The sequence below is a fragment of the Enterobacter sp. SGAir0187 genome (assembly GCF_002952735.2).
Classification (GTDB): domain Bacteria; phylum Pseudomonadota; class Gammaproteobacteria; order Enterobacterales; family Enterobacteriaceae; genus Enterobacter; species Enterobacter quasiroggenkampii.
The window spans coordinates 680655-737198 of sequence record NZ_CP025034.2 but is presented as its reverse complement, the minus strand read 5'-3'; the positions used below and the strand labels follow the sequence as shown (position 1 = coordinate 737198).

The 56544-nt window shown below is 54.6% G+C and carries 57 protein-coding genes (2 of these 57 running past the window's edge); 29 read left to right on the top strand and 28 right to left on the bottom strand.

Translation table 11 applies throughout. The annotated features are described in order from the left end of the window. The 7 genes in view from CWR52_RS03560 to CWR52_RS03530 are tightly spaced (at most 13 nt apart) and all read left to right on the top strand, a layout consistent with a single transcriptional unit that may run on beyond the window. On the top strand, positions 1–386 hold the final stretch of the coding sequence (locus CWR52_RS03560) for a T6SS effector phospholipase Tle3 domain-containing protein (protein WP_104948861.1). The gene continues 1753 nt to the left of window position 1, outside the view; only the last 386 of its 2139 coding nucleotides appear in the window; its start codon lies off the left edge, out of view; it ends in the stop codon at positions 384–386. Between the two features lie 13 nt (positions 387–399). Beyond that, positions 400–1110, top strand: coding sequence for a T6SS immunity protein Tli3 family protein (locus tag CWR52_RS03555; RefSeq protein ID WP_104948860.1), 711 nt, complete (start codon positions 400–402; stop codon positions 1108–1110). A gap of 3 nt (positions 1111–1113) precedes the next feature. Continuing rightward, positions 1114–1800, top strand: a complete 687-nt coding sequence (locus CWR52_RS03550) for a T6SS immunity protein Tli3 family protein (protein WP_104948859.1) — start codon at positions 1114–1116, stop codon at positions 1798–1800. A gap of 2 nt (positions 1801–1802) precedes the next feature. After that, the gene (locus CWR52_RS03545; protein WP_104948858.1) at positions 1803–2513 is read left to right on the top strand and encodes a T6SS immunity protein Tli3 family protein; all 711 of its coding nucleotides are present in this window, start codon (positions 1803–1805) and stop codon (positions 2511–2513) included. Beyond that, positions 2513–2770: a PAAR domain-containing protein gene (locus tag CWR52_RS03540; RefSeq protein ID WP_032639699.1), complete on the top strand. Its 258-nt coding sequence runs from the start codon at positions 2513–2515 to the stop codon at positions 2768–2770. The genes CWR52_RS03545 and CWR52_RS03540 overlap by 1 nt, the downstream gene beginning before the upstream one ends. Next, positions 2767–4146: a hypothetical protein gene (locus CWR52_RS03535; RefSeq protein ID WP_104948857.1), complete on the top strand. Its 1380-nt coding sequence runs from the start codon at positions 2767–2769 to the stop codon at positions 4144–4146. Before CWR52_RS03540 ends, CWR52_RS03535 begins: the two co-directional genes overlap by 4 nt. Beyond that, a complete protein-coding gene (locus CWR52_RS03530; protein WP_059354883.1) occupies positions 4146–4484 on the top strand; it encodes a hypothetical protein in 339 nt (112 codons plus the stop codon). The genes CWR52_RS03535 and CWR52_RS03530 overlap by 1 nt, the downstream gene beginning before the upstream one ends. Before the next feature lie 199 nt (positions 4485–4683). Here the strand turns inward: CWR52_RS03530 and ldtC are convergent, their stop codons facing one another. From ldtC to CWR52_RS03515, 3 genes are all read right to left on the bottom strand, one after another. Then, the gene (gene ldtC, locus CWR52_RS03525; RefSeq protein ID WP_104948856.1) at positions 4684–5649 is read right to left on the bottom strand and encodes a L,D-transpeptidase LdtC; all 966 of its coding nucleotides are present in this window, start codon (positions 5647–5649) and stop codon (positions 4684–4686) included. 582 nt (positions 5650–6231) lie between these two features. Beyond that, the gene (gene mfd, locus CWR52_RS03520; RefSeq protein WP_039024706.1) at positions 6232–9678 is read right to left on the bottom strand and encodes a transcription-repair coupling factor; all 3447 of its coding nucleotides are present in this window, start codon (positions 9676–9678) and stop codon (positions 6232–6234) included. Positions 9679–9826: 148 nt separating this feature from the next. Continuing rightward, a complete protein-coding gene (locus CWR52_RS03515) occupies positions 9827–10900 on the bottom strand; it encodes an acyltransferase family protein (protein WP_104948855.1) in 1074 nt (357 codons plus the stop codon). A 256-nt stretch (positions 10901–11156) separates the two neighbouring features. On the opposite strand from CWR52_RS03515, the gene lolC reads away from it, so the two are divergent. From lolC to cobB, 5 genes are read left to right on the top strand one after another with little or no spacing between them, the layout of a single operon-like run. Beyond that, positions 11157–12356, top strand: a complete 1200-nt coding sequence (gene lolC / locus CWR52_RS03510) for a lipoprotein-releasing ABC transporter permease subunit LolC (protein ID WP_045372942.1) — start codon at positions 11157–11159, stop codon at positions 12354–12356. Next, positions 12349–13050 carry a lipoprotein-releasing ABC transporter ATP-binding protein LolD gene (lolD, locus tag CWR52_RS03505; protein ID WP_104948854.1) on the top strand — a complete coding sequence of 234 codons (702 nt, stop codon included), beginning with the start codon at positions 12349–12351 and terminating at the stop codon, positions 13048–13050. The genes lolC and lolD overlap by 8 nt, the downstream gene beginning before the upstream one ends. Further along, on the top strand, positions 13050–14294 hold the full coding sequence (lolE, locus tag CWR52_RS03500) for a lipoprotein-releasing ABC transporter permease subunit LolE (RefSeq protein ID WP_045352893.1): 1245 nt from the start codon (positions 13050–13052) through the stop codon (positions 14292–14294). Before lolD ends, lolE begins: the two co-directional genes overlap by 1 nt. 53 nt (positions 14295–14347) lie before the next feature. After that, positions 14348–15259 carry an N-acetylglucosamine kinase gene (gene nagK, locus CWR52_RS03495; RefSeq protein ID WP_104948853.1) on the top strand — a complete coding sequence of 304 codons (912 nt, stop codon included), beginning with the start codon at positions 14348–14350 and terminating at the stop codon, positions 15257–15259. 14 nt (positions 15260–15273) lie between these two features. Next, a complete protein-coding gene (gene cobB, locus CWR52_RS03490) occupies positions 15274–16095 on the top strand; it encodes a Sir2 family NAD+-dependent deacetylase (RefSeq protein WP_021240739.1) in 822 nt (273 codons plus the stop codon). 45 nt (positions 16096–16140) lie between these two features. Here cobB and CWR52_RS03485 read toward each other — a convergent pair whose 3' ends face one another. Next, on the bottom strand, positions 16141–18072 hold the full coding sequence (locus CWR52_RS03485) for a methyl-accepting chemotaxis protein (RefSeq protein WP_104948852.1): 1932 nt from the start codon (positions 18070–18072) through the stop codon (positions 16141–16143). 237 nt (positions 18073–18309) lie between these two features. Here CWR52_RS03485 and CWR52_RS03480 point away from each other — a divergent pair, with 237 nt between their 5' ends. Further along, positions 18310–19539: an EAL and HDOD domain-containing protein gene (locus CWR52_RS03480; protein WP_045910215.1), complete on the top strand. Its 1230-nt coding sequence runs from the start codon at positions 18310–18312 to the stop codon at positions 19537–19539. A 47-nt stretch (positions 19540–19586) separates the two neighbouring features. Here the strand turns inward: CWR52_RS03480 and potD are convergent, their stop codons facing one another. Genes potD through potA form a run of 4 tightly spaced genes read right to left on the bottom strand, consistent with a single transcriptional unit; the run spans position 19587 to position 23389 of the window. Then, positions 19587–20621, bottom strand: coding sequence for a spermidine/putrescine ABC transporter substrate-binding protein PotD (potD, locus tag CWR52_RS03475; protein WP_104948851.1), 1035 nt, complete (start codon positions 20619–20621; stop codon positions 19587–19589). Further along, positions 20618–21409 (bottom strand): spermidine/putrescine ABC transporter permease PotC, encoded by a 792-nt coding sequence (gene potC / locus CWR52_RS03470; protein ID WP_008500765.1) that lies wholly within the window; start codon positions 21407–21409, stop codon positions 20618–20620. The genes potD and potC overlap by 4 nt, the downstream gene beginning before the upstream one ends. Further along, on the bottom strand, positions 21406–22263 hold the full coding sequence (potB, locus tag CWR52_RS03465; protein ID WP_104948850.1) for a spermidine/putrescine ABC transporter permease PotB: 858 nt from the start codon (positions 22261–22263) through the stop codon (positions 21406–21408). The genes potC and potB overlap by 4 nt, the downstream gene beginning before the upstream one ends. Next, positions 22247–23389, bottom strand: a complete 1143-nt coding sequence (gene potA / locus CWR52_RS03460) for a spermidine/putrescine ABC transporter ATP-binding protein PotA (RefSeq protein WP_201268157.1) — start codon at positions 23387–23389, stop codon at positions 22247–22249. The genes potB and potA overlap by 17 nt, the downstream gene beginning before the upstream one ends. A 237-nt stretch (positions 23390–23626) precedes the next feature. Between potA and pepT the strand changes: the two genes are divergently transcribed. Beyond that, positions 23627–24850, top strand: a complete 1224-nt coding sequence (gene pepT / locus CWR52_RS03455) for a peptidase T (protein WP_104948848.1) — start codon at positions 23627–23629, stop codon at positions 24848–24850. 96 nt (positions 24851–24946) lie between these two features. Then, on the top strand, positions 24947–25438 hold the full coding sequence (locus CWR52_RS03450; RefSeq protein ID WP_104948847.1) for an REP-associated tyrosine transposase: 492 nt from the start codon (positions 24947–24949) through the stop codon (positions 25436–25438). 87 nt (positions 25439–25525) lie between these two features. On the opposite strand, the gene CWR52_RS03445 is transcribed toward CWR52_RS03450, so the two are convergent. The 8 genes from CWR52_RS03445 to rluE all read right to left on the bottom strand — a co-directional run bounded on the left by CWR52_RS03445 (position 25526) and on the right by rluE (position 33334). Beyond that, on the bottom strand, positions 25526–26647 hold the full coding sequence (locus tag CWR52_RS03445) for a cupin domain-containing protein (RefSeq protein WP_021241031.1): 1122 nt from the start codon (positions 26645–26647) through the stop codon (positions 25526–25528). 92 nt (positions 26648–26739) lie between these two features. Further along, positions 26740–28203, bottom strand: a complete 1464-nt coding sequence (phoQ, locus tag CWR52_RS03440) for a two-component system sensor histidine kinase PhoQ (RefSeq protein ID WP_104948846.1) — start codon at positions 28201–28203, stop codon at positions 26740–26742. After that, the gene (phoP, locus tag CWR52_RS03435; protein ID WP_024908594.1) at positions 28204–28875 is read right to left on the bottom strand and encodes a two-component system response regulator PhoP; all 672 of its coding nucleotides are present in this window, start codon (positions 28873–28875) and stop codon (positions 28204–28206) included. 123 nt (positions 28876–28998) lie between these two features. Then, a complete protein-coding gene (gene purB / locus CWR52_RS03430) occupies positions 28999–30369 on the bottom strand; it encodes an adenylosuccinate lyase (RefSeq protein WP_104948845.1) in 1371 nt (456 codons plus the stop codon). Positions 30370–30388: 19 nt separating this feature from the next. After that, positions 30389–31018: a high frequency lysogenization protein HflD gene (gene hflD / locus CWR52_RS03425; RefSeq protein WP_008500756.1), complete on the bottom strand. Its 630-nt coding sequence runs from the start codon at positions 31016–31018 to the stop codon at positions 30389–30391. Between the two features lie 28 nt (positions 31019–31046). Next, positions 31047–32156 carry a tRNA 2-thiouridine(34) synthase MnmA gene (gene mnmA / locus CWR52_RS03420; RefSeq protein ID WP_152034553.1) on the bottom strand — a complete coding sequence of 370 codons (1110 nt, stop codon included), beginning with the start codon at positions 32154–32156 and terminating at the stop codon, positions 31047–31049. A gap of 41 nt (positions 32157–32197) precedes the next feature. Continuing rightward, positions 32198–32671: an NUDIX hydrolase gene (locus tag CWR52_RS03415; protein ID WP_023327130.1), complete on the bottom strand. Its 474-nt coding sequence runs from the start codon at positions 32669–32671 to the stop codon at positions 32198–32200. A 9-nt stretch (positions 32672–32680) separates the two neighbouring features. Further along, entirely contained in the window at positions 32681–33334 is a 654-nt protein-coding gene (gene rluE / locus CWR52_RS03410) for a 23S rRNA pseudouridine(2457) synthase RluE (RefSeq protein ID WP_104948843.1), read from the bottom strand. Between the two features lie 117 nt (positions 33335–33451). Here rluE and icd point away from each other — a divergent pair, with 117 nt between their 5' ends. The 3 genes from icd (at position 33452) to CWR52_RS03395 (ending at position 35447) form a co-directional block, all read left to right on the top strand. Continuing rightward, positions 33452–34702, top strand: a complete 1251-nt coding sequence (gene icd, locus CWR52_RS03405) for an NADP-dependent isocitrate dehydrogenase (protein WP_008500752.1) — start codon at positions 33452–33454, stop codon at positions 34700–34702. Between the two features lie 77 nt (positions 34703–34779). Beyond that, positions 34780–35127 (top strand): DUF1304 domain-containing protein, encoded by a 348-nt coding sequence (locus CWR52_RS03400; RefSeq protein WP_104948842.1) that lies wholly within the window; start codon positions 34780–34782, stop codon positions 35125–35127. 74 nt (positions 35128–35201) lie between these two features. After that, the gene (locus CWR52_RS03395; RefSeq protein ID WP_025911748.1) at positions 35202–35447 is read left to right on the top strand and encodes a DUF2543 family protein; all 246 of its coding nucleotides are present in this window, start codon (positions 35202–35204) and stop codon (positions 35445–35447) included. A 290-nt stretch (positions 35448–35737) separates the two neighbouring features. Here CWR52_RS03395 and CWR52_RS03390 read toward each other — a convergent pair whose 3' ends face one another. Next, entirely contained in the window at positions 35738–37237 is a 1500-nt protein-coding gene (locus tag CWR52_RS03390) for an EAL domain-containing protein (protein WP_104948841.1), read from the bottom strand. Between the two features lie 236 nt (positions 37238–37473). On the opposite strand from CWR52_RS03390, the gene CWR52_RS03385 reads away from it, so the two are divergent. From CWR52_RS03385 to CWR52_RS03370, 3 genes are all read left to right on the top strand, one after another. Next, positions 37474–38994 (top strand): EAL domain-containing protein, encoded by a 1521-nt coding sequence (locus CWR52_RS03385; protein ID WP_104950884.1) that lies wholly within the window; start codon positions 37474–37476, stop codon positions 38992–38994. A 113-nt stretch (positions 38995–39107) separates the two neighbouring features. Beyond that, positions 39108–40592 (top strand): sensor domain-containing diguanylate cyclase, encoded by a 1485-nt coding sequence (locus tag CWR52_RS03380; protein WP_414650399.1) that lies wholly within the window; start codon positions 39108–39110, stop codon positions 40590–40592. 283 nt (positions 40593–40875) lie between these two features. Beyond that, positions 40876–41124: a GlsB/YeaQ/YmgE family stress response membrane protein gene (locus tag CWR52_RS03370; protein WP_008500746.1), complete on the top strand. Its 249-nt coding sequence runs from the start codon at positions 40876–40878 to the stop codon at positions 41122–41124. Between the two features lie 129 nt (positions 41125–41253). Here CWR52_RS03370 and CWR52_RS03365 read toward each other — a convergent pair whose 3' ends face one another. Together CWR52_RS03365 and CWR52_RS03360 are read right to left on the bottom strand one after the other, a co-directional pair. Next, a complete protein-coding gene (locus tag CWR52_RS03365) occupies positions 41254–41352 on the bottom strand; it encodes a YoaK family small membrane protein (protein ID WP_014883431.1) in 99 nt (32 codons plus the stop codon). 45 nt (positions 41353–41397) lie between these two features. Then, complete coding sequence (locus CWR52_RS03360) at positions 41398–42426, bottom strand: sensor domain-containing diguanylate cyclase (protein ID WP_104950882.1); 1029 nt, start codon at positions 42424–42426, stop codon at positions 41398–41400. Positions 42427–42735: 309 nt separating this feature from the next. On the opposite strand from CWR52_RS03360, the gene CWR52_RS03355 reads away from it, so the two are divergent. Further along, positions 42736–42990, top strand: coding sequence for a DUF333 domain-containing protein (locus CWR52_RS03355; RefSeq protein ID WP_045910230.1), 255 nt, complete (start codon positions 42736–42738; stop codon positions 42988–42990). Positions 42991–43070: 80 nt separating this feature from the next. Continuing rightward, entirely contained in the window at positions 43071–43376 is a 306-nt protein-coding gene (locus tag CWR52_RS03350) for a hypothetical protein (protein WP_104948839.1), read from the top strand. Here CWR52_RS03350 and CWR52_RS03345 read toward each other — a convergent pair whose 3' ends face one another. Then, positions 43377–43721, bottom strand: a complete 345-nt coding sequence (locus tag CWR52_RS03345) for a DUF488 domain-containing protein (protein ID WP_048027500.1) — start codon at positions 43719–43721, stop codon at positions 43377–43379. Between the two features lie 101 nt (positions 43722–43822). Here CWR52_RS03345 and CWR52_RS03340 point away from each other — a divergent pair, with 101 nt between their 5' ends. Then, positions 43823–44530, top strand: a complete 708-nt coding sequence (locus CWR52_RS03340; RefSeq protein ID WP_048222585.1) for a CTP synthase C-terminal region-related (seleno)protein — start codon at positions 43823–43825, stop codon at positions 44528–44530. A 31-nt stretch (positions 44531–44561) separates the two neighbouring features. Here CWR52_RS03340 and CWR52_RS03335 read toward each other — a convergent pair whose 3' ends face one another. Then, positions 44562–45749 carry a CynX/NimT family MFS transporter gene (locus CWR52_RS03335; RefSeq protein ID WP_104948838.1) on the bottom strand — a complete coding sequence of 396 codons (1188 nt, stop codon included), beginning with the start codon at positions 45747–45749 and terminating at the stop codon, positions 44562–44564. 99 nt (positions 45750–45848) lie between these two features. On the opposite strand from CWR52_RS03335, the gene CWR52_RS03330 reads away from it, so the two are divergent. Continuing rightward, positions 45849–46640 carry an AraC family transcriptional regulator gene (locus CWR52_RS03330; RefSeq protein WP_104948837.1) on the top strand — a complete coding sequence of 264 codons (792 nt, stop codon included), beginning with the start codon at positions 45849–45851 and terminating at the stop codon, positions 46638–46640. Here CWR52_RS03330 and CWR52_RS03325 read toward each other — a convergent pair. Then, a complete protein-coding gene (locus CWR52_RS03325; protein WP_008500737.1) occupies positions 46624–47070 on the bottom strand; it encodes a DUF441 domain-containing protein in 447 nt (148 codons plus the stop codon). The two genes, CWR52_RS03330 and CWR52_RS03325, sit on opposite strands and share 17 nt — an antisense overlap. A 145-nt stretch (positions 47071–47215) precedes the next feature. On the opposite strand from CWR52_RS03325, the gene yoaI reads away from it, so the two are divergent. Further along, complete coding sequence (yoaI, locus tag CWR52_RS03320; protein WP_010430055.1) at positions 47216–47320, top strand: small membrane protein YoaI; 105 nt, start codon at positions 47216–47218, stop codon at positions 47318–47320. Between the two features lie 20 nt (positions 47321–47340). On the opposite strand, the gene CWR52_RS03315 is transcribed toward yoaI, so the two are convergent. From CWR52_RS03315 to yeaG, 3 genes are all read right to left on the bottom strand, one after another. Continuing rightward, on the bottom strand, positions 47341–47841 hold the full coding sequence (locus CWR52_RS03315; protein WP_008500735.1) for a YbaK/prolyl-tRNA synthetase associated domain-containing protein: 501 nt from the start codon (positions 47839–47841) through the stop codon (positions 47341–47343). 99 nt (positions 47842–47940) lie between these two features. Next, the gene (locus CWR52_RS03310) at positions 47941–49224 is read right to left on the bottom strand and encodes a YeaH/YhbH family protein (protein ID WP_032651499.1); all 1284 of its coding nucleotides are present in this window, start codon (positions 49222–49224) and stop codon (positions 47941–47943) included. Between the two features lie 74 nt (positions 49225–49298). Continuing rightward, on the bottom strand, positions 49299–51233 hold the full coding sequence (yeaG, locus tag CWR52_RS03305; protein ID WP_008500713.1) for a protein kinase YeaG: 1935 nt from the start codon (positions 51231–51233) through the stop codon (positions 49299–49301). Positions 51234–51663: 430 nt separating this feature from the next. Between yeaG and CWR52_RS03300 the strand changes: the two genes are divergently transcribed. Then, positions 51664–52410 (top strand): MipA/OmpV family protein, encoded by a 747-nt coding sequence (locus tag CWR52_RS03300; RefSeq protein WP_045910236.1) that lies wholly within the window; start codon positions 51664–51666, stop codon positions 52408–52410. 78 nt (positions 52411–52488) lie between these two features. Here CWR52_RS03300 and CWR52_RS03295 read toward each other — a convergent pair whose 3' ends face one another. Both CWR52_RS03295 and gapA read right to left on the bottom strand, forming a co-directional pair. Continuing rightward, entirely contained in the window at positions 52489–53373 is an 885-nt protein-coding gene (locus tag CWR52_RS03295) for a D-hexose-6-phosphate mutarotase (RefSeq protein WP_048027505.1), read from the bottom strand. Between the two features lie 72 nt (positions 53374–53445). Next, complete coding sequence (gene gapA / locus CWR52_RS03290) at positions 53446–54441, bottom strand: glyceraldehyde-3-phosphate dehydrogenase (protein WP_006809136.1); 996 nt, start codon at positions 54439–54441, stop codon at positions 53446–53448. Positions 54442–54782: 341 nt separating this feature from the next. Here gapA and msrB point away from each other — a divergent pair, with 341 nt between their 5' ends. Further along, a complete protein-coding gene (msrB, locus tag CWR52_RS03285; protein WP_008500710.1) occupies positions 54783–55196 on the top strand; it encodes a peptide-methionine (R)-S-oxide reductase MsrB in 414 nt (137 codons plus the stop codon). Positions 55197–55237: 41 nt separating this feature from the next. Next, positions 55238–55510, top strand: a complete 273-nt coding sequence (locus CWR52_RS03280; protein WP_045327016.1) for a YeaC family protein — start codon at positions 55238–55240, stop codon at positions 55508–55510. A 49-nt stretch (positions 55511–55559) separates the two neighbouring features. Here CWR52_RS03280 and CWR52_RS03275 read toward each other — a convergent pair whose 3' ends face one another. After that, positions 55560–56544, bottom strand: partial view of a glycoside hydrolase family 18 protein gene (locus CWR52_RS03275; protein WP_104948836.1) — the 3' portion only. It continues 269 nt past the right edge of the window; 985 of the gene's 1254 nt are visible here — the last part of the coding sequence; its start codon lies off the right edge, out of view — the gene reads right to left on this strand; the stop codon is at positions 55560–55562.

The following is a 56544-nucleotide window of genomic DNA, read 5'->3' as shown; positions in this document are numbered from 1 at the left end:
TTGCACCGTCGCACGCGATGGCATTCGACCTGGCAATTGGTCAGTGCAAGTCGTTTGACTATCAGGCAGGGAAATTCTGGGAGGGATTGTTACACCGTGCGGACTGGCGTGATCCCCAAAATGGTTATCCTTTCGCTAAAGAATATTACCGAACCGGTAAGCTGGATAACGTGACGACAAAATTTTTCATGAACAAACCAGATGACATTCTGCCAAAAGGTGAGTTCGGTGTGGAAAATCAGTTTAACAATGCCACGTCGGTTAAGCCATCCCGTGATCTGGCAACAGGGAATCAGGAAGTGGCAAATCTACAATGGGATATGCCTAAGCCAAAATCTGACAGCGACCTGGGAATAGCGAAACAAAAATCGTGGTGGGAATCGTGACAGGGAGACAAGCATGAAGATAGAACGTACAGCAGGTATTGCCCTGGTGTCAGTGCTGGTGGCCGCAGGTTGCAAGGCTTCAGAGCCGCCAACGCAGGTAGTGTACCGGTTCGATGACCATCGTTATCTGGAGCTGAAGGGCTGGGACTGCGAGGGTGAACTCTGGTACACGGATACACTGCGGGGTATCCACACGGAGCCTGTCAGCCAGTTTTACCGGATATTTACCAAAAAATATGTCCATCCATCTGAGAAATATATTGCAATAACTGGTTGGGGTGTTGGTGGATTTAGGGTTTCGAAAGATTATGGGCAGACCTGGCAAATTGCACAGTTTTCCCCTGGTGAAAATGATCTTAATGGAATGAATGCCCCACAGCAGGAAGATGTTCTTTCCTTCACGGTCGTCAACGATCAGGGTTTTTTGCAGACCAAACATCGACTGTATATGTCGTCCAAACCGTTTGACGACCCGCGCCTTGCCGCTGGTGGTCCTGGGATTGAATATACCGTTGACGACGGAACTGGGCAAAAGGTAAGCGGGAAAGTGGAACCTCGTTCACCTGGCTGGCCTTGGGGAATGGTGTATATGACCAAACAAGGTTTAGAAGGCTCTACTGAGCAACTTAAAACCAATTGGCACAATCAACCCGATAAGGTTCCGGAAGTGAAGGGATACACCGGCTGGGACCATATGCGCTGTGATATGGATGCGGGGCGTTAAAAGATGAAAGGACTTTATTCAGTGCTGACCGCGCTGCTGGTGGCCGGTTGCCAGGCTTCAGAACCACCGACGCAGGTAGTGTACCGGTTCGATGGCCATCGTTATCTGGAGTTGAAGGGCTGGAACTGTGAAGGTGAACTCTGGTTCACCGATACACAACGGGGTATTCACTCTGAGCCTGTCAGTCAGTTTTACCGGATTTACACCAAAAAATTTATTCATCCTTCTGAACGTTATATTGCTATTCCTACATGGGATTCTCCAGGGGCTATGGTTTCGAAAGATTATGGGCAAACCTGGTATCCTTCGGCGTTTGCTCCCAGAGAAAACGAGCCTAACGGTGATTCTTCGCCTCCTTACGACGACATTATTTCCTTCACTGTCGTCAACGATCAGGGTTTTTTGCAGACCAAACACCGACTATATATGTCGTCCAAGCCGTTTGATGATCCTCGTCTCGCTACGGGTGGACCCGGCATTACTTACAAGCTACAGGACGGGACTGTGCAAGTTCTGGAACCCCGTTCACCTGGTCCAGCCTGGGGGCTGGACTACATAACTAAACAAGGTCTGAAAGAGGATATAGCCCAGTTTAAGGCTAACTATCAGGGCTTACCCGATAAAGTACCGGAAGTGAAAGATTATACCGGCTGGGACCATATGCAATGCAATATGGATGCAGGAAGATAGCCATGAAAGGACTTTTTTCAGTGCTGACCGCGCTGCTGCTGGTGGCCGGTTGCAAGGCTTCAGAGCCGCCGACGCAGGTGGTTTATCGGTTTGACGATCATCGCTACCTGGAGCTGAAGGGGTGGGACTGCGAAGGTGAACTCTGGTACACGGATACCCAGAAAGGGATTCATACCGAGCCGGTTAGCCAGTTTTACCGAATATTTACCCATAAATTTATTCACCCTTCAGAGCGCTATATTTCAATCCCCAACTGGGAGGTAGATGGATTCCTTGTTTCGAAAGATTATGGCGAAACATGGAGGTCAGTAGGATTTTCCCCATCACCGAATGAACCTAATGGTGATAACAGAGCACCCGCAGAAGATGCTGTGTCTTTCACCGTCGTTAACAATCAGGGTTTTTTGCAGACCAAACATCGACTGTATATGTCGTCCAAACCGTTTGACGACCCGCGCCTTGCCGCTGGTGGTCCTGGGATTGAATATACCGTTGACGACGGAACTGGGCAAAAGGTAAGCGGGAAAGTGGAACCTCGTTCACCTGGCTGGCCTTGGGGAATGGTGTATATGACCAAACAAGGTTTAGAAGGCTCTACTGAGCAACTTAAAACCAATTGGCACAATCAACCCGATAAGGTTCCGGAAGTAAAGGGATACACCGGCTGGGACTATATGCGCTGCGATATGGACGCAGGAAGGAAAGGATACTGATGAACGGCGTAATTCGACTGAATGACCCGCTGGTGAGCGGCGGGAAGGTAATTAAGGCGTCAGGCGCGCAGTTTATGGGCATGCCTGTCGCGCTGAAAGGGGATGAGGTGATGTGTCCCGAACACAAGGGGACGTTCCCCATTAAAGAGAGCCATCCGACATGGACGATGAACGGCCGGGGCGTGGTCGTGGATGGCTGTAAAGCGGCGTGCGGCTGTGTTATTCGCACCACACTCCCCACTGCGGGGGCTGTATGATGAACTGGTGGCTTTATCCTAAGCAGAACGAATTTAAACATGACTTTCCCACCATTGGTGTCTGTGTTGTCTATGTGCTCGTGGTGATTGTTTGTATTGGTATCCGGGCTGTCACCTGGCCGGGTAATAAACATGTTGATTCAGGTTTTCTTATTGATGCCGTGGTAATACCTGTCGCTGCAGTAACCTTTTTAGTACAGGCGTTCTGTATGGCGTATAACGCGAACAGACACTACATAGAAACGCGGTTATTAATCGCGGCACGGCAGGAATACAAGGTTGTCAGCTATGCCAGGAGTAACATCATCCTGGCTGGTTGGTCGATACTGACCCCGCCAAAGGCAACAAAGGAGTTGGCACTGAACATGTTGAAACTGGAGGGGGAGTTTCCGCTGGCCGCCAAAATGCCGTTGAAAATTGACCTGGATAAATCATTCGATTTCACGCGGGTCGGGCAGGCTATTATCTACGTCCTGGAGCCGATGATGGATACACTCTCCCGGTACAGGCAGATTGAAGCGCTTGTATGGGTGCGAGGTGGGAATGAATCCTGTAGCGACGAACTCCGGCGTGTGCTTGAACGTCTCGGGATCTCGACCAAAAAAATCACATTTTTGCCTGAATGCCCGGACTATACGTTAGTCACAGAGTGGATAAAACAAACGAACGGCTATGTCGTTGAACGCCTGCTTATCTGTGTAGATTTGCATTCTGAAGAAGGGGAATGCAAGTGGATGGAGAATGCTACCGCACTTCTCCTGACGAATTACTACGTTAAAACGGAAGGAGAAAAACCTGTTTATCTTTATCAACCTATGACGGGAGTTATTGACGTAGAAGGAGCAATACCTGTTTATCTGCGTGCGGAGGCTGTCAGTAAACCCAAACAGCTCTGGTATACCGGTTTATCGCGCACAGAGAAGTATCCGTTGCTGGAAGTGCTGGACGAAAAAAAAGTCGTACCGGATCGACTGGAGCTTGAAACGTCGCTCGGTGAGCATTCTGCAGGGTATCCGTGGCTGGCGCTGGCGCTGGCATCAGATGCAGTAACGTATGCACAGGGCGACCAGTTTGTGGCGGCCTTCGAACATAAAAAGTTATCTATTACGGCGGTATCATCCAGATTAACCCCTCAGCCCGATTATCCGGCAGAAAAAATATACACTCCACCGTGGTCTTCCGCCGGAATATCCGGAGTGATGTTATTTTTCGCTTTTATATTAACTCTGTGTAGTTTAAGCGGTAACGAGGGTAAAGATATTTCTGGCTGGTTCTTGGTTATTCTGTTTTTAATATGTACTGGATTGTTTACGGCTGCAGGGATATTTATTACCTGGCTGCAGGGTGATAAGGCTTACCAGCACATGGGGATGTAATGATGAATGAACTAATTGCTCTCATTTTACCTCATAAATCTGTATTTTATTATGATGGTCTGGCCCTCGGTGCACTGCTTGCGTTAATGGCAGCGCATATTGATTTATCTTTTTATTTCAGGAATAAAAAGCACTGGTGTGCACATAATAAATTAGAATCATTGAAGGACTCTCCAGAAATCTACCACTTATATATGTCGATACGTATCCCTTCCAGACGGAAATACTATAGTAGTGTGCCACTGAAAGTTTTCACAGATTATAAGGTTTTTTTAATGATATTGATTATGTATCTGGGAGTGACTGTGTTAACTATGTCTTACGTTATATATCATTGATAGATGTAGCTGGCTTTGTGCCTGCTCTCATTGCATGTCTGAAAATGTTAAAGCCTTTATCCTGCCGGAAAAAAGAAAGCACTGACGATACGATCGTTCAGTGCTTTATGTGCCGCCTGAATATCCGTTCAGCTTTAAGACACGTGAGCCTTAAGTGAACGGCATTACTGCACACGTGCAGGGCGTTTTTCTTTCTGGTTCACATCGATTGCTGGATGATATCGTGATACCGGGTAACGTCGGTAGGCATGCCTGAGCGGGCCTCCATTGCGCGCTCCATCACCACGCTGTTGGTATTCACATTCGTTTTGAAGCTTACCATTGCGGCATTCAGGTTAATGGGCAGCGTCTGCGGATCGTCGCCAATGTTTTTCGAGAGCGGCTGGTGAATTTCGACCAGCCGCACGCCGCCCGGCTCTTCAGAAACCTTAATCGGCGTATTGATGATATTCACTTTGGTACCCGGCGTAACAACATTAAACAGCGTTTTGATATCGTCATCGCGCAGACGAATACAGCCGGAGCTGACGCGCATGCCGATGCCAAAGTCCGCGTTCGTTCCGTGCAGCAGGTAAACGCCACCGTAGGCCGCCAGGCGGATCGCGTGGTGACCCATCGGGTTATCCGGGCCTGCTGGCACCACGGCCGGAAGATCGATGCCCTGAGCTTTATAACGGGCACGAATATTGGCCGTCGGGGTCCAGGTTGGATTCGCGCGTTTATCCGAGACGGTGGTCACCATCGTCGGCGTCAGGGTGTCGCCGCCCAGCTGACCAATACCAATCGGGTAGACGGTCACCTCATTTTTACCCGGCGGGTAATAGTACAGACGTAGCTCCGCCAGGTTTATCACGATCCCCTCACGTGGGGCGTCCGGCAGAATCGTCTGTAACGGAATAGTCAACACACTGCCCGCGCGCGGAACGTACGGGTCGACGCCGGGATTCGCCTGCAGCAGAGCCAGAAAACCGACGTTATATTTTTTGGCAATGGCTTCCAGCGAACCGCCATTATTTTCAACCACATGAAAGCGGTTTTCCCCCACCACTTTGCTGCCGGGCGGAGGAAGAGGCCAGGTATTTGCGCGAGCGGGAAGCGCCACCGCGACGGTGGCTGCCAGCGCAAACAGGGTTAACCAGCGAGTAAAACGCGAAAAGGTCATCATCACCATAATCCATGCAAATGATAAGGTTATTGTTTTATAAGGCGTTAATGATAATTATGGCGAATGGGTGTGTCGGGAAGATCGGGTGAAGTGCAAAGAGTTTGTAAATTGTCCCCCGTTAGCGCTGGGCTAACAGGGGAAGGGATCCCCATAAAATAATGCCTGCACGGACGACCCCCTCTCCCTTGAGGGAGAGGGCTGGGGTGAGGGGGAACATACGACTCTGGTGGTCATTTCGTTCACTTTAAGTTCCTTAGTACTCTGTAACGACATGACCTGTGAACGTGCCAGGGTGGCTCAGTCGCCACCACCCTGGCGACCCGGGCTCCCGGCGGTAAATCGCCGCTACGCGGTACCTTCGGCTTATTCCTTCCGGCTTTTCGGGGACGGGCGGAGGTAACATCCCTGTAAAGCCCGCCCTCTCGGCGCATCCCTGCGCCTCGCCCCGGCCTGCAGGAAACGCCTCAGCGATTTACAGCCGGACCAGGGTGTCGCTGTAAGCTATTCATTTTCCGGAAGCAACTTTCATCGCTTCCGGTTAATAAACTACATGAAATTCCTCAGTTAAGAGGGGAATGGAGGTCAGGCGATCGCGTTCTCTTCCAGCTGACGCATAAAGTTACGCACCCAGTCCATACGGGTTTTGCGCTCCGTCAGTTCCTGGGTGAATTTCAGACGCGTTGGGCCATCCAGACGGAAATGCTGCGGCTGTTTTTGCAGCAGACCGATGAGCCACATCGGGTTGACGTGGTTCTTCTCCGCGAATTCAATCACGCCGCCTTTTTCGTTGCCTTCAAGCTTGCGAATGCCCAGCTTCTGCGCCTGCTGGCGCAGGCGAGCGATATCCAGCAGATTTCGCGCCGCATCGGGCAGCAGACCAAAGCGGTCGATTAGCTCAACCTTAATCTCTTCCAGCTCGCTTTCCGTCTTCGCACTGGCGATGCGCTTGTAGAACGACAGTCGGGTATTCACGTCCGGAATAAAATCGTCCGGCAGCAGAGAAGGCATGCGCAACTCGACCTCGGTCTGCTGGCTGGTGAGATCTTCCAGCGACGGCTCGCGCCCGGCCTTAAGAGCATCAACCGCGTTTTCCAGCAGCTCCATATAGAGCGAGAAGCCGATGGTCTCCATCGAGCCGCTCTGGTCTTCACCCAGCAGTTCACCGGCACCGCGGATCTCGAGATCGTGCGTGGCCAGCGCGAAGCCTGCACCGAGGTCTTCCAGAGAGGCGATGGCTTCCAGACGCTTTTGCGCGTCGGTGGTCATCGCTTTTGGATGCGGCGTCAGCAGCCATGCGTAAGCCTGATGGTGCGAACGTCCGACGCGGCCGCGCAGCTGGTGAAGCTGCGCCAGACCAAAGTGATCCGCACGTTCAATGATGATGGTGTTCGCCGTCGGAATGTCGATCCCCGTTTCGATGATGGTGGTGCACACCAGCACGTTAAAGCGCTGGTGGTGGAAGTCGTTCATCACCCGTTCCAGCTCGCGCTCGCGCATCTGCCCGTGACCGATAGCAATGCGCGCCTCCGGCACCAGCTCCGCCAGCCTGTCGGCCGCTTTCTGGATGTTTTCCACGTCGTTGTACAGGTAATAGACCTGACCCCCGCGCAGCACTTCACGCAGAATGGCCTCACGCACCACCAGATTATCGTACTCGCGGACGAAGGTTTTCACCGCCAGACGGCGCGCCGGCGGCGTGGCGATAATCGACAGATCGCGCATGCCGCTCATCGCCATGTTCAGGGTTCTCGGGATCGGCGTTGCGGTCAGGGTCAGGATATCGACGTCGGCACGCATCGCTTTGATGCGCTCTTTATGGCGCACCCCGAAGCGGTGCTCTTCGTCGACAATCAGCAGCCCCAAATCTTTCCACTTCACGTCGCTTTGCAGCAGCTTATGGGTGCCGATCAGAATATCAATCTTGCCTTCGCTTGCCTGCTCCAGGATCTGCGTCTGCTCTTTGGTGCTGCGAAAACGTGACAGCATCTCGATGCGTACCGGCCAGTTGGCGAAGCGGTCGCGGAAGTTGTCGAAGTGCTGCTGAGCGAGCAGGGTGGTCGGCACCAGTACCGCCACCTGCTTGTTGTTTTCCACCGCAAGGAAGGCGGCGCGCATCGCCACTTCGGTTTTACCGAAGCCAACGTCGCCGCAGACTAAGCGGTCCATTGCCAGCGGCTGGCACATGTCGCTCAGCACGGCGTTAATAGCCTGAGCCTGATCCGGCGTGGTTTCAAACGGGAAGCTGTCGCAGAACAGCTGATACTGTTCCTTATCATGCTTAAACGCGAAGCCCTCTTTGGCCGCGCGCTGGGCGTAGATATCCAGCAGCTCGGCGGCCACGTCGCGCACTTTTTCCGCGGCCTTCTGGCGCGCGCGCGCCCAGGCATCGCCGCCCAGCTTGTGCAGCGGCGCGTTCTCTTCAGCACCGCCCGCGTAGCGGCTGATCAGATGCAGGGACGACACCGGGACATACAGTTTGGCGTCGTTAGCGTAGGTCAGCATCAGGTATTCACCTTTAATGCCGCCCGCCTCCAACGTGGTCATCCCCTGATAGCGTCCAACGCCATGCTCCAGGTGAACAATCGGCTGGCCCGGATGCAGCTCGGCCAGGTTGCGGATCAGCGTGTCCGGGTTGATGGTTCGACGGCTGTCCTGACGACGGCGCGCGACGCGCTCGCCCAGCAGGTCGCTTTCGCAAATCAGCGCCAGGTTGTTGAGCGTGTCGATGAACCCATGCTCGGCGGCGCCAATCATCAGGTAACGGCCGTTTCCGGTCGCTTCGCTCAGGCGCAGGATGCGCTTCGGCGCCACCTTAATGCGTCCCAGCAGCTCACCTAACGCTTCGCGACGGCCTTCACTCTCAACGGAGAACACCACCGGGCCGGTAAAGGACTCCAGGAACTTGCGCAGATTATCCAGCGGGGATTTCTGCTGCGCCTGGACGGCCAGGTCCGGCAGCGTCCGGAAGGCGAGGTTGGTGTTGGCGGCCTTATCGGCAAGCGAATCGGTTTTCAGCTGCATGCGTGGCCAGCGCTTCAGCTCGGCGTTGAGCTCGTCGGTACGCAGCCATAGCGCTTCCGGCGGCAGCAGCGGGCGCATCGGGTCAACGCCCCGGTTTTCGAAGCGAGCACGGGTTTCGCTTTCAAAGCGGCTGGCGCTGGCGTCGATATCCCCGGTGTTAACAATCAGGGTATTCGCCGGGAAGTAGCTGAACAGGGCAGGGAGCGGCTCGCTGAAGAACAGCGGCTGCCAGTATTCGATCCCGGCAGGCAGCGTGCCTTTACTGACCTGCTGATAAATATGTTCCGCGTCGCGCTTCACCTCGAACTTATCGCGCCACTGGCTGCGGAACAGTTCGATAGCGGTTTTGTCCGTCGGGAACTCATGTGCGGGCAGTAAATTGATGGACTCCACTTCCTCCAGCGTGCGCTGCGTGTCGGCGTCAAAGACGCGCAGGCTGTCGATTTCATCATCGAAAAAGTCCAGACGATACGGCTGGTCGCTGCCCATCGGGTAAAGGTCGAGCAGCGCGCCGCGGGTCGCGTATTCCCCGTGCTCCATGACCTGGTCGACGTGGCGATAGCCGGCACCGTCAAGCTGCGCCCGCAGGGCATCTCGGGACAGGCGCTGGCCTTTTTTCATCACCAGCGCGTGACCGTGCAGATAGCTGTGCGGACAGACGCGCTGCATCAGGGTATTCACCGGCACAATCAGCACGCCGCGCTGCATGGTCGGGAGTTGATAGAGCGTCGACAGGCGCGAGGAGATGATCTCCTGGTGCGGAGAGAAGCTGTCATAGGGCAGCGTTTCCCAGTCGGCCAGGCTGAACACCAGATTATCGGTGAACTGGCGAATTTCGTCGTGCAGGCGCAGGGCGTTTTGCATATCCGGGGCAACCAGGATCACCGGGCCAGGATGACGCTCGGCGATTTCCGCCACCAGCGTGGCGCACGCTGCGCCCGTGAGTTCACCCAGCTGGCGCTGGTCGCCCGCTTTGACAGGCAAGGAATAACGATAGTGTTCAGGCATGGCTATGTCAGAGTCTCTTATGGATATACCAACAGTATTGGGGCATATCACTGATACGCAATGTCTTTATTATCCTCGATCGTTTTACATAAGCAAATCGGAACCGCACGGCGGGGTTATACGCCCCCGAAAGGGGGCGGAGAGGGCATTAACGGGTGGTCGGTGAGAGCGTAAGCGTCGAGGGCGGAGAGAAGAAAATGTCCCCGAACAGCGCGGTGGAGAGTTTACGCACCCCCAGCCCGGCCAGGGTACAGATAAGCAGGCTGGCAAACGGATAGACAAGAATCAGGGATAGCTCGGCCCAGACTGGCCAGTAAGCGGCATTCATCTCGCCGATCAGGAACAGGCTGAAGGCCTCAATTAAGATGCGGTGAGTGGTATAAATTGCAATGGTATTGGAGCCAATCATGTTCAGCAGGTTGTCAGGGTGAACGGCATAGCGCTGCTCAAAGCTGTAGAACAGCTTCATGATCAGCACAATCGACAGCAATGAGAGCAGCAGCGGAACGTTAGCAAACCACAGCACCACGGAGACGGCGGCGAAAGCGCCCGTTGCCAGCCAGCTGCGGCGCAGGTTTAGATTTTTCATCCATGCCATCAGCGCTGCGCCATACCACGCCCCGAGGCTGTAGTAGATCATGTTGCGTACCACGCTGTTCATTCCCCACCACGGCAGCGGCAGGAAGTTGATCGCGATGCTTGCCAGCGCCAGCAGCCCCAGCATCGGCAGCTTCCAGCGGCTCAGCAGTTTACACAGCGTGAAGTAAACAACCAGGGCATACAGATACCACAGACTGGTGCTGGCGGTGAGCATGCCTCGCACAAATCCCGGGAGCGAGTCGGCGTAGGCCGCGTTCGACGAGGTGGCAAGCTCGCGATCGGGCGCCAGCCAGGCATTCAGGTGGGTCAGCGCCTGCCATTGCAGAATTCCCCACAGCGCCAGGACCCAGACAATGCTCCAGATCCGTTTGTCGAGACTGGTTCGCCAGTCCACCTCATCAATATAACGACGGATCAGATAGCCGGAGATAAAGAAAAAGACCGGCATACGGAAGGGGGCGAGGTAGAGATTAAAATAGACCCAGCATTTGGCGAGAAGGCCGGAGAGCGGGTGTTGCAGCCCGATCAGGTGCGGATAAAACGTGATAACCGAATGATAGATAACCACCAGGCAGATACACAGCCCTTTTATCTGGTTAATCCATAATGCTTTTTGCTTCATTGTTCGCAACTACCTTATTGCCATAGACGAACGAACAATTGTTGTTAAACGAAACCGGGCTGTAATGGGTAACAGTCTGTATCAGGAGGTTTTTCGGAAAAGGTGGAGGTTGCGAGGGGCGGTTTCAGACATTAGTACCCTGATTTATCTGAATTTTTCGGAAAAATGATTACCAAAGCTTACGGTTTCAGTCATTTACGCTTAACGGATTCGCTTATATACTCGTGGGTCTGCTATCAGCAAACAGACGGACTTCATGTATCAACCTGTCGCACTCTTCATAGGCTTACGCTACATGCGTGGGCGCGCCGCGGACCGCTTCGGTCGCTTTGTCTCCTGGCTTTCGACTATTGGCATTACGCTTGGCGTGATGGCACTGGTGACGGTGCTTTCCGTCATGAATGGCTTTGAGCGCGAGTTGCAAAACAACATCCTGGGGCTGATGCCGCAGGCCGTTCTCTCATCGACTAACGGTTCGGTTAACCCACAGCAGCTGCCGGAAAGCGCGGCGAAGTTACAGGGCGTCACGCGCGTTGCGCCGTTGACCACCGGTGACGTGGTGCTGCAAAGCGCCCGCAGCGTGGCGGTCGGCGTGATGCTGGGTATCGACCCGGCACAAAAAGATCCGCTGACGCCGTATCTCGTTAACGTGAAGCAGACTGACCTGGAAGCCGGGAAATACAACGTGATTCTGGGTGAGCAGCTTGCCGGCCAGCTTGGCGTCAACCGTGGCGACCAGCTGCGCGTGATGGTGCCTTCAGCCAGCCAGTTTACGCCGATGGGGCGCCTGCCAAGCCAGCGCCTGTTCAACGTAATTGGTACCTTTGCCGCCAACAGCGAAGTCGATGGCTACCAGATGCTGGTTAACATCCAGGACGCGTCACGCCTGATGCGCTACCCGGCCGGAAATATCACCGGCTGGCGCCTGTGGCTTGACGCGCCGCTGAAGGTGGATACCCTCAGCCAGCAAAAACTGCCGGACGGCACCAAATGGCAGGACTGGCGCGAGCGCAAAGGCGAGCTGTTCCAGGCCGTGCGGATGGAGAAAAACATGATGGGGCTGCTGCTGAGCCTGATCGTCGCCGTGGCGGCATTTAACATCATCACCTCGCTGGGGCTGATGGTGATGGAGAAGCAGGGCGAGGTCGCTATCCTGCAAACCCAGGGGCTGACGCCGCGCCAGATCATGGCCGTGTTTATGGTGCAGGGCGCCAGCGCCGGTATCATCGGTGCGCTGCTCGGCGCCGTGCTGGGGGCACTGCTTGCCAGCCAGCTCAACAACTTAATGCCGATTATCGGCGCGCTGCTCGACGGCGCGGCGCTGCCGGTGGCTATCGAGCCGCTGCAGGTGGTCGGTATTGCGCTGGCCGCGATGGCCATTGCGCTGCTTTCAACGCTTTATCCTTCCTGGCGCGCCGCCGCCACTCAACCCGCTGAGGCTTTACGTTATGAATAAGATCCTGTTGCAATGCGACAACCTGTCCAAACGCTATCAGGAAGGCACTGTGCAAACCGACGTGCTGCACAATGTGAGCTTCAGCGTGGGCGAAGGCGAGATGATGGCGATTGTCGGCAGCTCCGGCTCCGGTAAAAGTACCTTATTACATCTGCTGGGCGGGCTGGATACCCCAACCAACGGCGACGTGATTTTCTCCGGCCAGCCGATGAGCAAAATGTCCTCAGCAGCGAAGGCCGAGCTGCGTAACCGCGAGCTGGGCTTTATCTACCAGTTCCACCACCTGCTGCCGGATTTCACGGCGCTGGAAAACGTGGCGATGCCGCTGCTGATTGGCAAAAAGAAACCCGCAGAAATTACCGCCCGCGCCAGCGACATGCTGAAAGCGGTAGGGCTGGGCCATCGCGGTAACCACCGTCCGTCGGAGCTGTCCGGCGGCGAACGCCAGCGCGTGGCGATTGCCCGTGCGCTGGTCAACAACCCGCGTCTGGTGCTGGCGGATGAGCCCACCGGTAACCTGGACGCCCGCAATGCGGACAGTATTTTCCAGCTTCTGGGCGAGCTGAACGCCTCACAGGGTACCGCGTTTCTGGTGGTGACCCACGATCTGCAGCTGGCAAAACGCATGGGGCGCCAGCTTGAGATGCGCGACGGTCATCTGAACGCGGAACTGACCCTGATGGGAGCAGAGTAATGGCGTCACCGTTATCGTTACTCATCGGTTTACGTTTTAGCCGCGGCCGCCGTCGCGGCGGCATGGTGTCGCTGATCTCCGTCATCTCGACCATCGGTATTGCGCTGGGCGTGGCGGTGCTGATTGTCGGCCTGAGCGCCATGAACGGTTTCGAGCGCGAGCTGAATAACCGCATTCTGGCGGTGGTGCCGCACGGGGAGATCGAACCTGTTAACCAGCCGTGGACGAACTGGAGCGATGCGCTCACCAAAGTTGAAAAAGTGCCGGGCATCGCCGCGGCCGCGCCCTACATTAACTTTACCGGGCTGGTGGAGAGCGGGGTAAACCTGCGCGCCATCCAGGTGAAAGGGGTGAACCCGGCGCAGGAAGCGCGCCTCAGCGCGCTGCCGAACTATGTGCAAAACGGCGCGTGGGCCAACTTCAGGGCGGGCGAGCAGCAGATCATCATGGGTAAAGGCGTTGCTGATGCCCTGAAGGTGAAGCAGGGCGACTGGGTGTCAATCATGATCCCCAACGCCAGCGCCGATCACAAACTGCAGCAGCCAAAACGCGTGCGCCTGCACGTTACCGGTATTCTTCAGCTGAGCGGCCAGCTTGACCACAGCTTTGCGATGGTGCCGATGGAGGATGCGCGCCAGTATCTCGACATGGGCGACAGCGTGACGGGCATTGCGATTAAGGTGAACGACGTCTTTAACGCCAACAAACTGGTGCGCGACGCGGGCAGCGTGACCAATAACTATGTCTACATCAAAAGCTGGATCGGCACTTACGGGTATATGTACCGTGATATCCAGATGATCCGCGCCATTATGTATCTGGCGATGGTGCTGGTGATTGGCGTCGCGTGCTTTAATATCGTCTCGACGCTGGTCATGGCGGTCAAGGACAAGAGCGGCGACATCGCCGTGCTGCGTACCCTCGGAGCAAAAGACGGTCTTATTCGCGCCATCTTCGTCTGGTACGGTTTGCTGGCGGGGCTGTTCGGCAGCCTGTGCGGCGTGGTGATTGGCGTGGTGGTTTCCCTGCAGCTGACGCCGATTATCAACGGGATTGAAAAGCTTATTGGTCACCAGTTCCTGTCGGGTGATATCTATTTTATTGACTTCCTGCCGTCTGAACTGCACTGGCTGGATGTTTTTTATGTGCTGCTTACAGCACTTTTACTGAGTCTGCTGGCAAGCTGGTATCCGGCGCGTCGCGCAAGCCGAATTGATCCGGCGAGGGTATTAAGTGGCCAGTAATTACGTCATGATCTAGCGGCTTTCGGGTCGCCAGATCGAAAGAGGAATGCGTTATGTATTATGGATTTGATATTGGCGGCACCAAGATTGCGCTCGGCGTGTTTGATAAAGACCTCAAACTGCAGTGGGAAACCCGCGTTCCCACGCCGCGCGACAGCTACGACGAATTTTTAACCGCCATTGCCGCGCTGGTGGCACAGGCCGATGAACGCTTTGGCGTGAAAGGCAGCGTCGGCATTGGTATTCCGGGCATGCCGGAAACAGACGACGGTACGCTTTACGCGGCCAACGTGCCTGCCGCCAGCGGTAAACCGCTGCGCGCCGATCTCTCCGCGCGCCTTGAACGCGACGTGCGTTTAGACAACGATGCCAACTGCTTCGCGCTCTCTGAAGCCTGGGATGATGAATTCCGTCGCTACCCGCTGGTGATGGGGCTGATCCTCGGTACCGGCGTCGGCGGCGGAATCGTCATCAACGGTAAGCCCATCACCGGCCGCAGCTACATCACCGGCGAGTTTGGTCATATTCGCCTGCCAGTGGATGCCCTCGAGGTGGTGGGACGTGATTTTCCGCTAACCCGCTGCGGTTGTGGCCAGCACGGCTGTATTGAGAACTACCTTTCCGGCCGTGGGTTTGCATGGCTTTACGAACACTTCTATCATCAGAAACTTGAGGCCCCTCAAATCATTACCCTGTGGGAGCAAGGGGATGCGCAGGCGCGTGAGCACGTCGAGCGCTATCTGGATCTGCTGGCGGTATGTCTGGGCAATATTCTCACTATCGTCGACCCGGATCTGCTGGTGATCGGGGGAGGGCTCTCAAACTTTACCGCGATTACGGAACGGTTGTCCGGGCGTTTGCCCCGACACTTATTGCCGGTTGCCCGCGTGCCGCGTATTGAACGCGCGCGACACGGGGACGCAGGAGGCATGCGCGGAGCCGCATTCCTTCATCTCACCGATTAGTTTACGAGGTTACTATGCTGTCGCGTCGCCAGGGTCGACTCAGCCGTTTTCGCAAAAACAAACGCCGCTTGCGTGAGCGTCTGCGCCAGCGGATCTTTTTCAGAGACAGAATGATGCCAGAAGCGATGGATAAACCCAGAGTGGTGGTGCTGACCGGGGCGGGGATCTCCGCCGAGTCAGGAATTCGAACCTTCCGCGCGGCGGACGGGTTGTGGGAAGAGCACCGCGTGGAGGATGTCGCCACGCCGGAAGGCTTTGCCCGCGACCCGGATCTCGTGCAGGCGTTTTACAACGCTCGCCGTCGTCAGCTTCAGCAGCCTGACGTCGCGCCGAATGCGGCGCATCTGGCGCTGGCGAAGCTGGAAGAGGCGCTGGGCGATCGTTTTCTGCTGGTAACGCAGAATATCGACAACCTTCACGAGCGGGCCGGTAACAAGAACATCATCCATATGCACGGCGAGCTGCTCAAGGTTCGCTGCGCCTGGAGCGGTCAGGTGCTGGACTGGAAAGAGGACGTGCTGCCAGAGGATAAGTGCCACTGCTGCCAGTTCCCGTCGCGCCTGCGTCCGCACGTGGTCTGGTTTGGCGAAATGCCGCTGGGAATGGATGAGATCTACAGCGCCCTGGCGATGGCCGACGTATTTATCGCCATCGGCACATCTGGCCATGTTTATCCGGCGGCGGGGTTTGTACACGAAGCGCGACTGCACGGCGCGCATACGGTAGAACTCAATCTTGAGCCAAGCCAGGTAGGCAGCGAGTTTGAAGAGAAACACTACGGCCTGGCAAGCACGGTTGTTCCGGAGTTTGTCGACAAGCTACTGAAAGGGCTGTAACGCGAATCGCGTGAAAAGGCACCCGCTGGACGGGTGCCTTTTTATTTAAGAATGAAAGAACGCCAGCGTCTTCTCCAGCGATTTAGCCTGCTCATCCAGCGAGAGCGCCGCCGCTGAGATCTGCTGAACCAGAGAGGCGTTCTGCTGGGTGGTGCTGTCCATCTGGTTAACGGCGGTACTGACCTGGCTAATCCCGCGGTTCTGCTCGTCCAGCGCCTGAACAATGTCGTTGATGACCAGATGAACGTGCGACACCGCCTCAATCACCTGTTTCATCATTACGCCGGTCTCATTGACCAGCTCAACGCCTTTGCTGACGCGTCCTGAGGACTCGGCAATCAGTTGAGATATTTCTTTGGCCGCGTTAGCGCTTCGCTGGGCAAGGTTGCGCACTTCACCTGCAACTACCGCGAAACCGCGTCCCTGTTCACCTGCACGCGCCGCTTCAACGGCCGCATTCAGCGCCAGGATATTGGTCTGGAAGGCGATGCCGTCGACGATGCTGTTAATCTCACCGATCTTACGTGCGCTCTCGTCAATCTCCCCGATCACCATGACCACGTCGTTTACCAGCGTTTCGCCATGCCCGGCAAGGCTCGCGGCGCGATCGGTCAGCGTGGTGGCCTTGTGGGCGTTGTCGGCGTTATTCTTCACCGTGACCGAAATCTCTTCCATGCTGGCAGCTGTTTCAACAATCGCCGCCGCCTGTTCTTCGGTACGCGAGGCGAGGTCAAGGTTGCCCGCCGAAATTTCGCTGGTCCCGCCGTGCACGGAATGGCTGGCTTCGCTGATATTGTCGACGATGCGCTTGAGCTGCGTCTGCATGGTGTGCAGGGCATAAAAAATGCTGTGGGTATCCCCTGAACGTACCGGGATGGTGTTGTTCAGCTCTCCCCGGGCAACGGCCAGGGCGATCCCGGCGGCCTCAGAAGGTTCTCCCCCCACCGGACGGTCAACCTTGCGGGTAAAGATCTGGGCCATCACCAGGCTGACCGCAACGATGCTTAACACCATCAGGACGATGGCTTTCAGTAAAAATGCGCGCGCTTCGGCCATCACTTCGCTGACCGGGGTGATAATAGCCAGTTTCCACGGCGTCTGGCTGTTGCCGACGGCGATGTCCTGCCAGGTGATAAACACCTCTTCCTTCAGCAGCGGATCGTTTACCCGGGTGACGTCATGACCGGTAATCTGACCCGCGTAAGGCTTGCCTGCAGCACGTTTGTCCGGGCTGGACACCACGTTATTGCCCGCAGACAGGAGGAGAGCGTAGCCTGTGCCATTCCACGGTTTAATTGCGCCGATCGTGGACTGCAGCGTGGCGAGCGAGAAGTCAGAGGTGACCGAGCCCAGAAACTGACCGTCACGCATGATGGGGGCGGCAATCGAGGTGAGCATCACGTCCACGCCGTTGTAGGGATAGATATAGGGCTCGATGATCACATCTTTATGCCGCTGTTTCGGCAGCAAATAATAATCACCGCTGCCGGGCGTTTCGATGTCTGTTAGCAGGTGCAACGCCGGTTTGCCGGTGGCGTCCCGGTCGACGTAGCGGGCGTAGCGCCCGGCAGGATCTTCACCGCTCTGACCGGCAAAGGCGGCATCTTTATCATCAAACGCGTTGGGCTCAAAGGCCATCGACATGGAGAGAAACGATGGGTGAGCCGAGAGGTAGTGGATGAGCAGCTGGTTCAGGCTCTGGCGATCGGATACGCCGGCCTCACGCAGCGCCAGGGCGCTGTTGCCCATATCCCGGGCGGCAGTCAGGGCGGAATCCAGCTGTTTGCTGACCTGTAAAGCCTGTACCTCGGCTATCTGGCGGATATGTTTTTTGGCCAACACCTCTTGCTGCGCCATCCACTGCCACATCATAAACCCGATCGTTGCCGTAAATCCCACCGTCACGGTGAGGAAAATGGACAATAGCATCAACGTCTTGACTCTTATTTTTTGTTTTTGGACCATGGCGTCTTTCATTCTCATCTCCCGTAATGTCGTGCATGTCGGGCAGGCACACAGTACTTATCGGATATTTCGTTCTCTTTCTGTAGAGCGCCGGATATATTTAATTTAAATTCCAGAATAGTAAATCCCGTTAATTAGTGTGGATGCTTTTATTTTGTGCATTCAATCAAAATAGCGCTCGATAATGCTCGTTATCATCGTGTAGAAAGAGGATGCTAATAAATATTAAGTGGTAGAGGAGGATGGGATATGTACGGATTTATCGCGCGACAACCCATTTTTAACCCAGAGATGAATACCGTGGCCTATGAGCTGCTTTTCAGAGACGGGATGACAAATCGTTTTCCTGATGTGTCGGCGGAATATGCCACCTCCAGGATGATATCCGATCAGTTTTTATGTGTGCCGTCCCAGCGCATCGCCGGGGCACATACGTCGTTTATTAATTTCCCTTCAAGGATGGTCATTGACCGCAGTGGCGAAGCGCTTGATAAAGAGAGCGTGGTGATTGAGATCCTTGAAGATGCTGTGCCGGGAGCCGAACTGCTGCAGGCCGTCAGGGAGATGAATGCGCATGGCTACCAGTTTGCGCTCGATGATTTCACCCTTGCGCCAGAATGGGATGCTTTTTTACCCTATATTTCGATCCTGAAATTCGACGTCAGAAATTATACTTTAGCGCAAATTAAAGCGTATCTGAAAGCACGTAAACATCTGACCGGTCATATTAAATATCTCGCTGAAAAAGTTGAGACTAAAGAGGAATTCAACCAATACAGGGACGAGGGGTTCTCTCTTTTTCAGGGCTATTTTTTCTGCCGTCCGGAGGTCATTAAATATAAACGGCTGTCGCAAAATCAGCTGGCGATTTTCCGGCTGCAAATGGAGGTCGGACGCAATAAACCTGATTTTCGAATCATCGAGTCGTTGATAAAAACGGATCTGACGCTCTCTTATAAAATCATGCGCTATATGAAGCATACGGCGTTTAAACATGTCGGCGCTTGTAATTTCAGCAAGTTAACCCTGAGCGAGGTGCTCAGGTATCTTGGCGAAAATCAGCTCCGACGGTTTGTTGCCGTCGTGGTCCTCGCCAGTGCGGGTAATGACACCGTCAGCGAGCTTTACCCGTTAAGCATGATGCGCGGCAAGTTCTGCGAACTGATCGCAGAGACGATGAAAGACCCGATTCTGGCCGAAAATGCGTTCATGTGCGGCCTGTTTTCTTTGCTCGATACCCTTCTTGAGCTGCCGATGGCCGAGTTGATGAAGCAAATTGCGGTACCGCAGAGCGTGAGCAACGCGCTGTGCCATCAGGAGGGGCAGTTAGCCGACATGATCAACCTCTGTCGTTATTATGAACAGCAGCGCTGGGACGAGGCAACCCGGGTTCGTCAGGCGCTGGGTCTGTCTGATGAGGAGGTGGTGGAGGCGATGCGAAAGGCGACGATCTGGGCAGGAGAGAATGCGGTCAGTTAATTCCCCCTCACGCCGCGCAGGCGGCGTGAGGAAGAACGCGATACCGGTTAGCGGCCCGCTTTTAACTTCTGGTAATACTCTTCGTAGAGGCGGCTGGCGTCGCCGACATCGTTCTGCCATTCACCTTTGCTGATGGTTTCGGCGTCCGGGTAGAGCGACTTATCGTTAGCCACGTCAGGCTTCAGCAGCTTGCGTGCGGCCAGGTTGGGCGTCGGGTAGCCAATCGTCTCGGCAACCTGTTTCGCCACGTCAGGGCGCAGCAGGAAGTCAATCAGCTTATGTGCCCCGTCCACGTTTTTCGCGTTGGCCGGGATTGAAAGACTGTCCATCCAGAAAATCCCGCCCTCTTTTGGCCAGACAACCTCAAGCGGCGTACCGGCCTGGCGGGCGACATACGCGGAGCCGTTCCACACCATCCCCAGGTTCACTTCGCCTTCCATATACGGGTTTGCCGGGTTATCGGAGTTGAATGCCGCCACGTTAGGCATCAGCTTTTTCAGCTCGGTATACGCCGCTTCAATCTCTTTTGGATCCGTCGTATTGCCCGAGTAGCCCAGCTTGCGCAGCGCGATCTGGAACACTTCACGCGCGTCGTCTGTCAACAACAGGCTGCCTTTGTACTCCGGTTTCCACAGGTCGGCCCAGCTTGTCACCGTTTTCGGATCGACGGCCTCACTGTTAACGCCAATCGCGGTTGCCCCCCAGATATACGGAATGGAGTAGTCGTTATTCGGGTCAAACGGCTTGTTGAGCATCTCCGGATCGAGGTTTGAAAAATGGGTTAGCTTCGTTTTATCGATCTTCTGGATCATGCCCTCTTTGCGCATTTTGTCGACAAAGTAGGTGGAAGGTACCACCAGATCGTACGCGCCGTCTTTGTAGGTTTTGAGCTTGGCATACATGGTTTCATTCGACTCGTAGGTCGAGTAGATCACCTTGATGCCCGTCTCTTTGGTGAACTGTTCCAGCAGTCCCGGCGGCACATACTCGGTCCAGTTGTAAAAATAGAGCGTTTTGCTGTCATCAGCGTGCGCGGCACCCATGCCAAGCACCAGCGCCGCAGCGGCGAGCATTTTTTTCATTTCATTGTCCCCTGAGATTTTGTTTTATCACGAGCAATAACCTGGCTGGCGATCACCAGAACCAGCGAAAACACCAGCAGAATGGTCGCCAGCGCGTTCACCTCAGGTGAAACGCCGACTTTCACCATCGAATAGATTTTCAACGGCAGAATTTCATAGCTCGGCCCGGTCACGAAGGAGGAAACCACCACGTCATCCATCGACAGGGTAAAGCTCAGCAGCCATCCGGCCGCCACGGCGGGCATCGCCAGTGGCAGGATGATTTTGCGCAGGATGGTCATCTCGCTGGCGCCCAGATCTTTCGCCGCCTCCAGCATGCGCACGTCGAACCCTTTCAGGCGCGCAAAGACGGTCACCACCACAAACGGCAGGCAGAAGGTGATATGGGAAAACAGCAGCGACCAGAAGCCAAGCTGAACGCCCAGCAGCATAAACAGCACCAGCAGCGAAATCGCCATCACGATGTCCGGCGACATCATCACCACAAACAGCATGCCGCTGACGAACGGCTTACCGCGAAAACGATAGCGGTAGAGCGCCACGGCGGTCAGGGAGCCAATCAGCGTGGCGAAGGTGGCGGAGAAGATCGCCATCGTCAGCGAGTGCTGAGCGGCCTGCAGCAGGCTGTCATTGTTCATCAGCAGGCTGTACCAGTCGGTGGTAAAGCCCTGCCAGTTAATCCCAAAGCGCGAGCTATTAAACGAGTTCACGATCAAAATAATGATCGGGATATACAGGTAAGCGTAAATGGCGGTCATAAAACCGCCGCGAAGCAGTCGACCGATCATTCGAGTTCCACCTTCTTATTCAGCAGCCGTGAGGCGCGCCAGTAGACCAGCAGCATCAGACCCATCACCACCGTCAGCGTAATGCTGGTGGCGGACCCGAACGGCCAGTCGCGGATGTTGAGGAACTGGCTCTTGATCACATTCCCAATCAGCAGGTTTTTCGCCCCGCCCATCAGGTCAGAAACGTAGAACAAGCCCATCGCCGGGAGCATCACCAGCAGACAGCCCGCGATAATGCCGGGCATGGTCAGCGGGATGATAATGCGTATAAAGGTCTGGAACTTGTTGGCACCCAGATCTTTTGCCGCTTCCAGCAGCGGTTTATCCAGCTTCTCAATGCTGGAGTAGAGCGGCATCACCATAAACGGCAGCAGGATATAGACCAGACCGATAATCACCGCGCTCGGGGTGAACATGATGCGGATCGGCGTATCGATCACTCCCAGCCACAGCAGAAATTCATTGAGGTAGCCTTTGGTGCTGAGGAAGATTTTCAGCCCGTAGATGCGAATCAGCGAGTTGGTCCAGAACGGCACAATCAGTAAAAATAGCAGCAGGGGCCGCACCTTTTGCGGCAGGCCCGCGAGGAACCACGCGAAGGGATATCCCAGCACCAGACAGGCAATCGTGGCAATCAGCGCCATATTCAGCGAGTGCAGCAGCACGTCAAAATAGAGCGGATCGAGCAGGCGCGTGTAGTTGTCCAGCGTAAAGACAAGCGAAACGAAATGGGTATCGTCGCGGGTCAGGAAGCTGGTGGCGATAATCATCAGGTTGGGTAGAAAGACAAACAACACAAGCCAACCGACGATCGTGGCAATCACCACATTCTGGAACTTACTTGTGTTCTTCATCAGCCAGTACAACCTCCCAGCTTTCTACCCAGTTGATAACCATTTTCTGGTCGAGAGAGTGGTCGAAGTCAGGGTCGTCCTCGTTAAAGAACTCGCTGACCATCACCATTTTGCCGTTCTCCAGCTCGACGACAGACTCCAGCGTCATCCCTTTGTAGTTGCGCTCGCGGATATAGCCGATTAACCCTTCGGCCTCGGCATTGCCGTGGATTTCATCGACGCGCAGATCTTCCGGGCGCAGCAGAACGTTGAGTTTTTGTCCCTTTTCGACGGGGAAATTCACCGTGATGGCGCAGTCCCGTCCTTCGACGCGGGCCCGGACGCGCTGGTCGTCCAGACGTTCGATCACCGTGGCGTCGAAGATATTGATTTCACCAATGAAGCTGGCGACAAACAGGTTCTTCGGCTCTTCGTAGATTTCACGCGGCGTGCCGTCCTGCTCGATTTTACCGTCACGCATCACCACGATGCGGTCGGACATGGTCAGGGCCTCTTCCTGATCGTGGGTGACGAAGACAAAGGTAATGCCGAGCTTGCGCTGCAGGGCTTTGAGCTCGTTCTGCATCTGCTTGCGCAGCTTGTAATCCAGCGCCGAGAGGGATTCATCCAGCAGGAGCAGACGCGGCTTGTTCACCACGGCGCGGGCGATGGCCACGCGCTGCTGCTGGCCGCCGGAAAGCTGATGGGGTTTACGCTGGGCAAACGTCTCAAGCTGCACCATGCGCAGGGCGTCGGTGACGCGCGGTTCGATTTCATTCGCCGGGGTTTTTTGCATCCGCAGGCCAAACGCCACGTTTTCAAACACGGTCATGTGCGGGAAGAGGGCATAGCTCTGAAAGACAGTGTTGACGTGGCGATCTTCGGCGGGAACCTGGGTGATGTCCTGGTTTTCAAGATGGATGTGGCCGTTATCGACGCTTTCCAGCCCGGCGATAAGGCGCAGTACGGTTGTTTTGCCGCAGCCGGAGGGGCCAAGCAGCGTCAGAAACTCACCGTCATTGATGGTGAGAGTGAGGTCGGAAATGACGTCCTTGCCATCAAAACTTTTACGAATTCGTTCCAGTTTCACCAGCGGTGAACGGGTTTGTGTATTCAATTTTTGCGCTGTCCCATATAGACGCCTCAGGCAGCAGACTGAAGCGGGGTTTGTGTGTAACCACCTTGGTGACTCGTAATGAGGGCGGCCATTCTACGGCAATCCCCTGCAATCGCCAATCCTTGTCACTGATTCATAAGCTACATTTACTAACGCATAACGATATAAACGGAAAATATTCTCGTTTGCGGGATAAAAGTGACCTGACGCAATATTTGCGTTTTGATGCTTATTGATAATGTTGTCACAAAAAGTGAGGGTGACTGCATGGATAAATTACTTGAGCGTTTTTTACAGTACGTTTCGCTGGATACCCAATCTAAACCGGGTGTTCGCCAGGTGCCGAGCACCGAAGGCCAGTGGAAGTTATTAAACCTGCTTAAAGAGCAGCTTGACGCCATGGGGCTGGTCAACGTCACGTTAAGCGAGAAAGGCACTGTGATGGGAACGCTGCCGGCGAATGTCCCGGGTGACATTCCGGCGATTGGCTTCATCTCCCATGTCGACACCTCTCCTGATTTTAGCGGTAAACATGTAAACCCGCAGATTGTTGAAAACTACCGCGGTGGCGACATTGCGCTGGGCATAGGCGACGAAGTGCTCTCGCCCGTCATGTTCCCGGTGCTGCACCAGCTGCTGGGCCAGACGCTGATCACCACCGACGGAAAAACGTTGCTGGGGGCGGATGATAAAGCGGGGATCGCGGAAATCATGACGGCGCTGGCGGTGCTGAAGGGCAAAGATATCCCGCACGGGGATATCCGCGTGGCCTTTACGCCGGATGAAGAGGTCGGCAAGGGCGCGAAGCACTTCGACGTGGACGCCTTTAACGCGCAGTGGGCCTATACCGTTGACGGCGGCGGCGTCGGTGAACTGGAGTATGAAAACTTCAATGCCGCGTCTGTTACGATCAAAATTGTCGGTAACAACGTTCACCCCGGTTCGGCGAAAGGCGTCATGGTGAACGCGCTGTCGCTGGCGTCGCGAATTCATGCGGAAGTCCCGGCGGAAGAGAGCCCCGAACAGACCGAGGGGTATGAAGGGTTCTATCACCTGACCAGCATCAAAGGCACCGTGGACAGCGCGCAGATGCACTACATCATCCGCGATTTCGACCGTAAAGCCTTTGAGGCGCGCAAGCGTAAGATGATGGAGATCGCCAGGAAGGTGGGCAAGGGCCTGCATCCTGACTGCTATATTGAGCTCATCATCGAAGACAGCTATTACAATATGCGCGAGAAGGTGATGGTGCATCCGCATATTCTCGATATCGCCCAGCAGGCGATGCGCGACTGCGATATTGAACCGCAGCTGAAGCCGATTCGCGGCGGCACTGACGGTTCTCAGCTGTCATTCATGGGACTGCCGTGCCCGAACCTGTTTACCGGTGGCTATAACTACCATGGCAAGCATGAGTTTGTGACGCTGGAAGGAATGGAAAAGGCGGTGCAGGTGATTGTGCGGATTGCGGAGTTGACCGCTAAACGCTAAAAAAACGCCCGGTGGCGCTACGTTTACCAGGCCTACGATCCGAATGTAGGTCGGGTAAGGCGAAGCCGCCACCCGGCATTGAGGCAAGGAGTGCCCATGTCAAACTACCGTCGCCATTACGTCCCCGGTGGAACCTGGTTCTTCACCGTCAACCTGCAAAATCGTCAGAACGATTTGCTTACCCGCCATATCGATAGCCTGCGTTCCGCCACCTCAACGGTTAAACGTGCGAAGCCCTTCACCATCAACGCGTGGGTTATTCTGCCTGAACACATGCACTGTATCTGGACCCTACCGGAAGGAGACAGTGATTTTTCTGCTCGCTGGCGGGATATCAAAAAGACGTTCAGCCGCAACATCGACATGCGCCATATCTGGCAGCCACGATTCTGGGAACACACTATCCGTAACGAAGAGGACTACCGGCGGCATGTGGATTACATTTACGTCAATCCGCTGAAGCACGGCTTTGTGGGTAAAGTCAGCGACTGGCCGTTTTCAACGTTTCATCGGGACGTGGCTCAAGGGTTGTATCCGGTGGATTGGGCCGGCGAGATCGAGGATTTTGCGGCGGGAGAGCGGCGATAAAAACGCCCGGTGGCGCTACGCTTACCGGGCCTACGATCCGAATGTAGGCCGGGTAAGGCGAAGCCGCCACCCGGCAAATATCACGACTCAGTCCTCAAAGAACCAGTACCCGCTGTTGACCAGTGCGGCCAGCATCGCGAGGAAGGATGGGTCTTCCAGCGCATCGCCAAAGGTATCGGCAGTCAGCACCAGATGGCTGGCAATCGCTTCCAGCGCCGGTCGGTGCGGTGAGTCCAGCTTCTCGCCATTGACGAACACGTCCTCACCAATACGCAGCACGCGTAGTCCGCCCAAGCGCGTCAGCTTGTCGCCCTGCTGAAGCGCATCATAAATCTCGTCAGCTTGATAAGGCGGCTCCGGTGGTGCAACGTCCAGCTCGTGGCGGGACTGGCTGATAAACTCGCCAAACCACTGTTTGAAGTGCTCCGGCTCGTTAATCAGATCCAGCATCATGCCGCGCAGCTTATCCAGCTCTGCGGGCAGGATATCGGCCGGATGCTCGCGTGCAGGCACATCAGGGTCGCTGTAACGATAGCTGCCCAGCTCGCGCTGCAGAACATAGTCGGCAAATCCGCTGATCATCTCGCGCCCGCTTGGCGCGCGGAACCCGACGGAGTAGTTGAGGGAATTCTCCAGGGAGTAACCTTCGTGCGGGAATCCCGGTGGAATGTAGAGAATGTCACCCGGCTCCAGCTCTTCGTCGATAATCCCGTCAAACGGGTCAACCTGAAGCAGGTCCGGGTGCGGGCAGTGCTGCTTCATGGGGACTTTTTCGCCCACGCGCCAGCGGCGGCGGCCCGTACCCTGAATGATAAACACGTCGTACTGGTCCAGATGCGGACCCACGCCGCCGCCAGGTACGGAGAAGGAGATCATCAGATCGTCCATGCGCCAGTCGGGCAGGGCGCGGAATGGACGCATTAAGGCGGCCGTTGGCTCGTGCCAGTGGTTGACCGCCTGTACCAGCAGCGACCAGTTGTTTTCACCGAGGTGATCGTAGCTTTCGAAAGGACCGTGGCTAACCTGCCATTTCCCGTCCTGGTGGCTGACCAGGCGGCTGTCGACTTCGTTTTCCATGGCCAGACCGGCCAGCTCGTCAGGCGAGATAGGGTCGACAAAATTGCTGAACCCGCGCTTCAGAACCACCGGGCGTTTTTGCCAGTAACGTTCTATAAACTCGGGCCAGTTAAGTGTTAAGTGATAATCCATAATTTTTTTATTCCGCAGGCTCTTACTGACTCGGATTATAACGGAAGCTCAGCCCCCCGGCTGCGAGATCCTCGCATTTTTCACATAACGGGTTAACTATCGTTCGATGTGGGCTGCTGGCGACCAAAAATGACCTCCATTCTGGCGCCGCCCAGCAGGCTTTCGCTGGTTTCGATTTTCCCGTCGTACTGATCGACAATCTCCCGGGCGACGGCTAATCCAACGCCCTGGCCAGGACGCAACGTATCGGCGCGCTGACCGCGATCGAACACCACATCTCGTTTATTGCGCGGGATCCCCGGGCCATCATCCTCCACGATGATATGCAGCTCGGTTTCCGTCTGGCGCGCCGACACTTCCACGAACTCCAGACAGTATTTGCAGGCGTTATCCAGCAGGTTACCCATCACTTCCATGAAGTCATTTTTTTCACCCACAAAGCTTATCTCTGGCGAGATATCGAGGCTGATGTTCACCCCTTTACGCTGATACACCTTGTTGAGGGCAGACGTAAGGTTATCCAGAAGCGGGGCGACCGGATGCAGCTCACGGCTCAGTAGGGCGCTGCCGGAACGCATGCTGGCGCGGTGGAGGTAATAACCAATTTGCTGGGAAATACGGCTGATCTGCTCCAGCATCACCGGCTCGGCATCGTCAACGCTCAGCTTCGAACTGCGCATGGAACGCAGGGTGCTTTGCATGACCGCGAGCGGGGTTTTCAGGCTGTGGGTCAGGTCGGTAAGCGTCGTGCGGTATTTATCATAGCGTTCGCGTTCACTTTTCAGCAGGCGGTTGAGGTTTCGCACCAGGCTGGTGAGCTCGCGGGTGGTTTCCGGATTAAGCTTTTCGCGATGATGTTCTTCCAGTTCGCGAACCTCTTTCGCCAGTGATTCAATGGGGCGCAAGCTCCACCACGCCGCCACCCACAGCAGCGGGATCACCAGCAGCAGATTTGCCGCCAGAACGTAGATGAACCAGCTCCAGACCATATAAGAACGCTTCAGCTCGACCGGAATGGTGTCGATCACCACGATGGTCAACTGCGGCATGTTTAGCGTCGCCGGATAGAGGTTAATCGCGACGGAGTGGGTCATCTCCGTTTCGGCATCGTCGGCGCGGATCTCGTTCAGCTTTTGCTGCAGGGAGCGATCTTCACGGATCAGCGAGCTGGTGGTGTTGAGATCGGCTTCAATTTCGTGAAACCCGTTGGTTTTCAGCCAGTCCGGACGAATGCTTTTGACCAGCCACGGAATGTCTCGCTGCGCCCACAGTAGCTTCCCCTTTTCGTCATAAATCAGGGCCAGCGTGGGGCTCTGCTGATTGAGGTTTTCCGGCATTTCGACGGTGATTTTATTGTCTTCCCACTTCGCCAGGGTATAAAACAGATTGCTTTCGCCACGCAGCAGGCGAAAGGTGGTTTTATCAAAGCTGACGCTGTAGCCCACCAGGGCGACCATGCCGTAGGAGAGCGACAGCACCAGCACGACGGCTGCCGTTGCCAGTAAAAAGCGCACCCGCAGCGAGAGGGGCAAAATATGGCGCAAGATCCGTCTCATTTAGCGTAATTCGAACAGGTAGCCCTGGCCACGGACGGTGGTAATCACATCCTGTGGATATTGCGCCTGAATTTTCTTACGTAAACGTCCCATCAGCACGTCAATGGTATGGCTCTCACGCAGTTCAGCATCAGGATAGAGCTGGAGCATTAAGGAGTCTTTGCTCACGACCTTGCCGTTGTTACGGATCAGCGTCTCCATGATGGTGTATTCGAAGGCGGTGAGCTTGATCACTTCATCATTGATGGATAATTCCCGGCGGGAGAGGTCGACCTGGAAAGGCGGGATGGAGATAACCTGAGATGCCAGCCCGCTGTTGCGACGAAGCAGCGCCTGCATGCGGGCCGCCACCTCTTCAATATGGAACGGCTTGGTGACGTAATCATCCGCACCCGCGCTGAGCACTTCGACCTTATCCTGCCAGCCTTCACGGGCGGTCAGCACCAGAACCGGCAGAGAAACATCGTGGCTGCGCCAGCGGCGAATCAACGACAGACCGTCTTCATCAGGCAACCCTAAATCGACAATGGCGATATCCGGCAGGTGTTCATTGAGATAATAATCGGCTTCTTTTGCATCTTCAGCATCGTCCACCTGATGTCCCATCTCCTGAAGCTGAACCTTCAGGTGATGACGTAGCAATGCGTTATCCTCAACAACCAGTACGCGCATCATCTTTTCTCCCAGAATAAATAGTATGAATAGTTTAACGCTGATTATGTTGCTGTGGGGATAAACATTGAGTAAACCGGGGAAAAGCAACCCCCTTTCCGGGCGGAAAGGGGGGAGAGGAGATTACTTCAGCTCGTCAACCATGGTGATGGCGCGGCCAATGTAGTTCGCCGGAGTCATCGCCTTCAGGCGGGTTTTCTCTTCTTCCGGCAGCGCCAGGCCGTCGATAAACTGCTTCATACCCTCGGCATCAACGCGTTTGCCGCGGGTCAGCTCTTTCAGTTTTTCGTACGGTTTTTCGATGCCATAACGACGCATCACGGTCTGAATCGGCTCCGCCAGCACTTCCCAGTTGTGATCCAGTTCGTCCAGCAGACGATCGCGGTTCACTTCCAGCTTGCTCACGCCTTTCAGGGTGGACTGGTACGCAATCAGCGCGTAGCCGATGCCCACGCCCAGGTTACGCAACACGGTGGAGTCGGTCAGGTCGCGCTGCCAGCGGGATACCGGCAGTTTGCTTGCCATATGCTGCAGCACGGCGTTCGCCAGACCCAGGTTGCCTTCGGAGTTTTCGAAGTCGATCGGGTTCACTTTGTGCGGCATGGTGGAAGAGCCGATTTCACCCGCAATGGTTTTCTGTTTGAAGTGGTTCAGGGCGATGTAGCCCCACACGTCACGATCGAAGTCGATCAGGATGGTGTTGAAGCGCGCGATGCAGTCAAACAGCTCGGCGATATAGTCGTGCGGCTCAATCTGGGTAGTGTACGGGTTCCACTGAATGCCCAGAGAGGTCACGAACTCTTCGCTGAACTGGTGCCAGTCCACTTCCGGATACGCGGCGATGTGGGCGTTATAGTTACCGACCGCGCCGTTGATTTTACCCAGAATTTCAACCTGTTCCAGCTGACGATACTGGCGCTCCATACGGTACGCGACGTTCGCCATCTCTTTACCCATCGTGGATGGGGTGGCTGGCTGGCCGTGGGTACGGGAGAGCAGAGGAATGTCGCGGTATTCCACGGACAGCGCTTTCACCGCGTCGATGATTTGACGCCAGTAAGGTAGCACCACCTCTTTGCGCGCGGTAGAGAGCATCAGGGCGTGCGACAGGTTGTTGATGTCTTCAGACGTACAGGCGAAGTGGATGAACTCAGACACGGCGTGCAGTGCAGGAACGCTTTCCACTTTCTCCTTCAGGAAGTACTCGACCGCCTTCACGTCGTGGTTGGTGGTGCGCTCAATGGTTTTAATGCGCGCGGCATCTTCTTCATTGAAGTCGGCAACGATTTTATCAAGGTAATCGTTTGCCTTTTCATCAAAAGCAGGAACTTCCTTGATTGCTGCCTGGGCGGCCAGCTTTTGCAGCCAGCGTACTTCAACCTGAACACGGAACTTCAGCAAACCATATTCGCTGAAGATCCCGCGCAGCGCGCTGACTTTATCGCCGTAGCGTCCATCGACAGGGGATACGGCGGTCAGTGAGGATAATTCCATAATTCGCAACTCCGGGAGGTTAACAATGAGCAAGAATTTGTTTTGCCTGAGTGGTCAGGCGATTACGAGAAAACATTAGCTGCAGGCGGCCACCGCCAACCTGGTGCCACAGCACGGCAGCGCGGATCCCAGCCAGCAGGGAGGCGCGCACTTTTGCCTGTACCTGCGGACTTTGCAGCACGGCAGGGGAGCCGGTGACCTGTATACGCGGTCCCAGCGGGCTGATGACGTCAACATAAATGCCGGCCATGGCACTCAGCAGCGTGTCGGACTGCAGGTCGAAATGATCGAGCTGACGCTGTAGCCCGGCAATGCGATCGCCCAGGGTATTAAGCGCGCCTTTTGCTGCGCTCAGCTTACGCTCCAGCACCATCAGGCTCAACGTGTAGCGGGTCAGCTCTGCGTTTAACCCCTGACGGCTGCTGGCGTTAAGCACGCCAAGCAGGGTTTCAAGACCGAGACGAAGATTGGTTTCACTGCCACCGAACACGCCCAGGGTTGAACCGGGGTTGAGGTCGATAACGCTGTTGAGTGAAACGTGCAGGGCGTCAGCGTCGCAATGACCCTGATGCGCCAGCTGTTGCACCAGACGGGCTGACTGGCAAATTCCCGCCAGCGCCAGGGTGATGTCATAGTAGTTCTTCGCCACACGGTCTCCTTTATGTGTGCAATCGCTGTTAAACAGCGGGCAGCGGCAGGCGCTGTTCAATGATCCCGCCGCCCAGGCAGATTTCGCCGCTGTAGAAGACAGCAGACTGGCCCGGGGTGACGGCGGCGACCGGCTCGTCGAAGCGCACGTCAATGCGATCGTCATCGAGCGCGGTAACGGTGCAAGGAATATCGGTCTGACGGTAGCGTGTTTTCACCGTGCAGCGCAGCGTGCCTTTTAGCGGCTCACGATCAACCCAGTGCAGCTGTTGCGCGATCAGGCCAACGGACATCAGACGCGGATGGTCGTGACCCTGAGCAACTACCAGAATATTGTTTTCGACATCTTTGTCGACCACGTACCACGGATCTTCGCTACCTTCTTTCGTCCCGCCGATACCCAGGCCTTTACGCTGGCCTAAGGTGTGGTACATCAGCCCCTGATGCTGGCCAATCTCTTCCCCGTCGACGGTGACAATTTTACCCGGCTGTGCGGGCAGGTAACGTCCGAGGAAATCGCGGAATTTGCGCTCGCCGATGAAGCAGATGCCGGTAGAGTCTTTTTTCTTCGCGGTGATCAGGTCCAGCTCTTCGGCGATTTTACGCACCTGCGGCTTTTCCAGCTCGCCGACGGGGAACAGGCTCTGGGCGATTTGCTCGTGGCTCAGCGTATAGAGGAAGTAGCTTTGATCTTTGTTGCCGTCCAGACCGCGCAGCAGCTGGCTTTTGCCATTCACGTCAGCGCGACGCACGTAGTGACCGGTCGCAATGTAGTCTGCGCCCAGATCTTCCGCGGCGAATTCCAGGAAGGCTTTAAATTTGATCTCTTTATTGCACAGAATATCCGGGTTCGGCGTGCGGCCCGCTTTGTACTCTTCGAGGAACAGTTCAAACACGTTGTCCCAGTATTCTGCGGCAAAGTTAACGGTGTGCAGTTCAATGCCGAGCTTATCGCACACGGCCTGCGCATCGGCGAGATCCGCTGCGGCAGTGCAGTATTCCTCGCCATCGTCTTCCTCCCAGTTCTTCATGAACAGGCCCTCCACCTTATAGCCCTGTTGCTGCAACAGGTAGGCGGAAACGGAGGAATCGACACCGCCGGACATGCCGACGATCACTTTTTTTGGGCTTTCTGACATTGGAATACTCACGACATTGAACTTCAAGGCGGCGTATTCTATCACGCCCCCCCACCATTGGCACCCTCTGTAAACGGCCAGTTAAAAGCGCCGATGACATCCAGCGGCAAGCGGTCGGCAGACTGCCAGCAGCGAATGCTTTCCGCAACCAGCGGCGAGCGCAGGTTTCGCGCGTTCAGGATCTCGTCGGCGGTGACCCACAGACAGCGGTCGATATCGTCATCCTGCGGCTCTGTGGCGCACGTTTCGCTAAGCTCAACGGCAAATAAAAAACGCAGGAAGGGGGTGCTGTCGGGTGCAATCCACTGGTGCATACGGATGAAGTGCTGGGGTTCAGCGTGAATGCCGGTCTCTTCCCACAGCTCGCGTTTTGCGGCCTGAAGAAGGGTCTCATTGGCTTCAAGGTGTCCGGCTGGCTGGTTCCACAGCGCTTTGCCGTTAATGCTCTCTTCGACAACCAGGAATTTACCCCGGGCGTGGACCACGCAGGCAACCGTGACATGAGGTTTAAACATAGTGACTCCTTAAGGGGTAACGTCGCGCCATTCACCGTTTGCCAGCGTTTCCAGGGTGTAGCTGCCCATGGCGTAGCGAATCAGACGCAGGGTAGGGAAGCCGACGTGCGCGGTCATGCGCCGAACCTGACGGTTGCGGCCTTCATAAAGGGTGATTTTGAGCCAGCTGGTCGGAATGGATTTGCGTTCGCGGATCGGCGGATTGCGCGGCCACAGCCACTCCGGTTCATTCACGCGTTCAATACCTGCCGGCAGGGTGGGACCGTCGTTCAGCGTGACGCCTTTGCGCAATTTATCCAGCGTTTCTTCGTCCGGCTCCCCTTCGACCTGGACGAAGTAAATTTTGCCGGTGCGTTTTCCTGGCTGCGTGAGCTTCGCCTGCAGCGCGCCGTCGTTGGTCAAGACCAGCAGGCCTTCGCTGTCCCGGTCCAGACGCCCGGCCGCGTAGACCCCCTGAACAGGGATATAGTCCTTTAGCGTGCTGCGTCCGGCTTCGTCGGTGAACTGCGGCAAAACATCGTAGGGTTTATTGAACAGAATCACCCGCTTTGGCTGGGTTTCTTGCGGTCGTCTGGCGGCTTGTCGCGAGCTGAATCGCTCAACCCGGTGTTTTGTAAAAGAAGTTTTCTTCATGGTATTTTCAGGCGTTATCAATTGCCGCATTATAGCCTAATAACGAAGACCTTTCATGGCGTCGGACAATCAGGTACTATCGAAGGGCTCATTACAATTTATTAACATAAGATCAGTAACAACCAGAAGCGCTCGAAGGAGAGGTTAATGGAAAGCAAAGTAGTTGTTCCGGCGGAAGGTAAAAAGATCACCCTGCAAAACGGCAAGATTAACGTTCCTCACAATCCGATTATTCCGTTCATCGAAGGTGACGGTATCGGTGTAGACGTTACCCCGGCAATGCTGAAAGTGGTTGATGCCGCTGTTGAGAAAGCCTACAAAGGCGAGCGTAAAATTTCCTGGATGGAAATTTACACCGGTGAGAAATCGACGCAAGTTTATGGCCAGGACGTCTGGCTGCCAGCAGAAACGCTGGACCTGATCCGCGACTACCGTGTTGCTATTAAAGGCCCCCTGACTACCCCAGTCGGCGGCGGTATCCGTTCCCTGAACGTGGCGCTGCGTCAGGAGCTGGACCTGTACGTCTGTCTGCGTCCGGTTCGTTACTATCAGGGCACCCCAAGCCCGGTTAAGCACCCTGAACTGACCGACATGGTTATCTTCCGCGAAAACTCAGAAGACATCTACGCGGGTATCGAATGGAAAGCGGACTCTGCTGACGCAGAAAAAGTGATTAAATTCCTGCGCGAAGAGATGGGCGTGAAGAAAATTCGCTTCCCTGAGCATTGTGGTATCGGCATTAAGCCGTGCTCCGAAGAAGGGACCAAGCGTCTGGTGCGTGCAGCAATCGAATATGCGATCACCAACGACCGTGACTCTGTGACCCTGGTTCACAAAGGCAACATCATGAAGTTCACCGAAGGCGCGTTCAAAGACTGGGGCTACCAGTTGGCGAAAGAAGAGTTCGGCGGTGAGCTGATCGACGGCGGCCCATGGCAGAAGATCAAGAACCCGAACACCGGCAAAGAGATCATCATTAAAGATGTGATCGCCGATGCGTTCCTGCAGCAGATCCTGCTGCGTCCTGCAGAATACGACGTGATTGCCTGTATGAACCTGAACGGTGACTACATCTCTGACGCCCTGGCAGCGCAGGTTGGTGGTATCGGTATCGCCCCTGGCGCGAACATCGGTGACGAGTGCGCCCTGTTCGAAGCGACCCACGGTACTGCACCAAAATACGCAGGTCAGGACAAAGTGAACCCAGGCTCTATCATTCTGTCCGCAGAGATGATGCTGCGTCATATGGAATGGTTCGAAGCCGCAGACCTGATCGTTAAAGGTATGGAAGGCGCGATCAACGCGAAAACCGTCACGTACGATTTCGAACGTCTGATGGAAGGCGCTAAGCTGCTGAAATGCTCAGAGTTTGGCGACGCGATTATCGCGAACATGTAATCCAGATTCTGGGTTAAACAAGAGCGGGGGCCTGAGGGTTCCCGTTTTTTTTGCTTCTGCCTGCGGGAGACAACTCAATGTTAGCCACTGTCCTTATCGCTGTCGTTGCACTCATCCATCTCTACATTCTTGTGCTTGAAATGTTCCTGTGGAATACCAAAACAGGGCACAAGGCTTTTAATCTGCGTCCTGATTTTGCGCGCGACACCCGCGTGCTGGCCGCGAATCAGGGGCTGTATAACGGGTTCCTGGCAGCCGGTCTGCTCTGGAGCCTCTGGCTCGGCGAAAACGGGATTCAGGTGGCCATCTTCTTCCTGACCTGTGTACTGATTGCCGGACTTTTTGGCGCAGCCACCGCCAGCCGTAAAATTTTGTATGTGCAGGCCATACCCGCGCTCGCAGCGCTGCTCGCGTTACTCCTCTGAAGCAATGCTTTGGTTGAGATAATGCCTCCGATATACTCGTGACGTTACCTTTATTGATCAGAGACGAGACTGTTATGCACAACGACATCCCACTGAAATATTATGACATTGCCGACGAATACGCGACGGAAGCTGCAGAGCAAGTCGCTGAGTCAGAGCGCGACGCGCTGGCACACTATTTCCAGCTGCTGCTCACCCGCTTAGCGAATAATGAGGAAATCAGCGAGGAAGCCCAGCAGGAGATGGCCACTGAAGCCGGGATCCGTGCGGGTCGTATTGATGATGTTGCGAACTTCCTCAATCAGTGGGGAAATGAATAGCCTGCCTTAGAAACCGTTATGCTGATGCTTTGCGATACAGCTCAGCATCACGCTATCGGACCACATGCATTTTTTCCGCAGAATAGGCGAAGTGGGTTTATCGATAAACAGCGCGAAAATAACGATCAGAAAGAACAGTACCACTGGGAAAAGTAAGGATAATTTCACGTTTTTAACCAAAATCAGAGTGTGCTTCAGGGTAATCTACCGTCTGAATATGACGACTATATGTTTTGGCGGATAAAATGGAAACGCCTGCGTGTAAAAAAACGTGCATGGCAGGCTTCTGATTACGGGGCGACGCCAGTGAGTTGCTTCGCCAGTTCGCTCCGGGTGAGTGCTTTTGAAAAATACCATCCCTGGATCAAGGCATTGGGATATCTGTCCGCAATGAAGCGATATTGAATTTCATTTTCCACGCCCTCGAAAACAAGGGTTTTATTCAACTTCGCAAGGGCATCGCTGAAGATAACAAAGATGTTTTGCTTATAATGCTCGCTGACGCCATCCACCAGCGACTTATCAATTTTAATTTCATCATATTCAAGCTGTGACAGCCGGGCCAGATTTGAATTTTGCACGCCAAAATCATCGATTGAAATTTTAACGCCAAGCGACTTCAGTTCCTGACAGAACTCCTCAAGGATACCCGCCGCGGAAACAGCTTTCTCAGAAAGCTCGACCTTCATCAGGGAAAGGGGGAGGCGATTGACTAAGCACTCGCGACGCAAAATGTTAATAAACTGTCCGTCTTCAATTTCCTTTCGCCCAACGTTGATTGAAACGATCAGCTGATGCTTAATCGCCAGCGGGGCAATTTCTGAAAGGGACTTCGCGATAATATTGCTGTAATATTTTTTATACAGACCGATTTTCTTAATTAATGGGATGAACAGCTCCGGCGAGACGTCTCCGTGCTTTTGATCGCGCCATCGCGACAGAACTTCGACGCCCACGATTTTTTGATCGCGAATACGAATAATGGGCTGATAATTAACGCTGAAGGTATTCGTTATCACGGCTTTGATCAGCGTGCGTTCCAGCGAAAAACGGTCTTCATAGAGACGGAAGATAAATAACGTTATTGCGACCCAGATAAAAAAGAGTATGACCGCGAGAAACGTAAAGATAAACGGGGGGAGCGAGGCCAGTCCCGCATCGTGGTGTTTTACAATCACGCATAGATCCCACAAGGCGCTGCACTGCGGTATGGTCAGGGTGAACAGCACCGAATGGAGCCAGCTTCGCGGCTGCAGCTCAGGGGCGGCTGAAAAAAAGATCCGGCCAAAGTCCTTCGTGGTGGCGCTCAGAGAATAGCTTGCGGTAACCGGGGTGAATTTATCGTAAGCATAGCGGGAGGTGAAGATAATAATATTATTATAAATGGCCGCATTGCCGGTGAAAAAGCCTTTTCTGGAAAACTGCGCCAGGAGAAAACCTCTCGGCGTTTTATGCAGTTCCGCAGGAAGTGGAACGGGCGTCGTGAGTTTACCCCAAAAAGCGGTACAGACAATTTTTCCCTTTTCGATAAAACCGATATCGCTGAAATAGAGGTTATTAAGCTTTATTTGCCTGTAGCTATCAAGGCTGGCTTTATCACATCCCTGCGTCGTTATGCTTTTGAGGCCCAGCGCCACGCTTTGGGACAGATCTTCTGAATAATGTAAAAGGGTTCGGGATATTTCAAGCTGTTTGGTTTTTTGCTGTCCGATGATAACCACGTTGACCGCATAAAGAGACAGGATGACCAGAAGCGTTGAAACGATCGCAACGGCAATGCGCTTTTTCATTTTCCAGTTATCCTGTCCGCTCCCTGATTTCACAAAGCTTAACACAGCCAGGGCAAGGCACAAGCCTGATAGTCACGTCGGGTGAGCAAATTGGGGCGGGTGAACTCATACGAAAGCATCAGTTTTTTAAGACAATTCTCAGCTAAGCTATTTTCATTGTGATAAGCAACGCCGGGTAAACCACGGGTTCTTCTTTCCGATCCTCCATGCTGGTTTATTCTATTAAGGAAAACATCGTGCGTAACGTGATGATCCCTGTTCTCAGTGCCTTGTTTCTTTTTCTGATCGGCATACTGATTATTAACTGGCAGTTATGGCAGATGGCGAAAATGAATAATGTTCATACCGCCACGGTAAGCACCCAGAAAATAGAAAGCATTCTGTCGGAAGCCGTCAGTGCGGCCAGCGCGGCGAAGCGCGTTGCGGAGCAGGGGTGTAGCAGCAGCGGCCAGCTGGCGCTGGGGACAGAAGCCGCGCTAAAACCGCATCTGCGCGCCATCATGATCCAGCAGCAGGGGAAAATCATCTGTACTTCCCTTCCCGGGAATGGCGTTTTGATTGTGCATCCGGAGACGTTACCTGAACAAAAATTAATGCTGCTACCCGGTAACCGACTGGTGAACGGCATCCCGGTGCTTGTCTTCCAGATGCCTATCGCGGGAGGGCGCGTCATCGTCAGCGTCAGCGATGCGCATTTGCAGGACGTCATCGCGAACGCATCAAACAGCGTTGACCTGGGGTTGGTTGTCGGCGACAGGATGTTTACGCGCAACGGTGAGGTGACCGGCTGGAAAGCGGCCTCGTGGGCGGGGTCACTGACGACCTCTTCGCGCTTCCCCTTCAGTCTGGCCTGGCAACCGCCTGCTTTTTTTAGCCTGACGCGGCTACTGCAACAGGGCTGGAGCCTGATACTGCTGATTCTCGCGCTATCCCTGGCGGTGGGCATTTTGATCCGCCGCTACAAGGGAAAAAGTACCACCTTTGAAGACGATTTGCGTAAGGCCATTTTGCAGGGAGAGATCGTGCCTTATTACCAGCCGATCGTGAACGGCGATACCGGCGGGTTATACGGGGTTGAAGTCCTGGCAAGGTGGAAGCATCCTAAGTCAGGCTTTATCCCGCCGGACGTCTTTATTCCGATTGCTGAACGTAGCGGGTTGATTATTCCCCTGACCAAAGGCTTGATGGCGAAAGTGGTGACACAGCTTAAGCCGCTGTTGCCTAAGTTGCCGGACGGGTTCCATATCGGGGTGAACATCAGCGCCAGACACATCAATGCCCCTTCTTTCATCGGTGACTGCCGAATCTTCGGCAAGGGGTTTCAGGGTAAAGCCGTGAAGCTGGTTCTTGAGGTGACCGAGCGTGAACCGTTGATCGATAATCCTCATCTGGTGGAAAACCTCAACGCGCTGCATAACGCCGGTTTTGTCATTGCACTGGATGATTTTGGTACAGGGTATTCCGGGCTGTCATGTCTCAATGCGCTTGCCATAGATTATATTAAAATTGATAAAAGCTTTGTTAACCGGGTATCAGAGGAGAAGGACTCAACGATCCTGCTGGACTGCGTTATTGACCTGGCGAAAAAACTCTCGTTGCGTATTGTGGCTGAAGGCGTAGAAACGAAAGAGCAGCTGGAGTATCTCAACCGTAATGAGATTACCCTGCTGCAGGGTTATTATTTTGGTAAACCCGTCTCCTATATCGATTTTATTAAAGTCATTTTATCTAAGCCCCGGGAGACGGTAAGTTTGTAAAACGAAATTACGACGAGCTTCTGTTATATGCTTAAGTGCAATTCATTTTCCTCTTATCCTGAGCTTTGTTACAGTGACAAGAGTTGTCAGCCAGGGATATCAGGCGTGATAAGGTGGAAAAGCTCGTGCATGTGAAAAATACTTTTTACACAACAACCATTACCGTCATCATTGTCTCATTGATCATCTCGCTGGCGCTTGCCGTCCAAATTGCCACGTCCAGAGAGCAGTCAATCCAGCAAATTAATACCAGCGTCGCTAACCTGAGCCATACCCTTGATGTCTATACCGAAGGGATCATGCGCCAGAGTGAAATGTTAATTACTACCGTTTCCGACATAATCGAAATTTATGGCATGACCCCGCAGCAGGCGACTCATATTCAGCGGATGATAAATAATCAGGATAATCTCCTTACCCAGATTAATAATGTGGTTGTTTACGATGCTCAGGGCGATATCTTTACCGCGTTGCATGAAAGTTTTACGGGGCCACGCAAAGGCTCGGACAGAGAGTTTTTTATCTATCACAAGGAAAATAAAACTCAGCAGGTCTTTATTGGGGAGCCGGTGGTAAGCAGAACCAATGGTAAATGGGTTATCACCCTCAGCCGGCGCCTTGAAACCCAGACCGGGGCATTTAACGGTGTGGTGGTGGTGACGCTGGGTATTGAAAATTTTCTGGCACTCTACGGGCAGATTAATATCGGCCACTCGGGCGTCATCGGCTTAACGACGCAATCAGGCGTGCTGCTGGTCCGGTATCCCTTTAAAAATACCTATATCGGCACGATTGTTTCTGATTCACCGCTCTTCAGGAAATATCTCAAAGTACAAAATACGGGGATAGCCAGCTCCATCTCACGGTTTGATAAAATCGAGCGCATCTATGCCTATGAGAAAAACATTCGCTACGGACTGGTCACCACCGTGGCGGTTAGTATTGATGAAGCTCTTGCCCCCTGGCGCAAACAGGCGATTCAGCTGGCGGTACTCATTTTCGTGTTCACGGCGATACTCATCGTCGCGTCATACTTCCTGTATTCTGACCTGTCCCGTAAAACACGGGATAACAAAGCGCTGAAGATTATTGCCTCAGAAGATGCGTTGACCGGGCTGTACAATCGCCGCGTCTTTGATGAAAAAATCCTCTCGGACATCGCTATGTGTGCCGCGCATGACGCACCGATTTCGATACTGATCGTGGACGTGGACTACTTCAAAAAATACAACGATAACTACGGCCATCCGGAAGGGGATCGGTGTCTGGCTATGCTTGGAAACAGCCTCAGGGAGAGCCTTACCCGTGATAATCAGCTTGTGGCGCGATACGGCGGAGAGGAGTTTGCGCTGATATTGCCGGATACGGATATTCAGGAGGCGCTTCGTCTGGCCCAGACGATTATTCGCAATGTGTTCTCGCTGCAAATCGCCCATGCCTTTAGCCCCTTCGGTCGGGTGACGGTAAGCGTCGGGATTTCTACCGCCCGTGCCGTCGACATCGCGGGCAGCCAGCAAAATATCATTATTGCCGCAGACCAGGCGCTCTATCAGGCGAAACGCGCGGGACGTAACCGGTACGCGTTTGTTGGAGTATGAGCAAAAAAAAACCCACTCAGGAGTGGGCAAGAAATACTGGAAGCAATGTGAGCAATGTCGTACTGAATACCTGAGTGTTTCTCTCAACTATTCAGTGTTGAGAAAGATAATCTTTCTCAACAAAAGATGCAACCCCACACTTTATGTGGCCCGTACATTTTGTTGATGAATAATTCCTCACTCTCTCACTGTGATGCTTATCACAAATTTCCTTTCTGGAATCCTGTGCTATTCTTTTTTGTGTCGTTGATTTAATGACAAAAACCATACAGAGAGGAAAGTTATGGGAATTTTATCCTGGATTATCTTTGGGCTTATTGCGGGTATTCTGGCGAAGTGGATCATGCCGGGCAAAGATGGCGGTGGGTTTATCGTCACCGTAATACTGGGTATTGTCGGCGCGGTAGTCGGCGGCTGGATCAGTACGCTGTTCGGTTTTGGCAAGGTCGATGGCTTTAACTTCGGCAGTTTCGCCGTCGCGGTGATCGGTGCGCTGGTTGTTCTGTTTATCTACAGAAAGATCAAAAGCTAAGGTCTTAAAGCGTTGAAAAAGGCTGCCGGATGGCGGCCTTTTTACGTATCGGGTTTACCACCAGCCAAGCTGCGTGCCGGCAAACGCTGCAATGGCAACGATTAGCATAATGACGGTTGTCTTCCGCATTTACGCCCCCGGCGCCGCGTAGCCGCCAACAAAAAACCATGCTAAAAAAACCACCGCCGTTATAAAAATAACGACCGGGAAGAGGATCCCTATTCTCATACCATCACCTGTTTCGGTTTCTGTAACGCCGTAGAGTGTACGGGGTTAATCCATAGTGAGAAAGCGTGTTTTGCTTTTTCCTTTCTTATCCTGATACATCGCCACATCCGCAGCGCGTAACGCGCTGTCAGGATCGGTTGCGGCAGGGTCCACTTCGATCACGCCGAAACTGGCGCCCGGATAAATAATATGAACGCTGCCGAGCCAGTATTCACCGGCGATGCAGGCGCTAAGGCGCGTTTTGAGCAGCGTAAGCTGCGCGTTATCCCCGTCCTGGTGGGGCTGGCTCAGCGACGCGACCAGAAATTCATCCCCGCCCAGACGACCGATAATATCGTCCTGCTGTTTCTCTTCGTTCAAACGCTTGCCCACTTCTATCAGGAACTGGTCGCCAGACTCGTGGCCGTAACGATCGTTAATCAGCTTGAAATCATCCAGATCGATAAACGCGATGATGGCGTTACGCTTCAGGTGCCGGGCCAGAGAAAAGAGGGTGGTCAGATCTTCAAAAATGGCGCGACGGTTGGGTAAACCGGTAAGGGCATCCGTATAGGAGTGCGCGATGAGGGCCGCATTGGCTTCGCGAAGCTGGGTCACCAGCGACTCTTTCTGAATGGACTGGGCAATCAGCCCGGCGAAGAGCTTCAGCACCTGTTCAGCGCGCTCGCTCAGCGGCTTTCTGGCCGTGCTGGTGGCGCAGAGCGTTCCGTAAAGTGAACCATCCGCAAGATGGACAGGAATACTCATGTAGGTGGTAATGCCAAGCGCTTTTGCGGCTTCACACTCGGGCCAACGTTCGGGCACGTCATTGCTGAACATCGTGTCACTATCCAGCGCGCGTTTGCACAGCGTCTCATCCCATGGGACGCTCAGCCCCTCCGGGATCGTCATCTGTTTGCTGTTGCGGGCGTAGAGGATGTGCTGCAGCCGCGCCTCGATATCCACCTTCGTCAGGTAGGTCGACTCCATGTCGGTGACAATTTCCAGCATCTCCAGCAGCTGGCGAACGAGGCTTCCAAGGGATTGCTCGGTGGCAAGGGTTTCTGAAACGCGAGCGAGGATAAGGTCCGACATGACGTAGAATGACTCCCAGGCAGAAGACGTCTGCATCTGCATGTTATGCTGAGTTTTTAGGCTTCAGGCATAGTAAAACACGAATACAGAAAATTTAATATATGCAGGAAGCGGGGAGCAGGCGAGAAAAAAAGCCCCGTTGTTGAGGCCGGGGCAAAGACATCTTGATTACGGAATGATGTTCTCTGGTCATATCGAGAACATGCCACACTATAGTGCTGAAAAGTGCAGTTAAAATGGAGAAATCATGGAGAACGCGGCGATGACCCGTTACCCTTAGGGTGTAATGACGTCAAAAGGATCAATGAGATGAGATTTCTGCTTCTGACGCTGGCGCTTCCTCTGGCCGCCTGCACCGCAAAAACCACGCCACCCGATGCGCCGAAACCGCCGCACGTTATCGGTATGGCGAACCCGGCCTCCGTCTACTGCCTGGAGAAAGGCGGGGAACAGATCCCGGTTCAAAGCCCGCAGGGCGTTCGCACCGAGTGCAAATTACCGGGCGGGGAAGTGATCGATGAATGGACGCTCTATCGTCGCGATCATCCGCAACCCACCAGGTGACAGACGGATACCGCCTGCGATACACTTCTCTTTAGGATTAATCTTAGCCAGTTTCTGGCGTTCGTTTCCGCGAGAGAAGTATGTTTCAGCTAAAACCGGGCAGCATGGCGATGATCGTGGGTGCCCGCACGGCGTCAGGCCGTCGCAATATTGGTAAATCTGTTGAGCTGTTTGGCCTTTGCCAGCCTGGCCTGCGTTTCGTTAACCCGGTCAACGGCGTGATGACGCAATTACCCACTACCGCAGATCGCGCACTTTGGCTGGTGACGGGTGATGTCTACGCCTTCGATAACCAGCACGGCTTTGCGTTTGTCCGCGCCGAACATCTGATGCCGCTCACCCCGGATGACGCACCGCAAATTCTGGATGAACTGACGATCGGCTGATCACAGATGGCGCAGCCAGTCGGCTAAGACCAGGGCGTGATTTTGCTCCGTGTTTTTGGCAGCAAAGAGCAGGGTGACGGTCTGCCTGCGCGCCAGCGTCGCCAGACGCGCGCCCTCGTCAGCCTGCTGCGCCAGCTCTTCCCGATAGGCCTGACTGAAGGCGGTGAAATCAATCGTTTCGCTATGAAAGGCCTTGCGTAGTTCAGTCGAGGGCGCGAGCGCTTTACACCATTCGTCATACACGAGATCCGTTTTCTTAACGCCGCGCGGCCACAGCCTGTCCACCAGTACCCGATAGCCGTCGTCAGAGCCTGCCTGTTCGTAGACCCGTTTGCACTGAATCATGATTTCACCCTCCCAATTTAAGGTATTGTGATAATTGCAAAAGATCGGTAGTCTGAGGTTCCTTATGTTATCTGATAATACTCTGGCATAAGGAACCTTTCATGGAACACCTCCCGGTTAAAACGACGCTGCGCATTGCGCTGGTTGGCGATTACAATCCCAATGTTATTGCGCATCAGGCGATCCCGCTAGCCATTGACGACGCCGCCGCAGTGCTTGACCTCACCGCCGATTACGACTGGCTGGCCACGACGGAGCTGACAAGCTCTGAAGATCTGGTGGGCTACGATGCCATCTGGCTGGTTCCTGCCAGCCCCTACAAAAACACCGAGGCCGCTTTTATCGCCGCGCGCTACGCCCGTGAAAACAGCATCCCGTTCCTGGGCACCTGCGGCGGGTTCCAGCATGCGCTGATTGAGTATGCCCGTAACGTGCTGGGCTGGGCTGATGCGGCACACGCTGAGACGGATACCGAAGGCACCATGGTGATTGCGCCGCTGACCTGCTCGCTGGTGGAAAAAACTGATGCGATTGAACTGCGCAGGAATACGCTGATCGCCAAAGCGTACGGCAAGCCGGAAATTGAAGAGGGATATCACTGTAACTATGGCGTGTCTCCAGCGTTTGCACAGGCGCTGGAAAACGGAGATATGCATGTGACGGGCTGGGACGATCAGGGTGAAATTCGTGCCGCGGAGCTGGTGACGCACCCGTTCTTCGTGATCACCTTATTCCAGCATGAGCGTGCTGCACTGGAAGGACGTCCGGTCGTGCTGGTACAGGCGATGCTGCGCGCGGCGCGCGGGTAAAAAAGGCAGACCCGAGGGTCTGCCACACTGTTTAACGGGGCGCGATCTCCCGGTCTCGCCCGGCTAAGATGCCGCAGAGGGCCATTATCACGGCGGCCAGCGCGCATCCCAAGAGCGGGATCCGCCAGTCTCCCGCGCTATCGTGAATTTTCCCCATTAGCGGAGGGCCGCAGGCGGCGAGCAGATAGCCAATCGACTGCGCCATGCCGGACAACGCTGCCGCGTGGTGTGCAGTGCTGGCGCGCAGACCAATAAACGTCAGGCCGAGGATCATCGTTGCCCCTGTGCCAAAGCCAAACACCAGCGTCCACATTACCGCCATGCCCGGCATAAACCATAATCCCGCCGCACTTATCGCGCACATCAGCGCCACCGCGCCTGCGATCGCCCGCTGGTCTTTCAGACGGTGGAGGATCAGCGGAACGGCGAGTCCCGGCACGGCCGTGGCTAGCTGCAGCAGCCCGTGCACCGAGCCGGCCTGCGCTTCGCTGTAGCCGTGGCTCAGCAGTATCGCCGGCAGCCAGCCGATGATGACGTAGTAAATCAGCGAGTTAATCCCCAAAAAGAGTGTGACCTGCCAGGCGAGGGCCGAGCGCCAGATCGCGCGGTTATGCAGCGCGCCTGCGCCCGTTACCGTTGCGACGTGTTTCTGACGCCACTGCGGCAGCCAGAGCAGCAATGCGACCAGCGGAAACGCCATCAGCATCAGCAGCGCGCCATGCCAGCCCGCACTCCCTTCTGCCAGGGGAACAATCATCGCTGAGCCAAACGCCGCCGAGACGCCCATCGTCAGGGAATAGGCGCCGGTGAGCTTCGCCACTTGGCCCGGAAAATCACGCTTAATTAATCCGGGTAACAGTACGTTCCCGAGCGCAATACCGCAGCCGACGATCGCCGTTCCGGTGAAAAGCAAAGCGGCGGAGGGCAGCGAGCGAACGGCAATCCCGACGCAAATCAGCAGCAGGGCGATAAACAGGCTGCGCTCCATGCCGATACGCCGGGCAACGCCTGCGGCGAGCGGCGAGACGAGGGCGAAAGCCAGCAGGGGCAGGGTGGTCAGCAGACCGGTTTGCGCCGTACTTAAGCCATAATCAAGACGAATGGTATCAAGCAGCGGCGCTGCGCCGGTAAAGGTGACGCGAAGCGTAGTGGCAATCATCAGGATGCCTGCAATCAACAGCGCGCCGTGTTTTCCTGAGGTGCGAATAGCAGTAGTCATTATGTTCTCATACGTTCAAGCGAGCGCACACAATACCGATTTTCTCAGCGGTTGAAATCAGGCTAAAATGACAGTTTATCGCTAATATCGGACAAACTGATGATTGGTCTGGGACTGGAAGGCTACGATCCAGATAGCCAGCACGATGCGGCCGTCGCATTTCGCATTCAGGTGGTGGCGGAGGAACAGTATATTCCCCGGCATCATCACCGTAAGGGGCAGCTGATTCTGGCTCTCGGCGGCGCAATCACCTGTGAAGTGGAAAATGCGATGCTGATGGTGCCGCCTCAGTATGCCGTCTGGATCCCCGGCCAGATGCCGCACAGCAACAGGGCCACGCCGGGCGCGCAGCTCTGCTTTTTGTTTATTGAGCCGGGGGCCGTCAGCCTGCCCGAGCGCTGTTGTACCCTGAAAATCTCCCCTCTGGTGCGGGAGCTGATTTTATCGCTGGCGGAAAAATCGCCTGAGCATCTCTCTCTTGCGACCACGTCGCGCCTGGTGGACGTGCTGTTTGACGAGCTGCCGCTCCAGCGTCAGGAGCATCTGCAGCTGCCCGTGTCGCCCCATCCCAAAATCAGGCTGATGAGCGAGAAGATGGCGGAAGAGCCCGCCGCCTGGCAGACGCTAACGCAGTGGGCGAGTCACTTCGCCATGAGCGAGCGCAATCTGGCGCGGCTGGTGGTGAAAGAGACCGGTCTCAGCTTCCGCCGCTGGCGCCACCAGCTGCAGCTGATTGTGGCGTTACAGCATTTAATAAGCGGGAAATCGGTGCAGCAGGTGGCCCAGTCACTGGGCTATGACTCGACCACCGCGTTTATCACCATGTTCAGGAAGGGATTGGGCCAGACGCCGGCGCGTTATATGGCCAGCCTGACTACGACTTCCCAATAAACAGCGAGACAAGGCCAGCCGCAATCAGCGGGCCGACCGGCACGCCGCGAAAGAGCGCCACGCCCAGCACGGTGCCCACCAGCAGACCCGCCACCAGCGAGGGCTGGCTGCTCATCAGCGTGACGCCGCGACCGCCCAGCCACGACACAAAAATCCCCACCGCGATCGCCACCAGCGATTTCCAGTTTACAAACGAATGCAGCAGCGTTGAGGCGGGAAGGGTGCCGCTGGCGATCGGCGCCATCACCCCAATGGTTAAGATGATAATCCCGATGGTGAGGCCTTGTTTTTCTATCCACGGGAAAAAGGTATTTAACGGGGTCACGCGCACAATGATCAGCACCAGAATCGAGATGGCGACGGTAGTGTTATGGCTGATAAAGCCGAGCGCGGCGAGTGCCAGAAGAATGAGCAGAGTAGGGTCAAACATAGGGAATCCTTGCCAGAATAATTGTTCTGTTTACTGTACGCGCAAACGCGGCAGAGAACAGGGTTAAAAAGATTTTGTCGTTGTCATAACCTTGTCATTTACGCGGATTAAAACGAAAGCAGATATCGCAAAAGGGGTCGCCATCATGAACGATCACATGTTTGTGGAAACGCTGATTATCTCCTCATCGTTTTTCGCTATTGCCGTTATTCTCGTTGCCTCCGTGCTGTTTCTGGAACGAAAAGGCTGACAGGGCGTCAGCCATCGCAGTTACGCTTTATGGAAGGTGACGAGCTCAGGACGGGCGATGCGCAGGTAATCCTGGGTATCCATAATCACGGATTTCTCCAGCAGGCCGGCGTTAAACGCGATTTCGTCAAAGCGCTCGAACAGCAGCGGGTCGGCAACCAGTGCCAGGTCAGGATGAAAGCTAAAGGGCGGGATAGCGCCGAAAACGCAGGCGGTCAGGGCATCGACTTCGGCCGGGCTGGCGAGGGAGGCCTTTAGCCCGCCAAAATGGCTGGCAAGCTGGCTCAGGTCAGCCTGTAGATCGGCGGCCAGAATCGCCAGAACGTGTTTTTTTACGCCGTTTCCCTTCACTTTGCAGACCAGGGCTTTGGCGCCTTGCCGCAGATCGGTTCCGCGAATTTCACTTACCGCTTCACATTTCCCAACCGCCTCGTGTTCCATGACGCGAAAACGCGCGCCCTGCTCAGTAAGTAAGGTAATGAGCTGCTGGTGGGTTCCTGTTCCTATAACGTCGTCAGTCATAACGATTTTCCCGGTGATAATCCAGTATGCAGCGTTCTACATTAGCACGGGATGAACGGGGTCGAAAGAAAACAGCCAGCGGGTTCGCTGGCTGTGGGGTTATGCGTTGCTGGTAGCAGACTGCTTGTGGAACAGCTCCCTGAACACCGGATAAATGTCATCCTGGTCACGGATATGCTGCATGGCAAAATTATCGAACATCGCCTGCAGATGCTCATACTCCCGCCACAGGGTCTGGTGAGCACGACGGGTGATTTCGATATAGCTGTAGTAACGCACCACCGGCAGAATTTTCTTCGCCAGGATCTCGTGACACAGCGGCGAGTCGTCGGCCCAGTTATCGCCATCCGACGCCTGCGCGGCATAAATATTCCACTGCGCCGGGTCGTAGCGCTCTTTGACCACTTCATCCATCAGCTTCAGCGCGCTCGAGACGATGGTGCCCCCGGTCTCCTGCGAGTAGAAGAACTCATGTTCATCCACCTCCTTCGCCTGGGTGTGGTGGCGGATATAGACTACCTCCACGTTCTTATAGGTTCTGCTCAGGAACAGATAGAGCAGGATATAAAAACGCTTCGCCATATCTTTGGTGGCCTGATCCATCGAGCCGGACACGTCCATCAGACAGAACATCACCGCCTGGCTGGAGGGCTCAGGGCGTTTTTCGTAGTTCTTGTAGCGCAGGTCGAAGGTGTCGATAAACGGTACCCGTTCGATCTTCGCCCTCAGCTCTGCAATCTCTTTACGCAGGCGCTCCTCTTCCAGCAGTTGCGCCGGTTCCGTGTTTTCTACTACCTTGAGGCTGCTCTCCAGCTCGCGCAGTTCGCGACGTTTGCCTGCCGTCATGGCCGTGCGTCGCGCCAGCGAATTCTGCAACGAACGCACTACGCTGATGTTGGCGGGCACGCCGTTGGCGGTATAACCCGCGCGGTGGGTTTTATATTCATTAAGCTGACGATGCTGATTCTTTTTCAGATTCGGCAGCGCCAGGTCTTCGAACAGCAGGTCGAGATATTCATCTTTCGAAATCTGGAAGACAAATTCGTCCTGGCCTTCACCGTCCTGGCTGGCCTGTCCCTGACCGCTTCCTGAACCACCGCCGCCGCCCTGAGGGCGCTCAATTCTGTCGTTCTGAACGAAGTGGTCATTACCTGGGTGTACGCGATGGCGCAGGCCGCCTCGCCCCTGATGAAACATCGGTTCGCTGATGTCATCGGTGGGGATGGAGACAGACTCGCCGCTGTCGACGTCGGTCACCGAGCGTTTGTTGATGGCCTCGGAGATAGACTGTTTAATTTGCGCTTTATAACGACGCAAGAAGCGCTGGCGGTTCACCGTGCTCTTGTTTTTGCCGTTAAGACGCCGGTCAATAAACCAGGTCATATACCCCCCGTACTGCATTTGCCAACTTGCATTTTGTAGGCCCGGCAGGCGCTCACCGCCGCCGGGCACTTGTTTTAAGACGATTTACGCACGCGCAGGTACCATTCGCAGAGCAGGCGAACCTGTTTGCGGGTGTAGCCTTTTTCCATCATACGGTCGACAAAATCGTCGTGTTTTTTCTGTTCATCGGTTGAGGTTTTGGCGTTAAACGAGATTACCGGCAGCAGCTCTTCGGTATTGGAGAACATTTTCTTCTCAATGACCGTGCGCAGTTTCTCGTAGCTGGTCCAGTTCGGATTGCGCCCGTTGTTATGCGCTCTGGCGCGCAGGACGAAGTTCACAATCTCGTTACGGAAGTCTTTCGGGTTGCTGATCCCGGCAGGCTTCTCGATTTTTTCCAGCTCCGCGTTCAGGGATTCACGGTCAAACAGCTGGCCGGTATCCGGGTCGCGGTACTCCTGATCCTGGATCCAGAAGTCAGCGTAAGTGACGTAACGGTCGAAAATGTTCTGCCCGTACTCTGAATAAGATTCCAGGTAGGCCGTCTGGATCTCTTTGCCAATGAACTCGGCGTATTTCGGGATCAGGTAACCTTTCAGGAACTCAAGGTAGCGTTCAGCCTGCTCCTGCGGGAACTGTTCGCGTTCAATTTGCTGCTCCAGCACATAGAACAGATGCACCGGGTTGGCCGCCACTTCCGCATGGTCGAAGTTAAAGACGCGGGAGAGGATCTTAAACGCGAAGCGCGTGGACAGGCCGTTCATCCCTTCATCAACCCCGGCGTAGTCGCGGTATTCCTGATACGATTTCGCTTTCGGATCGGTATCCTTCAGGCTCTCACCGTCATACACGCGCATTTTCGAGTAAATGCTGGAGTTTTCCGGCTCTTTCAGGCGCGAAAGGATGGAGAAGCGTGACAGCGTTTCCAGGGTGCCCGGCGCGCACGGCGCATGCACAAGCTCACTGTGGTTAAGCAGTTTCTCGTAAATTTTGATCTCTTCGGAGATCCGCAGGCAGTAAGGCACCTTGACGATGTACACGCGGTCAAGGAAGGCCTCGTTGTTTTTGTTATTACGGAAGGTCACCCATTCAGATTCGTTCGAGTGGGCAAGAATGATCCCGTTAAACGGCAGGGCGGAGATACCTTCCGTCCCGTTGTAGTTTCCTTCCTGAGTCGCCGTCAGCAGTGGATGCAGCACCTTGATGGGCGCTTTAAACATCTCGACGAATTCCATAATCCCCTGGTTAGCCCGGCACAGCGCGCCCGAGTAGCCGTAGGCATCCGGGTCGTTTTGCGCGAAGTTTTCCAGCTTGCGGATGTCGACCTTACCAACCAGCGCCGAAATATCCTGGTTGTTCTCATCACCGGGTTCCGTTTTGGCGATGGCGATCTGTTCCAGGATCGACGGCCAGACCTTGACCACGCGGAATTTGGTGATGTCGCCACCAAATTCGTGCAGGCGTTTGGCCGCCCACGGCGACATGATGGTGCCGAGGTAGCGACGCGGGATGCCGTACTCTTTATCCAGAATCTGCGCATCTTCCTGCGGATTGAACAAGCACAGCGGATGGTCATTCACCGGGCTGCGCTCGCCGTTGGCGCTCAGCACATAGATAGGCACGCGCTGCATCAGCGACTTCAGGCGTTCCGCCAGCGAGGATTTACCGCCGCCCACGGGGCCGAGTAAATAAAGGATCTGTTTCTTCTCTTCCAGACCCTGAGCGGCATGCTTCAGGTAGGAGACAATCTGTTCGATGGCATCTTCCATACCATAGAACTCTTCAAACGCCGGGTATCGGGCGACCACCCGATTCGAAAAGAGACGGGAAAGCCGGGGTTCCAGGGCAGTGTCAACCATGTTTGGCTCACCAATAGCCATCAATAGCCGTTCTGCCGCATTGGCATAGGCACTGCGATCTTGCCGACAGATGGTAAGAAACTCCTGCAGTGTGAACTCTTCGTCCTTGGCAGCTTCATAGCGCTGGCGATAGTGATCGAATATATTCATGGCATGCCGTCCTTTCGTTTTTTAGCACAGGATAAGAGCCGTTCGTATGAGTAGTGGAGGCTCCCGGAAGAGAATCTCTCGCACCTCACTGCCAGAGCAGCAACCTGTGTGCCAGGTCAGACGCTAAGAACCGCAGGTGTTCAGGAAAACTCTTCTTAAATTAAAGCGTAGATGGCATTTGCAAAACTTGCATGCCCATAAAATCTACTTTCAATGACATATCAATAACTCATCCAAAAATTTCCACTCTGGTAATAAGGCAAAAGCACGTTTTTCATTCAGCGTTCATGTAAATGAAAGCAGGTTGTCATCTGATAAGTTAAAAATAATGGGTTAATCGGACTGATTAGCAGGCAAAAAATTTTGGGATGTACGGGAATGGCGGTTACACTTCACCCGCTGATTATTTGACTACAGGAAAGAATGGATTGTGACCAAACTCAAACTTCTGGCATTAGGCATCCTTGCCGCGACCGCAGTAAGCACCGCACAGGCGGAAAGTCAGTGGACGGTTGGCGCGGGTGTTGGCGTCATTAACAGCCCGTACAAACAGTATGACCGTGATGTTTACCCTGTTCCCGTTATCACCTATGAAGGGGATAACGTCTGGTTCCGTGGGCTCGGCGGCGGCTACTATCTGTGGAACGATACGGCCGATAAGCTCTCCATCATGGCCTACTACGATCCGACGCACTTCAAGCCGGGTGATAGCGACAGCCACGCGCTTCGCCAGCTCGACAAGCGTAAAAGCTCGATGATGGCCGGCCTCTCTTATGTGCATAACACCCAGTATGGCTTCCTGCGTACGGCCCTGGCAGGCGATACGCTGGATAACAGCAACGGTTTTATCTGGGACCTGGCGTGGTTGTACCGCTATACCAACGGTGCTTTGACTCTGACCCCAGGGATTGGTGTGCAGTACAACAGCGAGAACTACAACGACTACTATTATGGCGTCTCTAAAAACGAGTCCCGTCGTAGCGGTCTGAAGAGTTACAGCGCAGATGACGGCTGGGATCCGTACCTGGAGCTGACCGCGAGCTATAACTTCCTCGGCGACTGGAGCGTGTACGGTACTGGCCGTTATGAGCGTCTGAGCGATGAAGTGAAGGATAGCCCGATGGTCGACAAGTCCTGGGCAGGCATCTTCTCTGTCGGTGTGACCTACAAGTTCTGATTGTGCACTCAAAGTGTGCAATTGATGCATTAAAACGGGGCGCATGCGCCCCGTTTGCTTTAGTGTGGTGCGGCGAGATTATCGCTTAACAATGCGGATCGTCTGCCCTAAACGAGATGGCTTTTCTTCACTCGCTTTCTGCGGGGTGGTCACGCAGGCGGTTTCCACGCAGACGAACGTTTTATAACCGTCGTCAGGCACGTCGGCCATGCTGACAGACAGCGCCGGACCCGGGTTCCAGCCCACCACGTTGCTATGGTGGTGATGTACCACCTCGATGCCGCGGTTCAGGGCACCGTCGTGGATCATGCTGCATGCTTCCGGATGCAGATAGACGCGGTCGGTACGGTCAGGAAACGCCTGAACGCCGTCACTCAGCTTCCCTTCTTTGGCGTTATCGACTTTGTCGATAAAGGTATCGCCAAGGCCGCTCACCTTCACTGCGCTGATGTCACCCACGTTGAAATAGGTGTGCAGGGCTGAGGTGGTTTCGAACTCGCCATGGGCTTCCAGTTCGATTTCACAGGTTTTACCCAGCTTAAAGCGGGCGTACAGGGTGAAATCATGCGGCCAGAGGGCACGAGTTTCATCGTTAGCCTGCAGCTCAAAGGTCAGCACGGCGCCGTTGTCGTCTTCGTTATGCGCTTTCAGGGTCCACTGCTGGTTACGGGCAAAACCGTGAGAAGGCAAACCCGGCTGTGCGGACGGGCCGAACCACGGCCAGCAGATCGGTACGCCGCCGCGAATCGCCGCCCCTTTTTTGAAAGAGGTCGCATCGCTCAGCCACAATCCCTCTGCTTCACCTTCGGGTTTCCAGGAGAGAAGGTGGGCGCCGTTCAGCGCCACGGAGGCCTTAACGCGTGGATGGTCAACGACGATAACGTCAGCACCGTCAATCTGGCGGCGGGAGAGCACAGGGGTAAGTTGTTCGACTACCGGAAGTGCAAAAATTTTATTAATCATTAAGCAATCCTCTGTCTTATAAATAAAAAAGGCGACCGAAGTCGCCTTTTTGGATCAAACACTCATCTCAACTTATTTGGAGATGTGAGCGATCAGGTCCAGTACTTTGTTAGAGTAGCCGGTTTCGTTGTCGTACCAGGATACCAGTTTAACGAAGTTGTCGTTCAGTGCGATACCTGCTTTAGCATCAAACACGGAAGTGCACACTTCGCCGTTGAAATCGGTAGAAACAACGTCGTCTTCGGTGTAACCCAGAACGCCTTTCATTGGGCCTTCGGAAGCAGCTTTGATTGCTTTCTTAATTTCTTCATAAGAAGCAGCTTTTTCCAGACGAACGGTCAGGTCAACAACGGATACGTTAGGCGTTGGAACGCGGAACGCCATACCAGTCAGTTTGCCATTCAGTTCTGGCAGTACTTTACCTACAGCTTTAGCCGCACCGGTAGAGGATGGGATGATGTTCTGAGCCGCGCCACGGCCGCCGCGCCAGTCTTTGTGAGACGGGCCATCAACGGTTTTCTGAGTAGCGGTGGTTGCGTGAACGGTAGTCATCAGACCTTCGATGATGCCGAAGTTGTCGTTGATAACTTTAGCCAGCGGTGCCAGGCAGTTGGTGGTGCAGGATGCGTTAGACACGATATCCTGGCCAGCGTAAGTTTCGAAGTTTGCACCACGAACGAACATTGGGGTGTTGTCTTTGGAAGGACCAGTCAGAACAACTTTCTTCGCACCAGCAGTGATGTGTTTACGTGCAGTTTCGTCGGTCAGGAAGATACCGGTTGCTTCAGCAACAACGTCAACACCAATTTCGTTCCATTTCAGGTTAGCTGGGTCTTTTTCAGCAGTAACGCGGATGGTTTTGCCATTTACAACCAGGTGGCCGTCTTTCACTTCAACGGTGCCGTCGAAACGACCGTGAGTTGAGTCGTACTTCAGCATGTACGCCATGTATTCAGCGTCCAGGAGATCGTTGATACCAACGATTTCGATGTCAGAACGTTTCTGAGCAGCACGGAAAACAATACGGCCGATACGGCCAAAACCGTTGATACCTACTTTGATAGTCATATATTCCACCAGCTATTTGTTAGTGAATAAAAGGTTGCCTGTAAAATTACAAAAACCTTACGCAGCGTCAAGCGGAATCGTGTCAATCATTGCGACAAATCAATCCTGTGACTAACGTTTGTGCGACTGACTCGCCTCACTTTCCCTTTGAGCTTGCAACCACATGGGGGCTGCGCCCGGAATTTTAAAGTCCTCGCAGGATAAAAATGTGAATGTGATCACAATTGCCTGACCGCCTTTTCGCGACACATAAGTTTAGATCAAAAGTGCACGCAAGGGTGTTAATGTTTTGTTAGAATGCGGGGTAAAAGATGTCTGTTTCTACAGCGAGATGTAAGCATATGTCGAACCAACGTAACCCTGACGATTTGAAAAAAAACCTCACAGAAATGCAGTTTTACGTAACGCAGAACCACGGAACGGAACCCCCGTTCACCGGGCGTTTACTGCACAACAAGCGGGACGGTGTCTACCACTGCCTGGTCTGTGATGCCCCGCTGTTTAATTCACAAACGAAATTTGATTCGGGCTGCGGCTGGCCGAGCTTTTACGAGCCGGTGAGCGATGAGGCTATCCGCTATCTGACCGATTCGTCGCACGGCATGGTGCGCACGGAAATTCGCTGTGGCAACTGCGATGCGCACCTTGGCCACGTCTTCCCGGATGGCCCTCAGCCAACGGGCGAGCGTTTCTGCGTGAATTCAGCCTCAATGAGCTTCACCGATGATGAGAATGGCGACCAGATCAAGGGTTGAAAAAACGATTCAGCAAATTATTCCTTCGAAAGGGCGGGATTGTGAATATTGATGACATGATTAGCGGGATGACGCCGGAAATTTATCAGCGTCTGGTCACCGCCGTAGAGCTGGGAAAATGGCCCGATGGCGTCGCGCTGACCCCGGAGCAGAAAGAGAACAGCCTGCAGCTGGTGATGCTGTGGCAGGCGCGCAACAACACCGACGCGCAGCACATGACGATCGACACCCAGGGCCAGATGGTGATGAAGAGCAAGCGCGAGCTGAAAGAGGACTTCGGCATCACGCCGAAGCCGATTGCGACTTTCAAATAAGGCTCTCCGTGTAGGCCGGGTAAGCGTGAGCGCCACCCGGCACACTACCTTAGTGTGGGATCCCGAGCGACGCCGCCAGCTGCTTCGCTAACCGGTTTTCGTCATCCGCGCCGTACTCCCAGAACATCGCTCCGGCGAGCCCTTTCTCTTTGATGTAGTCCGCTTTGATCGCCACGGATCGCGGGTTCTCATACGAAATCGCAAACAGCGCGCTGCCATCGACACCTTTCACCGAGAGCCACGGCACTTTTGCCTGGTCGTCCCAGTGTTCGGTGAAGCGTCTCTGCGGATCGTTCAGCAGCTTTTTGACGATATCGTTATACTTCACGTAGGTATCTTTGGTCAGGTCATAGCCGAGTGACTTGAACAACCCAATCTCCTGCGGCCCGAAGTAAGGCTGAGTGGCCGGATTTTTTTGCGCATCGGGTTTCGTCCAGTCAATGCCCGGCTCCACGGCGCGTTTCGGTACGCGGCCATAGAAACCAATCCCGAGGTTCATCTGCTGCGGCTTGAGTCCGGCGGCCAGATAGTTGTTCACCACAAAATCGACGCTGTATTTGTCCGCGGCGGCCACCGTCGGCCAGGTGCTGGAGTCATACAGGTTGGCATTGAAGTACTGCGTGCCGTACGCCATGTCGTAGGTCATCAGGTTGATGTAGTCGAGCAGGGGCGCAATCGCTTTCACATCCACCCAGCTTTTCGGACTTTCCGCATTCGCGCCTACCGCAATGGTCACCAGCTTTTTATGCCCGAACGCGTCGCGCATCTCCTTCAGCAGGGCGGTAAAGTTATCCCGGTCGGCGGGCTGGCTTGCCACCAGCCCCCAGGCGCCGTTGACCGGATACTCCCAGTCGAGATCGATCCCGTCCAGACCATATTTTTCGACAATCTCCTGTGCGGAGCGGATGAACACCGCGCGGCTCTCCTGGGTTGCCGCTGCGCCAGAGAAGCCACGCGCGCCCCAGCCGCCGACGGAAAGCAGCACTTTGATGTTCGGGTTTTGCTTACGCAGCGTGGGGATTAAGGCCAGATCG

What these genes read in the sequence shown, in the direction of transcription:
- CWR52_RS03555 (WP_104948860.1), top strand. Translation starts at nt 400, where the DNA reads ATGAAGATAGAACGTACAGCAGGTATTGCCCTGGTGTCAGTGCTGGTG.
- CWR52_RS03550 (WP_104948859.1), top strand. Translation starts at nt 1,114, where the DNA reads ATGAAAGGACTTTATTCAGTGCTGACCGCGCTGCTGGTGGCCGGTTGC.
- CWR52_RS03545 (WP_104948858.1), top strand. Translation starts at nt 1,803, where the DNA reads ATGAAAGGACTTTTTTCAGTGCTGACCGCGCTGCTGCTGGTGGCCGGT.
- CWR52_RS03540 (WP_032639699.1), top strand. Translation starts at nt 2,513, where the DNA reads ATGAACGGCGTAATTCGACTGAATGACCCGCTGGTGAGCGGCGGGAAG.
- CWR52_RS03535 (WP_104948857.1), top strand. Translation starts at nt 2,767, where the DNA reads ATGATGAACTGGTGGCTTTATCCTAAGCAGAACGAATTTAAACATGAC.
- CWR52_RS03530 (WP_059354883.1), top strand. Translation starts at nt 4,146, where the DNA reads ATGATGAATGAACTAATTGCTCTCATTTTACCTCATAAATCTGTATTT.
- ldtC (WP_104948856.1), bottom strand. Translation starts at nt 5,649, where the DNA reads ATGATGACCTTTTCGCGTTTTACTCGCTGGTTAACCCTGTTTGCGCTG.
- mfd (WP_039024706.1), bottom strand. Translation starts at nt 9,678, where the DNA reads ATGCCTGAACACTATCGTTATTCCTTGCCTGTCAAAGCGGGCGACCAG.
- CWR52_RS03515 (WP_104948855.1), bottom strand. Translation starts at nt 10,900, where the DNA reads ATGAAGCAAAAAGCATTATGGATTAACCAGATAAAAGGGCTGTGTATC.
- lolC (WP_045372942.1), top strand. Translation starts at nt 11,157, where the DNA reads ATGTATCAACCTGTCGCACTCTTCATAGGCTTACGCTACATGCGTGGG.
- lolD (WP_104948854.1), top strand. Translation starts at nt 12,349, where the DNA reads ATGAATAAGATCCTGTTGCAATGCGACAACCTGTCCAAACGCTATCAG.
- lolE (WP_045352893.1), top strand. Translation starts at nt 13,050, where the DNA reads ATGGCGTCACCGTTATCGTTACTCATCGGTTTACGTTTTAGCCGCGGC.
- nagK (WP_104948853.1), top strand. Translation starts at nt 14,348, where the DNA reads ATGTATTATGGATTTGATATTGGCGGCACCAAGATTGCGCTCGGCGTG.
- cobB (WP_021240739.1), top strand. Translation starts at nt 15,274, where the DNA reads ATGCTGTCGCGTCGCCAGGGTCGACTCAGCCGTTTTCGCAAAAACAAA.
- CWR52_RS03485 (WP_104948852.1), bottom strand. Translation starts at nt 18,072, where the DNA reads ATGAAAGACGCCATGGTCCAAAAACAAAAAATAAGAGTCAAGACGTTG.
- CWR52_RS03480 (WP_045910215.1), top strand. Translation starts at nt 18,310, where the DNA reads ATGTACGGATTTATCGCGCGACAACCCATTTTTAACCCAGAGATGAAT.
- potD (WP_104948851.1), bottom strand. Translation starts at nt 20,621, where the DNA reads ATGAAAAAAATGCTCGCCGCTGCGGCGCTGGTGCTTGGCATGGGTGCC.
- potC (WP_008500765.1), bottom strand. Translation starts at nt 21,409, where the DNA reads ATGATCGGTCGACTGCTTCGCGGCGGTTTTATGACCGCCATTTACGCT.
- potB (WP_104948850.1), bottom strand. Translation starts at nt 22,263, where the DNA reads ATGAAGAACACAAGTAAGTTCCAGAATGTGGTGATTGCCACGATCGTC.
- pepT (WP_104948848.1), top strand. Translation starts at nt 23,627, where the DNA reads ATGGATAAATTACTTGAGCGTTTTTTACAGTACGTTTCGCTGGATACC.
- CWR52_RS03450 (WP_104948847.1), top strand. Translation starts at nt 24,947, where the DNA reads ATGTCAAACTACCGTCGCCATTACGTCCCCGGTGGAACCTGGTTCTTC.
- CWR52_RS03445 (WP_021241031.1), bottom strand. Translation starts at nt 26,647, where the DNA reads ATGGATTATCACTTAACACTTAACTGGCCCGAGTTTATAGAACGTTAC.
- phoQ (WP_104948846.1), bottom strand. Translation starts at nt 28,203, where the DNA reads ATGAGACGGATCTTGCGCCATATTTTGCCCCTCTCGCTGCGGGTGCGC.
- phoP (WP_024908594.1), bottom strand. Translation starts at nt 28,875, where the DNA reads ATGCGCGTACTGGTTGTTGAGGATAACGCATTGCTACGTCATCACCTG.
- purB (WP_104948845.1), bottom strand. Translation starts at nt 30,369, where the DNA reads ATGGAATTATCCTCACTGACCGCCGTATCCCCTGTCGATGGACGCTAC.
- mnmA (WP_152034553.1), bottom strand. Translation starts at nt 32,156, where the DNA reads ATGTCAGAAAGCCCAAAAAAAGTGATCGTCGGCATGTCCGGCGGTGTC.
- CWR52_RS03415 (WP_023327130.1), bottom strand. Translation starts at nt 32,671, where the DNA reads ATGTTTAAACCTCATGTCACGGTTGCCTGCGTGGTCCACGCCCGGGGT.
- rluE (WP_104948843.1), bottom strand. Translation starts at nt 33,334, where the DNA reads ATGCGGCAATTGATAACGCCTGAAAATACCATGAAGAAAACTTCTTTT.
- icd (WP_008500752.1), top strand. Translation starts at nt 33,452, where the DNA reads ATGGAAAGCAAAGTAGTTGTTCCGGCGGAAGGTAAAAAGATCACCCTG.
- CWR52_RS03400 (WP_104948842.1), top strand. Translation starts at nt 34,780, where the DNA reads ATGTTAGCCACTGTCCTTATCGCTGTCGTTGCACTCATCCATCTCTAC.
- CWR52_RS03395 (WP_025911748.1), top strand. Translation starts at nt 35,202, where the DNA reads ATGCACAACGACATCCCACTGAAATATTATGACATTGCCGACGAATAC.
- CWR52_RS03390 (WP_104948841.1), bottom strand. Translation starts at nt 37,237, where the DNA reads ATGAAAAAGCGCATTGCCGTTGCGATCGTTTCAACGCTTCTGGTCATC.
- CWR52_RS03370 (WP_008500746.1), top strand. Translation starts at nt 40,876, where the DNA reads ATGGGAATTTTATCCTGGATTATCTTTGGGCTTATTGCGGGTATTCTG.
- CWR52_RS03365 (WP_014883431.1), bottom strand. Translation starts at nt 41,352, where the DNA reads ATGAGAATAGGGATCCTCTTCCCGGTCGTTATTTTTATAACGGCGGTG.
- CWR52_RS03360 (WP_104950882.1), bottom strand. Translation starts at nt 42,426, where the DNA reads ATGTCGGACCTTATCCTCGCTCGCGTTTCAGAAACCCTTGCCACCGAG.
- CWR52_RS03355 (WP_045910230.1), top strand. Translation starts at nt 42,736, where the DNA reads ATGAGATTTCTGCTTCTGACGCTGGCGCTTCCTCTGGCCGCCTGCACC.
- CWR52_RS03350 (WP_104948839.1), top strand. Translation starts at nt 43,071, where the DNA reads ATGTTTCAGCTAAAACCGGGCAGCATGGCGATGATCGTGGGTGCCCGC.
- CWR52_RS03345 (WP_048027500.1), bottom strand. Translation starts at nt 43,721, where the DNA reads ATGATTCAGTGCAAACGGGTCTACGAACAGGCAGGCTCTGACGACGGC.
- CWR52_RS03340 (WP_048222585.1), top strand. Translation starts at nt 43,823, where the DNA reads ATGGAACACCTCCCGGTTAAAACGACGCTGCGCATTGCGCTGGTTGGC.
- CWR52_RS03335 (WP_104948838.1), bottom strand. Translation starts at nt 45,749, where the DNA reads ATGACTACTGCTATTCGCACCTCAGGAAAACACGGCGCGCTGTTGATT.
- CWR52_RS03330 (WP_104948837.1), top strand. Translation starts at nt 45,849, where the DNA reads ATGATTGGTCTGGGACTGGAAGGCTACGATCCAGATAGCCAGCACGAT.
- CWR52_RS03325 (WP_008500737.1), bottom strand. Translation starts at nt 47,070, where the DNA reads ATGTTTGACCCTACTCTGCTCATTCTTCTGGCACTCGCCGCGCTCGGC.
- yoaI (WP_010430055.1), top strand. Translation starts at nt 47,216, where the DNA reads ATGAACGATCACATGTTTGTGGAAACGCTGATTATCTCCTCATCGTTT.
- CWR52_RS03315 (WP_008500735.1), bottom strand. Translation starts at nt 47,841, where the DNA reads ATGACTGACGACGTTATAGGAACAGGAACCCACCAGCAGCTCATTACC.
- CWR52_RS03310 (WP_032651499.1), bottom strand. Translation starts at nt 49,224, where the DNA reads ATGACCTGGTTTATTGACCGGCGTCTTAACGGCAAAAACAAGAGCACG.
- yeaG (WP_008500713.1), bottom strand. Translation starts at nt 51,233, where the DNA reads ATGAATATATTCGATCACTATCGCCAGCGCTATGAAGCTGCCAAGGAC.
- CWR52_RS03295 (WP_048027505.1), bottom strand. Translation starts at nt 53,373, where the DNA reads ATGATTAATAAAATTTTTGCACTTCCGGTAGTCGAACAACTTACCCCT.
- gapA (WP_006809136.1), bottom strand. Translation starts at nt 54,441, where the DNA reads ATGACTATCAAAGTAGGTATCAACGGTTTTGGCCGTATCGGCCGTATT.
- msrB (WP_008500710.1), top strand. Translation starts at nt 54,783, where the DNA reads ATGTCGAACCAACGTAACCCTGACGATTTGAAAAAAAACCTCACAGAA.